We start from the raw sequence: 57,671 nt of genomic DNA, 5'->3' as shown, positions 1-57,671 counted from the left end.
CCGAGCAGGCGGATCACCGAACGGCAGGTTACCGATTTGCCCGAGCCCGACTCGCCGACGATGGCCAGGGTTTCCCCGCGCCGCAGATCGAACGAGACGCCCCGCACCGCCTGAACCTGGCCGTTGAAGGTGTCGAAAACCACGTGAAGATCGCTTATTGAAAGAATGGGGTCGGTGCTCATGCTTATTTTTCCCGCTATATTTTCATTTTCGGATCGAACGCGTCCCGCAGGCCGTCGGCAAGCAGATTAAAACTGATCATCAGCAGACAGATGACCAGCGCCGGATACCACATCAGGTGGGGATAGAACCGGAAGACCTTGTACCCTTCGTTGAGCAGCGTGCCGATCGAGGCGTTCGGCGCCCGCATGCCGATGCCGATAAAGCTGAGAAACGCCTCGAAAAAGATCGCCGTCGGAATGGTGAACATGGTCTGAATAATGATGATGCCGCTCAGGTTCGGCAGAATATGGCGCAGCATGATCTTCAGCGCCGACGTGCCGAGGGCGCGCGACGCCAGCACAAACTCCTGCTCCTTGATTTTCAGCGTCTGCGCGCGCACCACGCGCGCCATGCTTATCCAACTGGTCAAGGCGATGGCGACGATAATCGCCGGCGCGCCGGGCGGAAAAATCAGCAGGGCAAGGATCACCACCACCAGGGTGGGCACGCCGGAGACGATTTCCAGTATCCGCTGCATAGCGGTGTCCGTCGCGCCGCCTTTCCATCCGGATATCAGGCCGTAGGCCACGCCGACGGTCAGGTCGAGCAGCGCCGCCACGCAGGCGATCAGCACCGAGATGCGCGTGCCGAACAGAATGCGCGACAGCAGATCGCGCCCGAAGTTGTCGGTGCCGAGCAGATAGTAAACGCCGTCCGCCACCTGCGCCTCGGCGTAGCGGTCCACCCAGACCTCTCCTTCGCGGGCCAATCCGTTGAAGCCGTTGATTTCCACTCCCGGTATCTTGGGCGGCAGGAAGGCATGGGGGATGTTCTGCGCGTTCGGGTCATGGGGCGAGTACCAGATCGACGCCGCCGACGTCAGCATGATGAAAATAAGCACGAAAAGCGAAATGACCGCGCCTTTGTTGCGCGCAAAGCGTTGCCATTCGTCACGCGCCGGGGCGGCGGGGATGCCGGCATCCGCCGCGCCCTGTCCGGCGGCCGGCGCGTAGGGGCGGAAGTACTCCGCCGGGATATTGGCGCTGTCGATGGCCTGTTGCGGCGTGCGTTTCTCCGTCATGTCCGGCCGCCTCCGCTTACCCTGATGCGCGGGTCGATAAGGCTGTACAGAATATCCGTAACCAGAATGACCGCCACCAGCATCGTGGAGTAGAGGATCGTCAGCGCCATGATGGTGGCATAGTCGTTGGTCAGGATTGATTTGATAAACTGCTCGCCGATGCCCGGCACCGCGAAAATGTTTTCAATCACCAGCGAGCCGGTCATCAGGCCGACGACCATCGGGCCGAGTATGGCGATCAGCGGGATAAGCGCGTTGCGCAGCCCGTGGCGGGTGGCGATCCGCCATTCGCTCAGCCCTTTGGCGCGCGCCAGTTCGACGTAGTCGCTGTGCAGCGCGTCGATCATCTCGGTGCGCACGAAGCGCGCCGAATCGGCCATCGGGGCGATCGCCAGCGCCAGCGTCGGCAGAATGGTCGACAGAAAACCGTCGCGCCACAGCCCGATCGGCAGCCACTTGAGGTGGATGGCGAATATCAGCTGCAGCAGCACGGCGAAAATAAAGTTCGGCACCGAGCGGCCGACGATGGCCAGGGACGAGGCCAGGGTATCCAGCCAGCTGTTGTGGAACATGGCGGCGAGGGTGCCGAGCAGGATGCCGAGCGTCGAGCCGAGCAGCATCGCCTGTAGCCCCAACTGCACCGAGGGTCCGATGCGGTTGTGCAGCAGTTTGCTTACCGGCTGGTCGCCGAATTGCAGCGAGATGCCGAAATCGCCCTGCGCTACGCCGCCCATATAGATGACATAGCGCTGCGCCAGCGGCTTGTCCAGACCGTATTTCTCGTTCATCAGCACCCGCTGGCCGGCGGTGAGTTTTTCCTCGTTATTGTACGGGGAACCCGGCAGCAGGTTCATCAGCAGGAATGTCAGGGAAGAGATCATCAACAGCGTCACTACCATATAAATCAGCCGTCTGGCGAGGAAGCGGAAAATATTATTCATCAGGCGCTTTCCTTCAGGTGAGCGTCGAACCATGCGGTCAGCGCCCGCAGGCGCGCAATCCGATTAGCGGGCCGTCCGTTGCGCGACAGTTCGTGGCTCTCGTTGTGGAACAGGATGAATCGGGTTTCCTGTCCGCCGAGCTTCAGGGCGGTGAACAGCTGATAGGCCTGCTCGGGCGGACAGCGGTAGTCGTGCTCCGAGTGGAGAAAGAGCAGCGGCGTGCGAATGTTTCCGGCATACCTGAGCGGCGACTGCGCCCAGGCTTTCTCCACGTTGGGCAACAGCGGCTGCGCGCCCGTCTGGTCGGGAATAAAGTGGTAGCCGATATCCGAGGTGCCGGCCAGCGACACCCAGTTGGAGATGCCGTTTTGCGCGGCGGCGGCCCTGAAACGGTCGGTATGGCAGACGATCCAGTTGGTCATAAATCCGCCGTACGAGCTCCCCGTCACACCTATCCGCGCCGCGTCGATACCGGGATGGGCCTGCTGCGCCAGGTCGACGAAGCGCAGGATATCCCGATAGTCATCGCCGCCGAATCCGCCTCTGATATCGGCGAACGCGTCGTCTTTGCCGTCGGAACCGTGCGGATTGCAATAGAGAACGTAGTAGCCGTGGTGCGCCCAATACTGCATCTCATGGGAGAACACAGTACCGTAAACGGCGCGCGGGCCGCCGTGGATGGTCAGGATGGCCGGGTATTTTTTCCCCGACTCGCCGTTCGCGGGGGGCAACACCCAGCCGTCGACGGTTTGCCGCGCGCCGTCCGGCGAACCGCAGACGAAATTGAGATGCACGGGGACAACGGCCCGTACCCCGGCGCGGACGTCGCCGGCGTTGATATGGGTCAGGCGTACCGTCTGGGGAAGCGCATCTCCGCGGGCGATTTTTCCCGTCTCATTCGCCGGGGCGAGCCCGTCGAGCGCGTAGATTTCCTGCCGCCGCTGATCGCGCAGGCCGATGGCGATCCATCTGTCGTTGAGGCGGGCCAGCGCGTCGATGCTGCCGGCAAAGGTCAGGTGATCCGCCAGGCGACCGTCCGCGCCGAGGGAAAAAAGATGGGACTGATGGCCGCGCACGGCGGGAAAATAGATCCTGCCGTTATATTCCACTTCGCGCCCGACGCCCGACGTCAGGCGGCAGTCGGAGCTGACGGTGTTATGCGTCATAAAGCCGGGTTGCGCCAGCGGGCGCAGTTGCCCATCGCACAGGAGAAAGAAGTCGTCGGATTGGCCGTGGCCGTATGCCGCGCGATCCGTCGCGGCGACGATGGCTGCGTCTCCGAGAGGATAAATGCGGCGGATATCCAGGTCGCCGTGATAAAGCCGCTTCAGCGTGCCGTCCGTCAGATCGTAGCGCCACAGCGTATCGCTGATTTTTCTGACGCCGCTGTCCTGCTGCCCGCTGAAATAGACGACGCGCGCGGTGCTGTCCGGCGCATAGGCATCGACGATAAAATCCTGCGGGGAGATCGGCGTGGCCGTTCCCTGACGGCGGTTGAAAAGAAACAGCCGGCGCGTCCGGTTATGCAGAAACCCCCTGCCGTCGGCGTAGAACGGAATCCTCTCGAAACGCGCGTACCCGCTGGCGGACGGCTCGTCAGCGGCCGCGTTTTTTGGCGGCGAGCCGCCGAAGAGCAGATCGAGATCCGCTGGCGCGAGCAGGGCGGAACACAGCAGTTGCCCGTCCGCCAGTACCTCGAACTCTTCGAGCGGCACCGGGAGAGTAACGGCGAGCTCCCGGCCGCCGCCGGACAGATCCAGCCGGTAGAGTTCGGTGACGGCGCTTGCGCCGCCGCGCCGCGCCGGCGGCGCAAGATGCGCCAGCAGATGGGTATCGTCCTCCCAGGCGTAGAGCGGCGAAGCGAGACGGCTGAGCAGGCGCCGTTCGGCCGTTCCGTCGAAGATATGCAGGGCGCTGACGTATCCGTCGCGCCGCCGGTCGGGGCGGCGCACGACGAACGCGGCGGCGGTTCCCGACGCGTTGGCGGTCAGGTGGGACAGAAAGCGGTAGGAAAGGAGGGAATCGGGCGATATGGACGATGGCATCGTGGTCTTTCCTGTTGCGGCGCCTGGCGGTAAGGGCGCGGCCGTTTTTCCGGCCGCGCCTCGGGCGCTATTCACGCCAGGGCGGTTAATGTTCAAAATAGGCGTGGGTGATATCGATCGGCGTTCCCATGCTGCGGGTGATGACGCCTTTCAATTTCGGATTGATCAGATAGTTCTTCGACCCCTGATAGAGCGGGATGGTGAGCGCCCGGTCAAGCACAAACTTGTTGGCCTGCTGCAGGCTCGCCCAGCGCTGGCCGGGGTCGGTGGCGTCGGTGGTCTTGATTTTATCGATCAGCGCGTCGAAGGCGGCGTCTTTGAAGCGGCTGTGATTGTGCTCATAGGTGGAGTAGAAGAGGTTCAGGTAGGTTACCGGATCGAATTCACCGGTCCAGCCGCCGAGTGCCAGGTCGAATTTGTAGGACATCATCTTGTCGAAGCGAACCTTGGTGGGCACGCTGCTCAGCGCTATCGTCAGCCCGTCGAGCGTAGCGGACAGCTGGCTTTGCAGATACTCGCCGGTACGCTTGGCCTCGTCGAAGTCGCTGGTGATCAGTTCGAGCGTGACGGCGTTCCTGCCGAGCTCCTGTTTCGCCTTTTGCCACAGCGCCTTGGCCTGCGTCTTATCAGTCGGGGCGAGGTCGCCCGCCTCCTGGGCGAAATCGACGCCGCTGGCCGGATTGGCGGCGATACCCTGAGGAATGGTGCTCGTCAGCGGCAGGGAGCCGTCGGCGAGGATGCTGCCGGTCAGTTCCTTACGGTCGATGGCCAGGGAGAGCGCCTTGCGGACGTTCTCATTTTGCAGCACAGGGCTGGAGCTGATGCCGAGCTCCAGGTTGGAGGCGCGCAGCGTCGGCACCGAAAGGTAAGCGGGGTCGCGCCGGTAGTGGCGGATATAGTCGCCGTCGATTTTAGCCGCATCGACGGCGCCCGATTCATACAGATTGATGCCGGTGGAGGTTTCCTTCACCACCTGAACGGTGAGCTCGTCCAGTTTAATGGCCGCCTTGTCATGGTAGTTGTCGTTTTTCACATAGCGCCACGTCAGGCCGAGGCCGTCCCAGTCGGTCAGCACGAACGGCCCGTTGCTCAGCGTATTCTCGCTGCTGGTGCCGTAGGCGGCGCCCTTGGCGGTAACGAAGGCTTCGTTCTGCGGGAAAAGGTTGGCGGAAGAGGCCAGCGCGGCAAGGAAATAGGGGTTGGGATACTCAAGCGTTACTTGCAGCTCGGTGTCGGAAAGCGCCGCGACGCCCAGCGTGGCGGGATCGGCTTCGCCGTTGTTGATCGCCTTGGCGTTTTTGATGTTGTAGAAGGTGCTGGCGTTCTGGGCCGCGGTGGCCGGCGTGAGCAGCCGCCGCCAGGCAAAGACGAAATCCCCGGCGGTAAGCGGGTCGCCGTTGGACCACTTCAGGCCGTTTTTCAACCTGATGGTGTAGACGGTGCCGTCGTCGCTGATTTGCGGTTCTCCGGCGGCGAGCGCCGGGATAATGACGTTATCCTGGCCGAGTTTGTACAGTCCTTCGCCGAACAGCTCAATCTGCGAGACGCTCAGGGTGTCGTATGACCTGACGGAGTCGGCGGTCGGCAGTTCGGCCTCAATCACCCAGTTCAGCACCTGCCTGGCCGGGGCGGCTTGCGATCCCGCCGCCCAGAGCGCCGGCCCCAGCAGAAGCAGCAGATAAGTGAGAATGCGTTTGGGCGTAATCGTCATGTCGTCCTCCGACGGAGTTTATAATATTCGGTGTATGCCCCTGGTATGACATATATCATCCAGTCAGTTTTATTTCTTTGGCTATAAGTTGGTGATGGCGTTATTAATTAAATCGGCGTTGCCGGACAGGACGGCATTATACTTATCCGTAGTGATAAATCTGAGGGTGATTTATCTACAATGATCTGATTATAAAAGGTTTTTAATACCTTGTTATTATGACTGCATTGTCGCAGTCGGTAATAATGCAGTCAAATGTCATTATTGGCATAGTAAATGTGAAACATGGCAATTAAGGGAGCGAAATATTGTTGAATATGGTTTTCCGACCTTATCGATTATGGCAATAAATAAACATTCTTTGACGGCGATCTCAATATCAGCGCAGCAAACCCTGGGAGCGCGCCACCGCCACGGTTTGGGTGCGGCTGTGGGTTTCCAGCTTGGAATAGATATTGCGCAGGTGGGCGTTGACCGTGGTTCGCGCCACGAACAGCTTTTCGGCGATGGCGGCATTGGAAAAGCCGGACGACAGCAGTTCCAGCACTTCCACCTCTCTGGAAGTCAGCATCTCCGTGGGCCGGGATGCGCAGGTGATGGCGCGCCGCGCGTCTTGCGGTTGGCATGCGGCCAGCAGTCGATCCACAAAGCGGATAAGCTCGCTTTCATCATCCCGTATTTGCCGGCGCAGCGCACGCAGCAGCAGCGCCACGCCATCGCCCTCGTCGGCGAAGGTGCGGATAAATCCTTCCCGGGCGGCAAACGCCACCGCATGCCAAAGGGTGGTTAACCCCGCCTGAACGTCACCGTTACGGTGTAACGCCTCGGCCAGCAGGATCTTCAGCTTCAGCGCCCGGCGGTGGCGGTTAAGGCTTTCCGCCAGCGCAATCTGACGTCTTAGTTCCGCCGGCGCCGCCGCGCTTTTTCCCGAACGGATCAGCAGCCGCAGGTTGCCGATCGCCGGCATGTCGATATCGTTGCCGTGTCGTTCAAACGAACAAAAATATTTCCATGGCGCCTGCTGGTCGAAATAGGCCATAAAAGTTTCCGCCGCCGGGACGTCGCCCTCAAGCAAGGCGATGCGCGAGCGCTCCAGCCAATAGGTGGCCACCAGCCGCAGCAGCCCCTGGCGCTGGCCTATACGTTCGAGCCGCATGAGCATTTCAATGGCCTTTTCCCGGTCGCCCCGCGTCAGCGCGAGGCGCGACATGGTAATGTGGCTGATCACCATAATGTCCGGCAAAAAATTCTCGCCCGCGGATGAGAAGAATTTCGTCAGCAGTTCGTCGGCCTCGGACAGTTCATCCTTCTCATACAGCAGTTCGGCGCGCATAACCGCCATCGTGGCGAGCAGCGTCGGCTTTTCGCGGAAAAAGATTTTGCCGCAGGCGGCGAGATCGCCCTCGGCCAGGCGTAAGCGCCGGTATCCTTCCTGCAGGCGCCCCTGGGTAAACTCGCAGACGCCTTGTATATGTTCGGCAAAGGCGCTTCTCTCCGCATCTTGCGCCGCGGAGAAATGTTTTCTGGCCATATTGATGATGAGCATCGCTTCGCCAAAACGGTTTCTGCCGTTGAGGAGGTAAGCCTGGCAGAGGATCAGCAGCCACTGCGGCGTCGACCGGCGTTGCGGCTGCCGGCGCCAGATAGCCATATCCATCTTATCTTCGCAGGCGCATTCATCCTTTATCAGCAGGCAGAATGCGCGCACCGCCAGGCGTTCGACAGAAACGGCGCGCGGGTGCGGGGACGCGTCCAGCAGTTTTATTCCCTCCGCCGGACGTCCGCACCAGGCGAGGGAAAGCGCAAAAGGGGGGCTCAGGCGCGGGAAAGCATCGAATGTCGCCGCCGGCAACAGGTCGAACCAGCGGCAGAGGGTGCCGAAGTTTGCTTCCGTTGCGATCTTGTCCAGGTGTGGCGCCATCAGGGTTACCGCATATTGCGGATTGCCGCCTGCCAGCGCATGTTCAATCGCCGCGATGATATTTCCGCCGGCAAGGTGCCAGCGTGACGCCGCCAGATGCGCTTGCGCCGCCCATTCGGGATGGTGGCGCTCAAGCCGGGCGCGTAAGCATTCCGCGAACAGCCGGTGATAGCGGAACCAACAATGTTCCGCGTCCGCGGGAAACAGGAAGAGGTTCGCCCGGGCTATTTTTTGCAGTTGCGTTTCTCCGTACGGATGGCCGATAACCGCGTTGCATAGCGGCGCGCTCAGTTTTTCCAGTACGCAGGTACGCAGTAAAAAATGCTGCAACGCCTCCGGCAGCGGCGCCAGTACATTTTCCGCCAGGTAGTCCGCCACGGCGGCGTTGGGAAGCGGCAACGGGTCGAGGCTGTGCGTCTCCGCCTCCTCCGCGCACAGCAAGGCAAGATTAAGCGCCGCCGGCCAGCCTTCGGTACGATAATGAAGCCGCTCGATCTGCTGCGGCGTTACCCGCCGGCCGTATTTCGCCCGCACCAGCTCAACGGTTTCACCAAGCGAAAATTGCAGCTGCCGCGGACCGATGGCGATCAACTGATGGTTGGCGTTCAGGCGGCTGGCGCCAAAAGGCGGCGGCTCCCTTGAGCCGATAATCATCTGCGCATTGACGGGCAACTGATAAACCAGACTTTGCACCGCGGCAAGGACTGCGGGGTCGGCCAGGGCTGCAAAGTCGTCGAAGAACAGGGCCAGCGCGCCGGGGTGGCTTTCGATACGGCGGCAAATCTCCCTGACGGCGTCCTGCCTTGACCGGCCAGTGCCGGGCGCGCTCGGCGCCGGAATAGGCGTCAGGTCGAGCGCCGTATTCAGCAGGGATAAAAAGCGCTCGCCGTGATTATCGTGTGCATCGATATTAAGCCAGGCTATCGCCGTGCCCCGGCGTTGCAGGCGGGCATAATACTGCAGCATCGCATTTGTCTTGCCAAAGCCGCTGGGCGCCGACATCACGATCAATCTGGCCGTCGAACGGCGATCGATCCGCTCTTCAATCGCCATACGCTGAATTGACATCGCAGGCAACTCGGGGGGCGATAGTTTGGCTAAGGCAACATCCATTGTCGGCACTCTATTTATTTTGCAGCTTGCCGCAAGCGTCAGCGCGTACGGACGTGATCCGCACGGACGCAAAAAATTCTTATCGCGTCGCCGGACTGCTTGGCGCTGGCGGAAATTATCTCCAGATTAGCGCAGCGCTTCAGCGATATGGTCGGCGCTGCGTATCGCCAGCGCCACCATGGTCAGCGTCGGTTGTATCGACGTCGCGGTGACGAAGGTGCTGCCGCCGCACACGTACAGGCCTCGGGTGTCATGCACGGCGCCGAATGAGTCTACCACGCTGTCCCGCGCTGATTTCCCCATGCGGCAGGTTCCCAGGTGATGATGCGCCGACCAGAATTGTTTAACCGCGGCGATCTCCACGCTCCTGGCGTCCAACACGTCGGCGATTTGCTTGCTGATGGCCGTCGCTTTGGCATAGGTGGCGTAATCAAAGTCGGTCAGTTGATAGTTTACATGGGCGAAGGGATCGCCGAACCGGTCGACGGGGCCGGAAAGATCGAGATATTTCCTGTCGCTCGGCACGGTTTCGGCGTTAAACGTCAGGACGCGGCTGTTGAGCAGCGGCTGCATGGCGCGCACGATTTCCGCGCCGTTGCGCCATTTTTTCCGCGCCACGCCGTCGGTATAGCCGCGAAAATAATCGTCAAACAGCTCCACCGTCATGCCGCCGTAAGCGCGCACTCCGGGAGGGGCGATAAACTGATGGGATAGCAGCGTGGGCGGTCCGGCTCTGCCCGGCATCATTTTTTCCGCGAACGTCATATGGCCCCACCAGATATGGTGGAACATCAGATTCTTACCGACCAGTCCGGCGCTATTGCCGATGCCGTGCCGGTGGATGCCGCCGTTCTTCGACAACAACAGCAGCCGCGCCGACTCGATCCCCCCGGCGGCCACCACGATGACGTCCGCCGATTTTTCCCGTTGCTGTCCGCTGTTGCGGTCGTAGTAGACAATCGCCCGGGCGCGGTTGTTTTCCACCACCACGCGTCTGACCGTGGTCGCGGTATGCAGCGTCAGATTTCCCGACTCGATGGCGAGATTGAGGTGATGGTTCGGGCTATAGCGGGCGCCGCTGGGACAGACGGCGCAGAAGCCGAAATTTTCACACTGCGGACGTCCGTCGTATTTGTGGTGCGTGCGCGCCTGCGGGGTGGTGTGAAAAAACAGCCCGCCGGCGCGCAGTTTTTCCGCCAGCCGTCGATCGTAGTAGCCCAACTCAAAAGGCGGCAGGGGATATTCCCGCGAGCGGGGCGGCGCGAAAGGGTTATCCGTCGCGCTGCCGGACACCGCCATATACTCTTCGGCCCGGCAGTAATAACTTTCCAACTGCCGGTAGCTTAGCGGCCAATCGCTGCCGTAGCCGTGGTGGGTACGCGGCTGAAACATTACGGGCGTAAAGCGCGTCGCGATGCCGAACCAGCGCGTGGCCATACCGCCGACGCACATCAGCCGCTCCTGGTCGATCGACGCCGGATAGTCCCCCGACTGCGACAGGCCGCGGAACCCTTCCGGAAGCGGCGGCGGGATCCGCCCGGAGAAATCGGCGTAGCGATTTGAATACAGTACCTCAAGCTGATACTGCGGATGATGGGGGTAGGGGGTTGCGGGCCCGCTTTCGAAAACCTCGACGCGGTGGCCCGCTTTTGCCAGATGGTAGGCCAGGGTCGTTCCCACGATCCCCGACCCGACGATAATGATATTTTTCATGGAAAAACCACTCTGTGGGGGTTAATGCATTCCCCTGCCGGCCGGCGTTCCATCAGGCCGGCAGCGGGGTCCGATACTCATCCAGGCCGCGGGCGCTGCCGGGCCACGACCGGTAGCCAAGCTGGATCCACATATCCGTTTTCTGAAAGATCGCCAGGGTTTCCTGGCAAAACCGCTCCATAAATTCCCGCTCGTCCGCCGATGTCGGCGCCAGACGGCTGAGGATATCCGTGCGCGCAAGCGCATCGCAGGCGACGAATCCGTTGCCGGTTATGCGCCGGGCGGCGTTTTCCACGGCGCCGGCCAGTAGCCGGCAGGCGGCCGAATAGCCGGGCTGGTGACGGACCTGATGACGGTAATAGCGCGCGTAGTGTCCGCGCAGCGGCTGAACGCCGTTGATGGTTTCGGCCAGCGCCAGCAGGATTTGCATGGTGGCGCTATCCAGCGCGCGCGGTTTTTCCGGCGTTATCGTCTGCGCCCTTATCCGCGGCGGCGCGGCGGCGGTTATCAACAGCGCGGGCAGTACGCGCAGGATAAATTGACGGCGCGGCAGCGATATCGTTGCCCGTGAGGCGGCGTCAGGAAGACAGCCTGGCGCCAGGGCGCTGCGGCGATGTGCGGCATCACTGTTTTTCATGTTTTTCTCCCGGGGTGGAACTGAGACGGTAAGTCAGGGTCCGGCCGCTGCCGGCGGCTTCGAAAAGTTCGCTATAGCCGCCGTCGGCGCGGATAAAGCGCCCGCTGCCGGCGAGAGTCGTTTTTTCCGGCGCGATGATGGCGAATGTCTCCCGGCGATCGCCGATATGCGTAACCAGGGAGGCGCCGCGCGTGCGCCGCTGCGCCAGGTTTTTGCCGTCGGTGACGAAAGCCGGATAGCGTATTTTCCAGCTATCGATCGGACCGTTGATATTTATCGCCACCGACAGGGCGTCCTTGGTCAGCAGGTAGTTTTCGCTGACGCCGTCGACCGCGGCGCCTTTTAAACGGTAGGTAACGTTGAAACCGACCGCCGCCGGTTGCGCCGCCGTTACCGCGACCTGGGCGCCAACCCGATCGCCGGCGAACTGCGCCAGCGATTGCCAGCCTCCCGCGGACGGCCAGGCGACGCCTATAGCCAGGGGAAAATCGTTTGCCGGGGCATTGATCGCCGAACCAGGGGGATTTTTATCGTCCCTGCGGCTTAGCCGCAGGATGCCGGTGCTGTCGTAGCGGGCATCGGCGGCGGTGTCGATGGCGATATAGTTTCCCGCCGCGTTGGCGAACACCTTATGGAAGTCGGGCAGATGCAGCACGAAACCGCCGATATCGGCCGGGCTGACGCCCTCGGGGATACTTTCGTCGGCCAGCGACCAGGCGATGGACAGATAGGCGGCGGCCAGCAGGTTGTAGTGGGAGTCGGCGGAGTAATCCTCGTATCCGTGACGCAGGGCCGGATCGAAATAATTTTTTACCAGTTGGAATTCACCCGACGGCCGCACCCAGCGCGACGCCGCGCCGGCCGCGAGGCGGGCCGCGCGCTTAAACGCCCCGGCCGCCACTCCATCGCCGGCGGCCTTGCTGCGGTTGGCCCAGAACTCAAAGGAGGCGCAGTTTAGCGCGTCATTCCAGATGTGATCGGCGCTGCGTCCGCCGGCGGGGAAATCGCCCGTCGGCGCCTGCATCAGCAGGCTTGCCCAGGCGCCGCGCGCCAACAGAATATCAAGGGATTGACGCCACTCTCCCTGATAGCCGGCGGCGAGGAGCACGCTGAAGTTGAACCGCGCCTCGGCATCGTAAATCAACGGCAGATCCGGATCGCGATAGAGTCCCTGCGGGGTGAAGCGGGGCAGTTGCGCGCTGAGGTAGCGCGCCACGAAATCCTCTCCCGTAAAGCCCTCTTTATGGCGCAGATACTCGCCGGCAATCGCCGCGCTGTTCCAGTTCATAACGTCGTTCTGGCCTGCGCCGATAAGATCCGCATAGGCTATTTCGGGCTTGATCAGGCGCAGATAACGATCCCAGCGGTTTTTGGTCGCCGTATCGACGCGATCGCGCAGTTGGCGGTAGGCCAGCATCGTCGGCAGGATAAAAAAATCGCCGGTCCTTTGCGCCGTGGTGCCGGAAGCCAGCTGATAAAGCGAACTGGTCAGCGCGCGGGCGGCGCTGTCGAGCAGTTCGGGCCGTTTCCCGCTGCCGACCAGCGTAGCGGCCGCCAGGGCATAGGTCGGCGTGCTGTATTGCGATTCCCGGTGTAGATAGGGATCGATAATGCGGCCGCCGGCGGATTGGAAGTGGCGGAAGTGTTCCACCACGCCATCGACCAGGTCCAGATAGCTTTCTTTACCGATGCCGCTGGCGACGACGTCGTCAACGGGCGCCGTCCGCAGGGCCGCCTTGGCGCCGTCGATGACCGCCGCCAGGGGATTCGGTTGCCGCGCGGCGTCCGGCTGCGGGGTTACCGCATGATCCTGTCCCGCCATCATTAATGGCTGCGGACCGCGCTCCCTTAATCTTAGGGCGCTTTCCGGCGTTTCATCGACGGCGGCGGCGACATATCCGGCCAATACCAGCGCGACGCCGGCGCCGCAAGGCCGCAGCCAGGCGCGCAAAGAGAGTTTTTTCATTTAGCCTCCAATAGTTATCCCGGCTCCGCCGGCTATTCTGGTTAATCGCCGGCGTATGGCGGTTTTTCGGACTGCGCAAGTTCGGCTTCCATCAGCAGCGCGACGAGCAAGGTACAGAGAAAACCCGCGCCCTGCGCCGCGAATAACAGCGCCGTCAGCGCGACGTAGTCAAAACGCTGGAAAGGGGTAAAGCACAGCAGCCCGGCGGCGATGGCGAAATAGGCCAGCGCCCAGCAGGTTTCCGTTTTGGCCGAGGTAAAGGCGCGGATAAAATTTTGCGCTTTCGAGAACTTATCGGTGCGGTGCCAGGCCATTTCCCGGTTGAAGAACGGAGAAAAGAAGCCTTTGATATAGGTCCACTTCAGGGCTTCGCCGACCAGCAGGCCGTAGACGTAGTCGCGCCAGCCCGCGGCGCCCATCAGCTTCATTTGCATGCAGCGGTCTATACAGGCGGCGATAACGCCGGCCAGGATCAGGGCGATAAGACTGTGCGGCACCGCGGCGACGGATTGACGCCAGATGGATAGCCCGCAGAGAAACAGGCTGGGAAAGGCAATAAAAAACGACAGCGCGGTAGGGAGGCGATCGAAGCTATGGCGCAGCTCCAGCACCTTTTGCGGGAAACTCAGGCGGCCGTCTTCGCTCAGGCCCAGATAGAGGCGCCAGTGTTTTTTCAACTGCTGCACCGGTCCGGCGGTCCAGCGGAACTGCTGTTTTTTAATCCCCTCCAGGGTGCCGGGGATTAGCCCCTTGCCCCAGGTGTCGGCGAAAACGTGGCCGATATAGCCCTGGGCGTTAATTCTTACCGCCAGCTCGGAGTCTTCGGTCAGCGCCCACTCCGCCCAGCCCCCCGCCTTTTGCAGGGCGGCGCGTCTTATCAGGCACATGGTGCCCACCGTGTAGGCGGCATCGTATTCATTCAGCGCCGGCAGCATCAGTTTGTGCAGCGGCAGATATTCGTAGTAGGCGCCGGAAAGCACCCGGCTGGTTTCCCATTGGCGATAGTCGTGGCTGGTCTGCACGAACCCGGTTTCTGCGGCGGCGAACAGCGGCACCAACTGCTGCAGAAAGTCCGCTTTCGCCAGGTAGTCGGCGTCGATTACCGCGATGATTTCAGCGTCGTCGGCGGTTTGCGTCAGGGCGAAATTCAGCGCGCCGGCCTTGGCGCCGCTTAGCGGATCGACGTGGAAAAAGCGGAATCGCGGACCCAGCCGCGCGCAGTGCGCTTCAACCGGCCGCCACAGATCGGGATCTTTGGTGTTGTTATCAATCACCAGCACCTCGAAATGCTGATAATTGAAGTTGGCGATGGCGTTTAACGTCGCCATGACCAGGTGGGGCGGCTCGGCGTAGCAGGGGAGATGGACGGAGACCTTGGGGGTAAACTTTCCGCTCAGGGCGGCCATCTTTTCCCGCGCCCGATCCCGCTTGGGGTAGCGCAGACAAAACGGCGCCAGCGAGGACAGCGCGATAAACAAGGTGCCGATCACGGCGACGATCAGTAAAGCCGCCTGAATCAGGTAATAGCCGAAGCCCGGCGCGGCCGACCAGCTATTTCCCCTGGCGCCGGCATGCAGGAGAAGCATGCCGCACAGGGGAAGATAGAATCTGCCGGCCAGCAATCCGGCGCCGAAAACGGTTAATCGCGGCATGATCGCCGCGGCGAACAGCGCGAAGGCCGCCGCCGCGCCCGACAGCAGCAGCCATTCGGTCCAGGCGCCCGTTATCAGCCATGTCATGGCGCCCGCCGTCAGAAAGGCGGCAACCCAGGAGCCGTTGCAAAACGCCGTCGAGCGATTTTTTTTAACCATAAAACGCAGCAGCACTACCTCACCGATAAGGGTCAGGAATGCGCCTGAGTATAAAATTGCATCCGCGTCGATCGACCAGTCATCCATCCCGTTCACCGCCCTATCCTGGGTTATTTGCCGCTGTTTTCGGCGCCGTCGGCGCGCGATAAACCATTGCGTAAAGCAGCTTCAGGTTAAACGGGGGATTTTTTATGCACATCGTTAAAACTAACTATTTTGCCTATGGATAAGTATTGAAACAGACCTCTTTATTTGACAAACGGACAAAATTGTCCGTATAAGGTAGGCAGATATTCCGTTTATTTATGGAAAACTGATGATTCACATTAAAAAAAACCGCAGTGACGCCGTACGGCACCGGGCGATACTGCTGGACGCCGCGGCGCGCGTCTTCGCCAGGCAAGGCGCGCATGTGTCTCTGGATGCGGTGGTCGCGGCGGCGGGCATGGGGCGGGCCACGCTTTATCGGCATTTCCCCGATCGGACCGCGCTGCTGCTTGCCCTGTTCGATCGCGATATCGCCCCGGTGTTAAATGTCGGCAAGGGCATGCCGCCCGGCGAGGTATTGCTGGCCATGCTTACCGAAATAGGGCGGGTGACGCATCGGGAGCCGTCGCTCGAAGCGGCGTGGCGGGCGATAGAGCCCAGCCACCCCGGCATGCAGGAACGGCGGCGCGATTTGCTGGCGCGCTTTGAACAGCCCCTGGCGGACGCCATCGCGGCCGGCAAGGTGCGAGCCGACCTGACTCTAGACGATGTGGTCAGCGTCGGTCGTATGATCGCCTCCGCCACCCGCCTGGCGCCGGATGATGACGCTGCCGGCGCGCGCATCCTCGACCTGGCGCTCAACGGCGTGCGGAGTCGCGACTGATGGGACAGCGACGCCTGGGCGACGTCATCGGCGAGATCCCCGACTGGAAGCCGCATGAACGTCCTGCCATTCCCGGCACGCCGTCGACCCCCGACCTGCCGCCCCGCACCCGTTTCTACTACGGACTGGCCGCGCTGCTGCTGGGACTGACCGGCGGCTTCGGCACCGCGCTGGTGGGCGTCAACCTGAGCGCCATGCAGGGCGAACTGGGGCTCGAACCGGTGCAGGGCACCTGGCTGAGCTGCATCTACGTGATGTTCAACGTCTCGATGAACCTGCTGCTGATCAAGTATCGGCAGCAGTTCGGGCTGACCTCGTTCACCAAGGTATTTATGCTGATCTACGCGCTCGCCGCGGTGGGGCACCTGCTCAGCGACACCTACGCCGGCGCGCTGGCGATGCGCGCGGTCAGCGGCGTGGCCGGCGCCGCGCTCGGTGCGCTGGCGGTGATGTATATGGCGCAGGCGCTGCCGGCGCGGTTTCGCCTGCAGACCATTATCCTCGGCATCGGCGCCTCGCAGCTGGCGATGCCGCTGGCCTGGATCATCTCGCCCTCGCTGCTGGACTACGGCAGTTGGCAGAGCCTGTATGCGCTGGAGGCGGGGTTCGCGGTGGCCTCGCTGGCGGCGGTCTACGCCTTTCCGCTGCCGCCCGGCATCCGCGTACATGCGTTCGAGCGCAAGGACTTTATCAGCTTCGCGCTGCTGGCGCCTGGCTTCGCGCTGTTGGTGGCGGTAGTCGCGCAGGGCCGCAACCACTGGTGGTTCGACACCGCGTGGCTGGGGGGGGCGCTGGCCGCGGCGATCGCGCTGCTGGGCGCGGGGCTGGCCTTCGAGCATCGCCGCAGGAACCCGCTGCTCGACACCCACTGGCTGTTCAGCCTGGGCTTTATGAATTTCGCTTTCTCGATGCTGCTGGTGCGCATGCTGTTGAGCGAGCAGCCGTTTGGCTCCACCGGCCTGCTGATGACGCTGGGCTTCGGCGCCGAACAGATGCGCGAACTTTACGGTGTGGTATTGGTCGCCACCCTCGCCGGCGTGTTGGTCAGCGCGTTCAGCCTGCTGATCTCCACCAAGCTTATCATGGCCCAACTGCTGCTCTCGCTGGCGCTGATCGCGGTCGGTGCCTTTATGGACGCGCACGCCACCGCGGCGACCCACCCGATCAACCTCTACTTCAGCCAGGCTCTGCTGAGTTTCTCCGGCGCGATGTTTATGGGCGCGGCCGTGATCATCGGCATCGGACATTTGATGGCGCGCGGCCTGCAATCGGTCGTCACCTTCGCGGTGATGTTTGGCGTCACCCAGATCCTGGGCGGCCAGCTCGGCGCGGCGATCCTGTCGACGTTCCAGGCCGTACGCGTGCAGCATCACCTGTCCTACCTCTCCGAGGGCGTCGCGATCGCGGATGCGCAGTCCGCCGCGGCGGTGCAGGAGTATGGCGGCCTTGCCGGAGTGGCGCAGTTGGCCAACCAGCAGGCCGGCATTCTGGCGTTCAACGATGTGTTCCTGCTGATCGGCTCCTTTGCCGTGTTGCAACTGCTGATTAACGTCGCCGACATGATCTGGCAGGCCGTCAAGCGCAGGAACGCCCCACAACCCCAACCCGCCGGCGACAACGCCGCAGCGGCCGCCCCAATCTGACGGATGACCCTATGAGCGAAAACAGCAAGCCCCGCCAACCGACGACCGACGACGCGAATTCATCGCCAGTCCGGCAGCCAGAAGATAAGGGGCTGCCGGGGAGCGGGGAGCAGGACCCGAAGCCTTCGGAACAGCAATCCCCTCCCAGCCTGCGCCTGGCCGTCGCCATCGGCGTTCTGTCCGTTATCGCCGTGCTGCTGGTCCTGTTCGCCTGGCGGCTCCCGCCGTTCTCGTCGCCGTTTGAGCGCACCGAAAACGCCTATGTGCGCGGCCAGGTGACGACGATATCGCCGCAGGTCAACGGTTATGTGGCCGACGTGCTGGTCGGCGATTTTCAGAACGTCGATGCGGGCCAGGCGCTGTTTCGCATCGACGACCGCATCTACCGCCAGCGGCTGGAGCAGGCTCGCGCCGGCCTCGCGTCGAGCGAGGCCGATCTCGCCAACTCGACGCAGGCGCAGGCGTCCAGCCGCGCCACGGTTGGCTCGCGCGAGGCCGAGCTGGCCTCCGCCCGCGCCCAGCGGGTCCGCGCCGAGGCCGACATGGCGCGCGTGGCCGAACTGGCGGCCGATGGCTCCTTGTCCATCCGCGAACGCGACGAGGCCGAAGCCGCCCTGCGCGCGGCGCGGGCCACGGTCAAACAGTCCGAGGCGGCGCTTGAGGTGGCGCGTCAGGATGTGCGCTCCGTAGAGGTTTCGCGACTGGGGCTGGAGGCGGCGGTCGCGTCCGCCCGGGCAGCGGTCCGGCTGGCGGAGATCGACCTGGACAACACCGTTATCACCGCGCCTGAAGCCGGCCAACTGGGGCAGGTGGGTACGCGGCGCGGTCAGTATGTGAGCGCCGGAACCCAACTGGTATCGCTGGTGCCGCCGCGACTGTGGATCATCGCCAACTTCAAGGAGCGCCAGGCCGGCCTTATGCAGGAGGGGCAAAGCGCGATAGTGACCGTGGATGCGCTGGACGATCGCCGCTTTACCGGCCGCCTGCAGCACATCTCGCCCGCTACCGGTTCGGAGTTCGCGCTGCTGCCCGCCCAGAACGCCACCGGCAACTTTACCAAAGTGGCTCAGCGCCTTCCGGTGCGTATCGTGCTGGACGCCGATCAGGAGGGATTGCGGCAACTGCGTCCCGGCATGTCGGTGGTGGCGCGCGTAGATACCAGCAACAGCGGGCGGGAGAAACAATGATGCGTCGTCCGCTCTCCATCGGCGCGCTGGCGCTGCTTCTGTCCGCCTGCGCCACGTCGCCGTCGCCGCAGAAGGATGCTTTGTCCGCCGCGCCGGCGGCCTGGCGGGCGGACGCCCCGCCAGGAGATGTGGTGCAGGCCGGCTGGTGGCGCGCCTTCGGCGATCCGCGACTGACGGCGGCGGTCGAACGCGCCCTGGCCGGCAATACCGATCTTGCCGTCGCCGAGGCGCGCGTTCGCGAGGCGGAAGCGCTGGCCGCTCAGGCGCGCTCTGCGCTGTTGCCCTCCCTGAACGGTTCGTTCTCCGCGCAGGACGCCCGCAGTCTGAGTGCGGCGACCGGTCGCGCCTCCACAAGCACCACCGTCCAGCCCCAATTGCAGGCCGCCTATGAGGTCGATCTGTGGGGCCGCGTCCGTGCTTCCGACAACGCCGCGCGCGCCGCGCTGCAGGCCAGCCGTTACGCTCGGGATGCCGCCGCGCTGTCGGTCGCCGCCGCGACGGCGCGGGCCTATGTCCAGTTGGCGTCGCTCGACGCCCAGTCGGCGGTCGCCCGCGACACGCTGGCTTCGCGTAACGAATCCCTGCGCGTCGCAACGCAACGGGCGCAAGCCGGCTATACCTCAAGGCTGGAACTGGCCCAGGCCGAGGTCGAGCAGCGTGCCGCCGCCCGGCGCATCCCGGAGCTGGAGCTGGCCGTGCGGCAGCAGGAGAACGCGCTGCGGCTGTTGACCGGCGAAACGCCGGGGGCGGTCGAACGCAGCCGTTTCGATACGTTGGCGGTGCCCACGCCAGCGCCCGGCCTGCCATCCAGCCTGCTGGCGCGCCGTCCCGACATCGCCCAGAGCGAAGCGGAACTGCTGTCCGCCGATGCCACTTTCGCCTCCGAGCGCGCGGCCCTGCTGCCGCAGGTAAGCCTGACGGCGTCGATCGGCCGGTTATTCGTCGAGCATATCGATCCGGTTACGGTCTGGAATCTGGGCGGCAGCCTGCTGGCGCCGCTGTTTGACGGCGGTCGCCTGGCGGCCCAGGCCGATGCGGCGGAGGCCCGGCGCGACCAGGCCGCCTGGGCCTATCGCGCCGTAGTGCTGAACGCCTTTGCGGAGACGGAGAATGCGCTGGAAGGCGTCGTCCGCCTGCAGAGCCAGTCGACCGAGGCCGCCGCCCAGCGAGCCGCGGTCGCGGAGGCGCTCAAGCACGCCCGCAACCGCTATCGGGCAGGCTACGCCTCCTATCTCGAAGAGCTGGATGCCCAGCGCGGACTGTTCAACTCGGAGGTGGAGCTGATCCAACTGCGCCAAAGCCGCCTGCTCAACGCCGTCACGCTGTACCAGGCGCTTGGCGGCGGCTGGTCCGCGCCCGCCGGGTGACGGCCGGGAAGCGGACGGGCAGAACACCCGCCATAAAAAATATCGCCAAACCGGGGGGAGATGAAATATGCATCCCCCTAATTCCCGCCGCACCGAATCCGCCGCGGTTATCTGCGCGGTAAATACCCTGTTGCGCCGCGTGCGCTATGACGAGGTGGCTCCCGGCCATCTGGTGCTCAGCGCGTCTGCCGCGGCGACCCGGCGTGTGCGGGACGACTAGTCCGGCGTGTCGGGCGCTTCCTGCCGCTGGGATTTGAGTCGATTCCCCGTGGTGCGGATATGGTCTTCCATCAGGCTGCGCGCCAGCGCATCTTTGCGTTGCGCAATGGCGCGGGTGATCGCCAGGTGATCCTGCACGCTGTTTTCCAGCTCTTTGGGCGTGTAGTAGAAGAATGCGCCAATCACCCGCGGCACATCGATCAGGCCGGCGACGAAATGCGCCAGCCGCGGGGAGCTGGCCGCCTGCACCACCAACTGATGGAAGCGTCGATTGACCTCTTCCAGATCGGTGAGGAAATCATCGGGGCGATGACGCACCAAATCCGCCATGCGCTCATTGAGCTGGTCCAACTGCCGCAGGTGCTCTTCCTGACGGCGTTCCGCCGCCAGCGCCGCGGCGTGGGATTCCAGATGGGCGCGCAAATCGAAAATTTCGTCATTGTCGCGATCCGTCCAGGGCGCCACTACCACGCCGCAATTGGGCACCGCTTGAATCAGACCATCCTGCCGCAGGCGCTGAAACGCCGCCCGAATCGGGGTGCGGCTGATGCCCAGCTCTTCTGAAAGGGCCATTTCTTTCAGCCGCACCCCGGGCGCATATTCGCCGAGGGTGATTCGTTTGCGCAACAGCGCGTAGACATCTTCTTTGGAACCGCGCGCATTGCTGGAAGTTGATGAGGGCATCAGGAGGCATCTTTCGCTGTAGTTGGAGAGTCAGGCATAGCGTCTCATTAGTTAAGGAAAGGTAATACTCAGATTATTGTTTCATTTTTGTTCTTTTGTAAGCAAAGGTCAAGTCGTTAATCATACCGGTACGTAAGCAAAATTATCGCTAAACAAACCACAAAAAAACCGTTCTAAAAAAACAATAAAAAAACAATACTTCTCACTCCGGCGATATTTTAGACAAAAGGATCCCGACGCCATGAGTACAGAACCAGTAGGACTTCGTATCAATACCGATTTTGAGCGCGTGCCCGCCGCGCTGGCCGTCGCGGCGCGCGATATCCCCGTGGCGGTGATCGGCGATGTATCGCAGCGGCTTTTCAGTTTTCCCGGCGGCTTCCACAACTATTCGCGCCAGGCGCTGAAATTTGCCGGCCCGGCCTTTACGGTCAAGGTGCGCCCCGGCGACAACCTGTTTCTGCACAAGGCGCTGGACGTCGCCCGGCCCGGCGACATTGTGATTTGCGACGCCGGCGGCGCGCTGCAGAATGCCATCCTCGGCGAGATGATGGGGCGCTATGCGGCCTCGCGCGGCATTGCGGGCATTATCATCGACGGCGCGATCCGCGATCGGGCGGGCCTGGCCAAGCTGCCCATCCCGGTCTACGCCCGCGGCGTAACGCCTAACGGCCCCTGGAAATCCGGCCCCGGCGAAATCGGCCATCCCATTGCGGCAGGGGGCGTCTCGGTGGCGCCGGGCGACCTGATCGTCGGCGATGAGGACGGCGTGATCGTGCTGCCGCGCGTCGCCGCGCCGGACATTATCGCCAGGGCGCAGGCGCATGCCGCCGTGGAAGCGCAATGGGCGCGCCAGATCGGCGAAAAAAACTGGCCGCGCGGCTGGGTGGACGATGCCATCGCCCAGGCGGGGTGATGGTTGCGGCATACGTCACGGCGAGGCGGTTTGTCCGGCGATTTTCCATGCGGGCAACGGCTTCATTCCTTTCCTCTTACTTGACTCACACATCCTATGAAAACATTTCTTTATGCCGCCAAACACGCCGCCGTTGCGGCGTTCAGATCATTGAGCAAGCTCGTTATTAGGGAGAGCGTGGCGAGGGGCCGTAGCGGCGTAAGCCCGCTGACAAATTTGCCGGGAGCAAATTTGAACAGCATTTATGCTGGCCCGCTAGGGTGGGACACAAGGATGTGTCCCATAAGCGCCCCTCGGTACGGTAGGCCCGGGTATCTCAGGCTTACAGGCGACTATGTCAGCAACCTCCGTGTTGCCGTGGCGGCGTTGCTCCTGGGTACATCCGCCGTCGCCATGGCTGCGGCCGGCAGCTATCCGGACAAACCCATTACGCTTATCGTGCCGCAGTCTCCCGGCTCGGTCGCGGATATTATGGCGCGCGTGCTGAGCAAGCCGCTGGGCGATCTGCTGCAGCAAACCATCGTGGTGGAAAACCGTGCCGGCGCCAGCGGCGCCATCGGCGCGCAGGCCGTCGCCCGCGCCGCGCCGGATGGCTATACCATTCTGGTAGGGTCCATCAGCACCAATGGCGGCTTGCTGTCCGCCATTGACAAATCGCTGCCGTACCACCCGATTAACGACTTTGAACCCATCACCCAGATCAACGATGCGCCGCTGGTGCTGATCGCCAGCCCGCAAACCGGGCTGAAATCGCTGGCCGATCTGGCGCAGCGGGCGAAGCGGCAGCCCGGCGCGCTAACCTACGCCTCGGCGGGCAACTCCAGCGGTTCGCGTTTCGTGGTCGAACTGCTGCGCCTGGAGGGCAAACTCGATCTGCGCCATATCCCTTACCGCGCCCCCGCCGAGGCGGTGCGCGCGGTGGTGGCGGGGGAGGCCACCATCGGCGCGCCGTCCCTGCCAAGCGCCCAGTCGCTGGTGGCGGCCGGCAGGTTGAACGCCCTGGCGGTAACCAGCAATGAACGTTCGCCGCTGTTCCCCGACGTGCCCACCACCGCGGAGCAGGGCTTCCCCTCGGCGGTGCTGTACAACTGGACGGGACTCTTCGCGCCGGCGGGCACGCCCCGGGCCATTATCGATAAGTTCGGCGCCGCGGCGCGCCAGGCGCTGACCGATGCGGAAGTGGTGAAAGTCATCAGGGAGTCGGGCGCCAACGCCATCGGTCAAAGTCCGGAAGCGTTCCGGGTTTTCGTGGAGTCCGAAGTGCGTAAATGGCATCAGGCGGTGGAAGATTCGGGCATTTAAGTTCCGCTCCGGAGAGGCGCCTGGCGTTAGCGGCGCAAGCCTTGCCGGGCGGCGTCGGGGCGTAAACGGCATCGCGACGGGATGCCCAAAGAGGATGGATCGGCATGGATATCAACCGGCAGAATTTCTACTCGGGGCTGCTCTTTATCGCCATTGGCCTGATATTTGGCGTCGGCGCGCTGCGCTCCCTATCTTTTGGCATGGCCGCCAGCATGGGGCCGGGATGTTTCCCGCTGCTGCTGAGCGCTCTGCTGCTATTGCTGGGGGGATGGATTGTGCTGGGCGCAATCAAAAAGGCGCGCAGCAGGCCGGCACCCGCGGCGAGCGCAGGCGAAAGCGGCATTCTGCGCTCGTGGCGGCCGCTGGTATGCGTACTCGCCGCCAATTGTGTCTTCGGTATCCTGCTTAAAGGCATTCCCGCCTGGGGTATTCCGGCGCAGGGGCTGATCGTCAGCATCTACGCATTGACCTTTATCGCCAGCCTGGCCAGCAAACAGCATCGCGCGGGTCAGGCGCTGGCGCTGGGATCGATTCTGGCGGCGGGCTGCTATGTGGTTTTCATCCGCTTAATGGGGCTGCCGGTTGCCCCCTGGCCGGACTATTTGTGATTCGGGTAGAGAACGGTTATGGACTTCCTCGATAATATCGCCCTGGGATTCAGCGTGGCGCTGACCTGGCAGAATCTTCTCTACGCCTTCGCCGGCTGCCTGCTGGGTACGCTGGTCGGCGTGCTGCCCGGCGTGGGGCCGGTGGCCACCATCGCCATGCTGCTGCCGGTGACCTACGGGCTTGAGCCGGTATCCGCGCTTATTATGCTGGCCGGCATTTTTTACGGCGCGCAGTACGGCGGATCCACCACCGCCATCCTCGTCAACCTGCCGGGGGAATCCAATTCGGTGGTGACGATGCTGGACGGTCACCAGATGGCCCGCCAGGGACGCGCCGGCGCGGCGTTGGCCGCCGCGGCCATCGGCTCCTTTATCGCCGGCTGTTTCGGAACGCTGGTGCTGGCCGTCTTTGCGCAGCCGCTCACCGAGCTGGCCTTTCTGTTCGGCACGGCCGAGTATTTTTCACTGATGGTGCTCGGCCTGGCGGGCGCCGTGGTGCTGGCCTCGGGTTCGGTGGTGCGGGCCATTGCCATGATTATCGTCGGCATGCTGCTGGGCTGCGTGGGAATGGACGTCACCTCCGGCAATGCGCGTTTCTCGCTGGGCATTGCCGAACTGACCGACGGGATCGACTTTGTCGTCGTCGCCATGGGGGTATTTGGTTTTGGCGAGATCATCGCCAATTTGACCAGCGCGGCGACGACGCAGGGGAGTAACCGGCCCAGCGCCAGAATACGCGGCCTGATGCCCACCCGGCAGGACGTGCGGATGATGACGCCGGCCATTTTGCGCGGGACGCTGCTGGGCGCCATTCTCGGCGTGCTGCCCGGCGGTGGCGCGCTGCTTGCCGCCTTTGCCGCCTATACGCTGGAGAAAAAGGTTGGCACGCGCCCCGGCGAAACGCCGTTCGGCGCGGGCAATATCCGCGGCGTCGCGGCGCCGGAGTCGGCCAACAACGCCGGCGCGCAAACCTCGTTTATTCCCTTGCTGACGCTGGGCATACCCTCCAATGCCGTAATGGCGCTGATGGTGGGCGCCATGGCCATTCACAGCATTCGCCCCGGACCGGAAGTGATGAAAACCAACCCGGAGCTGTTCTGGGGGCTGGTCGCCTCGATGTGGATCGGCAACGCCGTGCTGGTTATCCTCAATCTGCCCCTGGTGGGCATCTGGGCCAAACTGATCGCCGTGCCGTACCGCTGGCTGTTTCCTGCCATCGTGCTGTTCTGCTCGTTCGGGGTTTACACCACCAATAACAGCGTGTTCGACGTGTGGCTGCTCGGTGTATTCGGCGTGTTCGGCTTTATTATGCACCGCCTGGCGCTGGAGCCGACGCCGCTGCTGCTGGGCCTGATCCTCGGGCCATTGATGGAAGAATATATGCTGCGGGCGCTGACGCTCTCCAACGGTCAATGGAGCGTGTTTGTCACCCGGCCGGTCTCCGCCGGCCTGCTGCTCGCGGCCCTGTTGCTGGTCGTGGTCACCGTGATTCCCCATATCCGTAAAAAACGCCGCGCGGTGTTTGTTGATTAAGGCGCTGATTTTCCAGTGGGGCGAAAGGCAAGCGCGATGATCTTCCCATCAAACCTGATTCATGCCCATCGATACATCATTCGGCACCGGCGACATGGAGGCAGCATCGAACAGGATTTGATCCGCTTTATAAAAACAGGCCGGCGACGTCCTCCCAGCTATCCACGCGTCGATATCCGGTAAGGTGAATATTGTGCGGTGCGGAGAATAAAATACCTTCCCCGGTAAAATTCATAAAATGGCGGGCATTGTCATCGATCAGATAATCCGCCTGCAAAATTCCTTTATAACCACAGAAAACAATGTGCAAAGGATCAACAAAAGGAAAGTGTTCTCTGAGCCAGCAAAATTTGGCATTGAACGACAAAGGGAACTCCATGGCCGCCGTGGTGATAAAAACATCATGCTTCACAACCAGTTGCCTAAGAATTTCCTGACTACCCCGTATCACCGGCAGATCGCTGAAGAACTCGGGTTCGCCGATCATCCGGTCGATCTCTTCGCGCAGGTCCGGTCGCAGTTGCTGAATGGTATGGCCGCTCAGCTGTTCCAGAGTTAACGTTTCCGCGAAACGGCGGTTAAAAGCCGCCACCATCTTCACATTGAAGTCCGCGATGACTTCATCCATATCGACTGCGATGCGCGCCATTTTTCCCCCTTGGTAAAGGTCGTCGGCGGTGACTCGTTAGTTCGGCGTAGCTGTGCGCAATCAGTTCCAGAGGAAGAGGTATGCGAGCGGGCCGGCTGCGGTTTTATTTTTGAATCTAATGTTGCGATATTTTGATTTATACCATGTAATATATTGCGATAATGTATTTAATCGCAAATTCTAAAATGTCGTCAGGGTCACAGATCTGGAAAAGACGCAGTCTGGGGGCGGATATCGTCCGGTGTTTACAGAGAACGGAAATAAAGGATGTCGGTATGTCGTTAAGCTCTGCCCAGGAAAGACGCAATCATCTGGCCGAAGTGCTGGTTACGGAGGGGGCCGTTCGCGTCGGCGTTCTGGCCGAACGCTTTGGCGTGTCGACGGAAACCATTCGCAAGGATCTGATCGAACTGGAGAAACAGGGGATCGTCAAAAAAAATCATGGGCGCGCGGTTCCTGCCAGCAACTATCTTGAAATAGAACGGCCGTTTGATAAAAAAAGCACTGAAAATACGGAGACAAAGAATAAATTGGCTCAGGCGGCGCTGGAACTGATCCCCGAGGGAGGCGTGGTGCTGCTGGATACCGGCTGCACCGTATACAGCCTTGCCAGATTGCTGGTGCTGAAGAAAAATCTGACCATTTTCACCAATTCGATCGGCTGCGCCCAGGTTCTGGCCGCCAGCGATAACGATGTCTATCTGCTTGGCGGCAAGCTGAGAAGCACCAGCTTGGGGGCGGTGGGTGCCTGGGGCGTCAGCGCCCTCAACGGCATACGGGCGGATATTGCTTTTCTAGGGACGGACGGCTTTTGCGGGACAACGGGCCCTTGTACCCTATCCTACGAGGAGGCCCAACTGAAAAAGGCGATGGTTGACTGCGCCAAGGTCAGGGTGGTTGTCAGCGATAGCACCAAGTTTGCCATTGCCGGCCTGTTTAAATTCAGCGAATGGGGAGCGCTGGATTATCTGGTGACTGATACCAGAGCCCCCACTGCGGCGGTAAGACGGCTTGAGGAGTTTCTAAATATTATTGCGGTAGCCGTCTAGCCCCGACATAGTCATGGCGTTATACGAAAAACATCACTCAATATTGTTCTCCATAAAGGCCAATCAGCCGGCGTACCACGCCGTTGGTCCAGCCAAAACCATCCTGAAGCGGGTATTCGCCTCCGCCGCCTTCGCGCGGGGTGCCGCCGGCGATATGGTATTTTTCAATCAGCTTATGGTTCTGGCGGTAAAAAAGGTTCACCGTTTTTAGCCAGTTGCGGGCGATTTCATCGCCAAGCGCGTCGTTGCCGTACAGTTTAAAGCCCTGAATGGCCATCCATTGCAGCGGCGCCCAGCCGTTGGGGTTATCCCATTGTTCACCGGTTTCATACTCGGTGGCCATGATCCCTCCGGGCGTGAGCAGGCGCGCGCGTACCGCTTCCGCCAGCCGGTCGGCCTGTTCGTGGGTGGCGAGTCCCACATAGAGCGGTACGATGCTGGCGGCGGAGAAGAGCGCCATCTGCTGGCGGTGCCAGTCATAGTCGCGAAAACATCCTTGCTCCTCATCCCACAGATAGCGGTTAACGGCCGTGCGGCGCGCTTCCGCCTTGTGGCGAAATAGCGTCTCCGTTTCTCTGTCCCCTTTCAAACCGGAGATATTGGCGATGGCGCTCTCCAGCTTGTAAAGAAACGCGTTGAGATCCACCGGGATAAACTGCGTGGTGCGAATACTGGCGAGACGATGCGCGTCGCGCAGCCAGCGCGACGAGTAGTCCCAGCCCGAAGCGGCCCCCGCCCGTAGATCCCGGTAAACTTCATTCGCCGGACGGGTGGAGTGTCGCGCGGTTTCCACATCCTCGCGCCAGGATTCGTCGCGCGGGGTGTCTCTGTCGTCCCAGTAGCGGTTAAGCAGCGCGCCGTCCGGCATCCGCACTACGTGGCGATAGGCCTGATTCAGCGCCAGCGATTCGGCGCCGTCCATCCAGAAAGCATACTCCAGCAGCAGATGCTCCAGATAACGGCGGGCGCCGCGCACGCCGTCTTCCTCAAACAGCTCCACCATCAGCGCGAACACCGGCGGCTGCGAGCGGCTGAGGTAATAGGTGCGATTGCCGTTGGGAATATGCCCGTAGGTTTCAATCATCCAGGCGAAATTATCCGCCATACAGCGCAGCAGGTCGTTGCGCCCGCTTTCCGCCAACCCCAGCATGGTAAAGTAGGAGTCCCAGTAGTAGGTTTCGCTGAAGCGGCCGCCCGGCACAATATAGGCCTGCGGCAGCGCCAGCAGCGACGACCACGGAATATGGTCCTGAGGCTCGCGCGTCAGCACGATCCACAGATTATCGATATGCTCTTTAAGGGAGTGCTGCGGATTGGAGATATACTCGCTGTCATGGCTTTCCGGTTGCCAGAAATGCGCTTCGACAAACTGTCTCAGGTCAAAATCGGGTTTGTTTTTCACCCGGCGATAGCGAATAAGAATATCCAGCGGATCCATTTTGGGCGCGCAGTCGGGGAACGTCTTGCTGTCGTCGAAAATACGCGAGGACTGTACGCGCTCGAATAACTCCAGATAGCGATCGGCGGGCGTTAGCGCATCGGACGGCGGCAGCCCTTCGATCATTTCCGGTTCCGGCTCCGCTTCGAGCATGTTATCCAGCATTAACTCGACGGGTTCAAGCTCATATTGGCGATTTTTGTCGATGTCGAACTCCACTGATTCAGCAACCGGTAATTTCGTGTTGAACATGGGCTACAAACCTCCGCGTGGCGTGGTAAAAATACGGTATGTTGTCCAAGGTCTCGTTATTAAGTATAGACATCTGTTTCATCACCTACAGCAAAAAGTGTGCTATCTATCACGTTTTTCTATGGCCGCCAAAGGCGAAAAAAAATATAAATCGTTATTTATAAACATAAAAAAAACGACGCATCAACGCGCCACGCCGCAATCCGGCGTGTCTTGTTTGCAATGATTATGTACGGCCCCGGTCAACGGGGCGGGACAGGGAAGGGATGAGGCTCGCCGCCGCCTGAAGCCGGGGTGGCGTTTATAAGGTTGGCGCTTGGGCGGCAGCGCCATACGCGGCGCTGCGCGGCTGGATGGCCCGCAGGTCTTGCAAATAACTATCACGCCAGTGCGCGATATCATTTTTGTGCAGCACCGCCATCATGTCGTTGTAGCGGGAGATACGCTCGGCCAGCGGCATGGTCAGCGCTTTATCCAGCGCCGCCGCCACTTCGTCCCGATCGTAAGGGTTGACGATTAGCGCGGCGGTCAGTTCATTGGCGGCGCCGGCGAATCGCGACAGCACCAGAACCCCCGGATCGTCAGGATCCTGCGCCGCCACATACTCTTTCGCTACCAGGTTCATGCCGTCGCGCAGCGGGGTGACCAGCCCGACATCCGTCAGACGAAATATTTTCATCAGCAGCCGGCGGTCGAAATGCTGGTTGAGATAGTAGAGCGGCGTGCTGTTCAAGGTGCCGTATTTGCCGTTAATCCGTCCGACTTCCATCTCCAGTTGATGGCGAATATCCTGATAAGCCTGCACATCGCCGCGCGAGGTCGGGGCGATTTGCGAATAGCGTACCTTGCCGCGATGCTGCGGGTAGTGCTCCAGCAAGGCCTCATAGGCAAGGAAACGTTCCGGCAGCCCTTTGGAATAATCCAGCCGTTCGCAGGAGATAATATTCTGCGCATCGCCCAGTTCGCGTTTCATCGCGGCCATTTTGGGCGGCAGCTGGCCTTGCGCCATCTCCTTGATGCTGTCCGGCGCTATGCCTATCGGATAAACCTCCGTCATAAACGTATTGCCGAAAGCGCGATGGGTTTTCGCCCCAATCGGCTGCAGCGCGGTCAGTTGCCCCAGGTTGTCAAGAAACGCCATGCGGTCGTTTTCCGTCTGAAAGCCGAGCAGATCATATTCGCACAGCATTTTCAGCAGTTCTTGATGAGTGGGCAGCGCATTGAAAATTTCCGGCGTCGGGAAGGGGATATGCAGGAAGAAACCGATACGGTTATTCACCCCTATTTTGCGCAACGCTGCGGCAAACGGCAGCAAATGATAGTCATGGATCCACAGGATATCGTCCGGCTTGATCAACGGCTGTAACCGTTTGGCCAGCAGTTCGTTAACCCGGCGGTAGCCTTCCCAGGCTTCGCGCTGAAACTGCACCAGATCGATACGATAATGAAATGCCGGCCAGATAACGGTATTGGAAAACTGACAGTAATAGAGATCGTAATCGTTTTGATTGAGCGGAAGCGCGGCGTAAGTGATGCCGTCCACTTCCTGCAGGTTCAGTTCGTCCTCGTCTTCACCGGATATTTCGCTTATTTCTCCGTTCCAGCCAAACCACAATCCTCCGGTGGCTTTCAATGCATCCAGAATACCTACGGCCAGTCCGCCGGCGCTGGACTTGGAATTATCGGGAATAGCGATACGATTAGATACGACAACCAGGCGACTCATAGCTTTAACTCCTTAGCGACGTGATCTTGCTTTAGTTGTAATAGTAATTGTTCAAGCCAGCGGTAAACGTCCGCTACCTGTCCGAGGCGGTAGCGGGCATGGCCTGAACCGTCTCCGACCTTAACGGAAATGCCCTGCATGGCATTCACCGCCAGAAATCCTTTCTCATCCGTCAGGTCGTCGCCAACAAAAACCGGAATGCGTCCGGTGAAAGGGGGTTCCTGCATAAAGGCGTTAATCGCCGCGCCCTTATCGATTCCTCGCGGCTTTATCTCCACCACGCATTTGCCGGGCTGGAGCGACAGTTGAGGAAAGCGCGCCACGGCGGACTCCGCCAGTGCTTCTACCTGCCGCTGATACGGCATCGCCTGGCGATAGTGCAGCGCGAAAGCCATGCCTTTGGTCTCCAGCAAGGTGCCCGGCATGGCGGCCATAGCGGACTCCAGCATCCGCCGCAGGGGTTCCGACACTTCCGTCGGCAGCCTAATACGATGCAGGTTACCCGCGCCGTCGCGCCGTTCGGCGCCGTGTACCCCGGCCAACGGCAGCCTGAGCGGGGCGATCAGCTTATCCAACTGTTCGATGGGGCGGCCCGATATCAGCGCCAGCGCGCCGTGGCACGCCGTCGACAGCGCCTGCAGATTGGCGCGCACATCAGAAGGAATGGCGACGGCGTCCGGCTGCGGCCGAATCTCCGCCAGCGTGCCGTCCACGTCGAAAAAGAAGGCGTATCGCCCGCCGTTCAGTACCGGTAGGGGCGGGGTGTCGGTGGTATTTTCCGTTGCAATGGTGGTCAAACCGATCCTCCTGTCCGCATGGTGTGGGTAGCGCACTCGGTTACGCTGTAACCTATTGCGCGGCCTGTCGTCATAATACCATCGCCCGCGCCAGGTGAGATCCCCGCATCGCGGTCGCGCGAGGCGTGTGTGATGTCACGGTGGAAGAAGGAAAACGCCGCAACAGGAACAACATAAACGCGCAGCGAACGGGCGGGATAAAACAGCTTATTTTGGATAAATCTGTTGATGGAACGCTCTGTATTTGAATAAAAATAACCCAATAATCACCACCGGATTTTGAACATCGTTGACATTGAGTGTAGCCGCTGGCGGATATTTTTCCAGACCGGGGGCCGGAGCCAGCGCGGCGGGTAAGGGGTGGAACAGCGGTGATTCGATCGCGGTGTTTACTCTGCTTACGTTCTCCGCCCCTCAATGACCATTTAGGAAATAATGCGGGTATTCCATAACGTCGTTGACAGATCACTGTCTAGACAGTAATTATGAGGGCAATGGAAATCTAAGCATTGAAAGAAAAATAAACTATCAAAATCAATATAATAGAAAAAGGTTGCGGCATGGGGCATAAGAAGGATAAAGAGGATTTACATCTCACCTTGGTGCATTTGCTCCATGTGGCGAGCCTCTATAAAGACAAGGTGCTGAATGAACAGGGCAAAGATTTTAATGTAACGGCCTCTCAGCTTAAGGTCCTGGCATCCATTTACAAAGGCGTGTGTGATACCCCGGTAAGGCTGGCGGAAACGCTTGATATGGATACGGGCGGGGTGGCCAGAATGCTCGCGAGGTTGGTCGCCAAGGGATTGGTTGCGCGCAAGGTGGATTCCAGCGATCGGCGCAGGGCTAAATTATGGTTGACCCCTGAAGGAATAACGGTTTGTCAGCAAATAATCGATAATAAACAAACTCCAGGGATTAATGAGCAGCTAACGCAACAACTGACGTCGGAAGAGGTCAGCCAGCTAAAGTTGTTGCTTACCAAGTTGCTCCCTGCCGACTATCTGGCTTCACGAATGAAAAGTCGCCAGGAGAATAATTAGCATGAAGACAGAAGACGTTAAAGACAATCAAGAGAGTGATATCGACAAAAATATCACTCAGAAAAAGAAAAGGAAAAAAGGCTTATTGCTGCTGGTTATCCTCATTATTCTTTGTGGTATAGCCTATTATTTTTATTATCAGTTTTATGCTAAATATTACGAAACGACGGATAATGCCTATGTTAATGGCAATCTTGTTATTTTATCGCCGCAAGTCGCGGGTACCGTCTCTGAAATTTATGCTGATGACGGTGATTTCGTCAGAAAAGGAGAGGCTATTGTCAGGCTCGATGGCAGTGAAACCCTTATTCAGCGTGAAAGCGCCGAAGCGAGCCTCGCCAGTGTTGTCCGGCAGGTAAGGGGATTATACAGCACCAGCGATAATTACAAGGCTCAGGCCGAGGCTAAGGAAGTCGCCTATAGACAAGCGCTGAATGATTATAACCGGCGCAAAAACCTGCTGGGCTCCGGCGCCATATCGAGAGAGGATCTTACCCACTATCAGGAAACGCTGGAAACCCGCCGCAAAGAATTAGACTCTGCTCGCGAAGCGCTTAAAACGAATCTTGCGATGACGGATGGCACCATCATGGCGCAACATCCGGAGATAAAGAGCGCCATCGCCAATTTCAAACAGAAGTATCTGGATCATGCCCGCGCGGTCCTTATCGCGCCGGTCAGTGGTTATGTCGCAAAACGAGGGGTGCAACTGGGCAGCCGGGTCGATGCCGGCAGCAATCTTCTTTCCATTGTTCCGTTAAATGCCGTCTGGGTTGACGCCAACTTCAAGGAAAACCAGATGTCGCATATGAAAATCGGACAGAAAGTAGTACTGACATCAGACCTGTATGGCGATGATGTAAAATATAGCGGAACGATTGAGAGTCTTGGCATTGGCACTGGGTCCGCTTTCGCTCTATTACCGGCGCAAAACGCCAGCGGAAACTGGATTAAAATAGTGCAGCGGCTGCCGGTTAAAATAAAGCTCGAACCGCAACATCTGGATGCCCACCCTTTAAGAGTGGGCTTGTCCATGGAGGCAAGGGTTGATTTGCATGAGGCAAGCGGGCCTTTATTAGCGACAGCCGTCAATGAAACGCCTCGTTACACTACCGATGTTTATGATAACGCGCTTAAAGAAGCGGATAAAATTGTGGATGAAATCTTACATTCCAACGGGATTTCCCGCCCGAATATTCAACAGTGATCAAGTCCGGCATAAGGGTACTAATAAAGCGTCTTTCGATTAAAAACGCCTGTTCCACTGCAAGAAATAAAATCGGAAAAAATCTTTATGAGTTCGTACCCTGAGTGCGATTCACGAGCGGGTTCATGGTTCATTATTGGACAGATAAGAGAGAAGGTTTGATATGGCCGATTCGACTTATACGCCCCCCAGTCTTTTTCTTGCAACCCTGGCCTTATCGCTGGCGACATTTATGCAGGTGCTTGATTCCACTATTGCGAATGTTGCCTTGCCGACCATCGCCGGGAATCTGGGCGTAAGTTCTGAACAGGGAACCTGGGTCATCACCTCCTTTGCTGTATGTAATGCTATCGCGCTTCCCATAACAGGCTGGCTTACCAGAATATTTGGCCAGCTCCGACTCTTTATTATATCCGTGGCCTTGTTTACCTTAACGTCTTTTCTTTGCGGCTTTGCGCATTCCATGACGGAATTAGTTATTTTCCGTGCGTTGCAGGGATTCTTTGCCGGGCCTTTATTTCCAATGTGTCAGACATTGCTGCTGGTTATTTTTCCGCAGGCCAAGCGCAGTATGGCATTATCCATCCTCGCCATGGTGACGGTTGTTGCGCCAATAGTCGGCCCCATTACCGGGGGATGGTTAACCGACAGTTATTCATGGCCGTGGATATTCTACATTAATGTGCCTATCGGTATATTCGCCACCATTGTTGTCTGGCATCAGCTAAAAGGGCGGGTTGAAAAAACGAGTAAGGTGCCCGTTGATTATATCGGCATCGCGTTCCTGGTTATTGGCGTTGGCTGTTTGCAAATCGTTCTTGATAAGGGCAACGATGCGGACTGGTTCCAGTCACAATTTATTGTGATTTTTTCAATTATTTCCGCCATTGCCATCGTTGCCTTTTTAATATGGGAGTGGACGGACAGTAATCCGATCGTTAATTTAAGACTATTTTGCGACCGTAATTTTACCTTTGGAACCGTCTCTCTGGTGCTGAGTTTTTCAGGGTTCTTCGCGATAAATTTACTTTTACCGCAATGGCTTCAAACCCAGATGGGCTATACCGCCATCTGGGCCGGTCTCGCTGCCGCGCCGATGGGATTACTCCCCCTTATTCTTTCTCCGATTATTGGGAAATATGCCAACAAAGTCGATCTGCGTTGGCTGTCTACGGTCTCATTTGTAGTGATTGGCGCATCATGTTTTATGCGCGCAGGGTTCAACACCGAGGTGGACTTTATGCATATTGCCCAGGTGCAACTCTTTATGGGAATAGGCGTCGCGTTTCTGTTTATGCCGCTTACCACTATTTTACTGTCGAATTTAAAAGGAGCGGATATCGCCGAAGGTTCCGGTCTGGCGACATTTCTCCGGGTACTGGGAGGCAGTTTTGCCTCATCGCTAACGACGTGGATCTGGAAACGTAATGAATCATTACATCATGCCAATTTGTCGGAACATATAACTGACTATTCACCAAACACAATCGATTATTTTAATAAATTAGGTGGAGCGAGCCAGGGAAATCTGGCCAGAATTGATTCCATCGTTGAAAAACAGGCCTATATGTTGTCCACCATCGACTATTTTACCTTTATGGGCGCGGCCTTTTTTCTGTTGGTCATCATTATCTGGCTGGCAAAGCCGCCGTTTATGTCTGAAGATAAGGCTGCGATCCCCGGCGGGCATTGAATGACTTTCACCTGGAGTCGTGATTAAGTATATAGCGACTGTAGCTATGTTTCGCTTCCCCGGACTGAAGCTGGGAGCGATGCAGCGTCTCTACAAAAACGCCGTTATACATTACCGTAACCTGCTCGCATAATTGCGCCACAACAGCGATGTCATGGCTGACAACCAGGTAGCTTAGCCCCATTTCTTTTCGCATATCAGCCAGTAGATTCAATACTTCCGCCTGTACAGAGACGTCCAACGCGGACGTCGGCTCGTCAAGCAGCAGAATTTTCGGTTTTATCTGCAGAGCGCGGGCTATGCCTACGCGCTGTCTTTGCCCCCCGGACAACTGGCCCGGAAAACGGTAGCGGATTGAGCGCGGCAAAGCGACGCTGTCCAGTGCGTCGATAACGCGTTTATTCTGATCCCCTAACTTATGAATCACCAGCGGCTCTCTCAGAATATCATCCACGGTGTGGCAGGGATTAAGCGAGGCCAACGGATCCTGAAAAATCATCTGAATGGTGCGGGCGTCAGCAAGATTACGGCGTCTTTTTATTGGCTTGCCGAAAGCCAGCATCGTTCCCGTCCAGTTATTTTCGATGCCGGCAATAGCCTTCAGCAGGCTGCTTTTGCCACAGCCGGACTCTCCGACGATTCCCAGGCTGCCGCCGGCCTCAAGTTCAAGATAGGCGTCGCATACCGGTTTAACCGTACCGTAATCAATTGATATTTGATTAAGCGATAACGCGCTGTGGGGGATTAATCCAGCCATGACGCGTCCCTGTTAAGCGTCGGCAGGCGACCTCCCGCATTATGTAAACGCGGGCGACTGGCCAGCAATCCCCTGGTATAAGGGTGGCTGGCGTTCGACACTTCACTGCCCGGCGTTTCTTCAACTATTTTGCCGGAATACATCACCAACACCCTATCGGCGTAGCGGGACACCAGATCGAGGTCGTGGCTTATCAACACCAGCCCCATCCCTCTTTTTCTTATCTGATGATCCAGTAATTCAAGAATGCTCTCCCTTACCGGGCGATCGAGCGCAGAGGTCGCTTCATCGGCTATCAGCACTTTCGGTTCGGCGGCAAGGATCATCGCTATCATTACCCGCTGTCCCATACCGCCGGATATCTGGTGGGGGTACTGTTTTGCTACTCTGTCCGGCTCTTTGATACCGACATTTTCCAGCAGACTTATCGCATACTCATCGGCATGGCGGCGGTCTGTCACTTGATGCAAACGCAGCATTTCCTTGATCTGAGAGCCTATTTTTCTGGTGGGTTCAAGCCCGTGGCGGGGGGCCTGAACAATCATGCCTATCTGGCTGCCGCGTAATTTCGTATATTCTTTTTCAGTCAGACCGAGGAGGGGGGTTCCCATATAGTCGGCGCGGCCCCGCACCCGTGCATTTTCGGGTAACAGTCCGAGCAACGTATTGAATATCGTCGATTTCCCCGATCCCGACTCGCCTACTACCGCCACTCTTTCCTGACCGGAAAGGGAAAAGCTCACTCCCCTGATCGCTTCCAATGGCCCGGACGGCGTCTGGAACGTAACGTGCATATTTTCAACATCAAGCAGCGGCGGCATTGCCATTATTCATCTCCCGGAGCTAACAGATCGCGCAAGGCGTCACCTAAGATATTGAAAGCCAATCCGGCCGTAAGTATTGCCAAGCCGGGAAAGGTGGAAACCCAAAAAGCTTCAAATATTACCGAACGTCCGTCCGCCACTATCGCCCCCCATTCCGGCGCGGGAGGCCGTATTCCCGCGCCCAGAAATCCCAGACCGGAAATAACCAGAATAATGCCGGGAACGTCAAGCGCCATGCGAACTATCATGGATGGAACGCACAACGGCATAATATGGCGCCACAAAAGCTGAAAAGACGAAGCGCCAAGCATCCTTGCGGCCTGGATAAACTCGCTTTGCCGGAATGTGACGGTCTCCGCCCGGGCGACTCTGGCATAGGGCGTCCACGCGGTTAATGATACCGCGAGAATAACGGTCCCTATTCCGGCGCCCAGCGCCGCCGCAATCGCCAGCGACAGAATAAGCCGGGGAAACGCCATGAAAATATCGCAGATCCTCATCAGCAGACGATCCAGGAAGCCGCCGAACAGGCCTGCGGCGGCGCCGATAACAATCCCTAACGGACCGGTGACCGCCAAAACGGTAAATACGATAAAAAAGGTTGGGCGCGTTCCCCATAACGTTCTGGAAAAAATATCGCGTCCCATGGTGTCTGTTCCGAACAGGTGCCTGGCGGAAGGAGGAAGAAGGCGCTCCTGAAGAGACTGGTGCAAAGGATCCGCCAGCGGGAGAATGGGCGCAATAATAGCGACTAACATCATAAACAGGATGATAGTTAAAGAGATAACGGCAACAGGTCTTGTGCTAAAACGTTGCCATAAGCGGTATATTCCCCCTATGCGGGCCTGAAGTCTGTTTTGCGGCTCGGCGATGTTTATCCATTGTGATAGCGGCTTGGTCATATTTTTCTGCTCCTGGTGCGCGGATCAATGGACGTTTGCAGCCATTCGACAAAAAGATTTAATGCGAGATAAATAATTCCCACTAATAGCGTGGCGGTGAGAACGGCATTAATATCCGCCGCAAAAAGAGAGTTTGTTATATATGTGCCTATTCCCGGCCATGCAAATACCGTCTCGGTAAGCACCGCGCCCTCCAAAAGGTACGCATAGGTCATCGCAATGACGGAAAGAATCGCCCCTGCGCTGTTAGGCAGCGCATGGAGAATTATAATTCTGCCAAGACTTAATCCTTTTAAACGCAATACCTTTACATAGTGTTCGCGCATCTGGTGCAACAGAAAACCTCGGGTCATTCGGGCGATATAGCTGGTTGCAACAATTCCTAATAGAGAGGCGGGCAGGATGCAGTGGGAAACGGCGTTGAAAAAGGCTGCATACTCGCCGGTTATAATCGCGTCCACCAGCACCATGCCGGTAATATCTTCTACTGAATATTCATATGCGATGTCGATGCGCCCCGGACCGCTAACCCAGCCCAATTTTGCATAAAAAACCAGCAGCCCGATAAGCCCCAACCAGAAAACAGGAACAGAGTGTCCGAAAATTGCGATAAAACGTCCAACATGATCCTGCCATCTGCCGGGATATCTGACGCATATAACACCGAGAAAAATTCCTGAAATAATTCCTATAACGATAGCCAGGGTTGCCAGTTCAAATGTGGCGGGGAAAAAACGTTTCATATCATCGATAATAGCGTTGCCCGTTACTAAAGAATTGCCGAAATCTCCTGCCAACATTTTTTCGCAAAACAGGAAAAATTGCTCATATAGCGGACGGTCAAGATTCATTTCATGATAGACGCGCTGGTAAAGCGCTTCCGGGGCTCTGTCTCCGATAACCGATATAACAGGATCGCCGGGAAGCAGTCGGCCTATAATAAATGTGACGGTAAGCAATCCCATAAGGGTGAGCGCTATGGTAGAAACAAAGCCGCCAAGTCGCTTTACCGAGGTAAAAAACCATCCGTAGCCTGATTTATCAGCAAAAGAGAACATTAATCTGTTTCTCCGTTGCCATAATTATCAGCGCCAGCGCCACTTTTGAATTTTTTATAAGCAGCGTCAAGAGACCGTCTGAGTATATCAAACAGTTCATCGATCTGTTCTCGGGTGATAATAAGCGGAGGGCATATGGCGATGGCCTGGCCTGACGCACGAATAATAAGCCCGCGCTTGGTTGCATCTTCCTGCACCCATGCGGGAACAGAAAGAGCGCCGTCAAAGGATGCTCTTTTTTCTCTATCCGCCGCCAGTTCCACGCCCCCCAGCAGCCCCACGCTGCGCGTTTCCCCGACAATAGGATGACTTTCCAGCGCCTTTAACCGTTGGCCGAAATAAGGCGCCAGGGCTTTCACGTTGGCGAGAATATTCTCTTCCTGATATATGTTTATTACTTCTAAAGCCACAGCTGCGGCAACGGGATGAGCGGAATAGGTTGTTCCGTGGAAGAAACCGCCGAGCTTACTGCTTTGCTGCGACAGCACGTCGTATAACGAGCCGTTTATCAACAGGGCTGAAATCGGCTGGTAGCCTGAGGAAAGCCCTTTGGCTACGCTTATCATGTCAGGCGCGAGATGATAGGTTTCGCTGCCGAACATATTTCCCGTGCGCCCAAAACCGCAGACAACCTCGTCCACGATAAACAGAATGTCATATTTCTTTAATAGCGCCTGAATATTTTCAAAATAGCCGCGCGGCGGAAGAATAACGCCTCTTCCGGTCATAACGGGTTCGGCAATAAATGCAGCTATGGTTTCGGGACCCTCTTTCAGGATCATGTTTTCAAGACGGGAAACTATCCGCGCGCTGAACTCTTCTTCCGTTTCGCCATTTATGCGCTCATGGTAATAGCTGGGAAAATCGGTGTGCAGTATATTTGCTATCGGAAGATCAAAACTCTGATGGACTCTTTCCTGTCCCGTGAGGCTGCCGCTTGCAACCGTAACGCCGTGATAGCTTTGTTTACGGGCGATAATTTTCTTTTTTTCCGGACGACCCAGCGCATTGTTATAATACCACGCCAGTTTAACCGCCGCGTCATTGGCTTCCGAACCTGAGTTGGCAAAGAGAACATGCTGTAAACCGGTTGGTGCGATGGAGGCGAGTTTGTCCGCAAGATCGGCGCCAGGCTGATGGGAGTGTTTTCCGAAACACTGGTAGAAGGGCAGGCGCTCTAACTGCTCGGCGGCGGCCCGGACAAGGCGCGGTTGCGAAAATCCCAAAGATACGCACCAGAGACCGGATAAACCTTCAAGATAACGCTTGCCCGTATTATCAAATACGTAGCAGCCTTCTCCGCGCTCGATTATCAGGGAATGTTCTTTTTCAAGCGTTTTTATTTTACTGAAAGGGTGGATGAAATTACTCTTGCCCGGTTGTTTTTCACCTTTTATCTGTTGTTTTGACATTGCCGTTCCGCCGTAAACCTTACTTTTGTATTTCGCTATTAAAATGCCCGATCGCGCACCATTGCCGGACGCCGTCTGGTTATCAAGTCCGAGCTATAAACTTTGTTCTGAGATAACCATCAAAGGTTTCTTTTCCACCTTCGCTCCCGATTCCGCTGTCATTGACTCCCCCGAAAGGCGTTTCCGCCTGTGAAACAGAAAACTGATTAATGCCTACAAGCCCGGAGTCCAGCCCCCGGGAAACAAGATCCGCCGTTTTCAGCGATTCGGTAAATACGTATGCGGCAAGGCCGTAAGGCAAACTGTTCGCCTCGGTCAACGCATCTTCTGCCTTGCGGAATCTGATGACGGGAGCGACGGGGCAGAAGGGTTCTTCCCGCAGAATGCGCGCTGCAGATGGGAGGTCCGCCAGTACGGTCGGTGGAAAAAAGAATCCTTTATCGAAATCGCCGCCGGTCAAACGTTTTCCACCGGTAAGCACTTTCCCTCCCAGGGATATGGCGTTACCGACGAACCCCAGTGCCGCTTCGAGCCGTTTCTGATTAAACAGCGGCCCCATTACGGTATCCGGATCCAAACCATTGCCGACGGTTATGCTTTCAGCGGTTGCCGTAAAAACGTCGACAAAATGCTCATAGACTTGTTCCTGAACGTAAAACCGGCATGGTGAAACACAAACCTGTCCCGCATTGCGCATTTTCGCCTTAGCCAGGCCAGCGGCCGCTCTGGCGACATCGGCATCGTTGAACACCAGTACCGGCGCATGACCGCCAAGTTCCAGCGTCACTCTTTTGAGATATTTGCCGGCCCGTTCCGCCAGCAAACGTCCCACGGGAACCGAACCGGTGAAGGAAATTTTTTTCACAACGGGCGATTTTATAAGATGTTCGGATACCTCAGCCGGATTACCCCACACAATGTTCAGCACGCCCGCCGGTAATCCCGCCTCATGGAAAATTCCCGCAAGGGCCGATATTGCGCTGGGCGCCTCCTCCGGGCCTTTAAGTATCAGCGTGCAGCCGGAACCAAGAGCGGCGGCTATTTTTTTCACCGCCTGCGAAAACGGGAAATTCCACGGCGTAAAGGCGGCGCAGACCCCTACCGGCTCACGGAGAACCTCAAAAGTACTGCCATTCGAGCGGGCAGGGATGATGCGCCCGTAAATCCGCCTTGCTTCTTCCGCGTGCCACTCGAAATGTTCCGCCCCGTTTAGCACCTCGGCGCGTGCTTCTGCCAGCGGCTTACCCTGATCCAGAGTTATGCCGGCGGCGATGGCCCCCACGTTATCACGCACCAGGGCGGCCGCCCGCCTTAAAATATCGCTGCGCTCGACGGCGGGCGTATGGCGCCATTTTCCCCAGGCGCTTGCCGCCGCCTGCAACGATCTGTCAAGATCGGCGGCTGCGGCAAGCGGCAGTTTTCCCAGTTCCTCACCCGTTGCCGGATTTGTTACGGAGTATGAATCACGGGTTTCATAAATGATTTCACCGTCGATATACAGGCTCAATTCCGGATATATAGCTGGTGTCGTGATGGTCCGTATCCTATATTTTGTGAAAATACGTCGTCATATTTCACGCTGTATCTGCCGGGTTATTGTTTCTGTACGTAAAAATAAATCTGCGTATCAAATGCCGGGCCGGAGATAAAGCCGGTGACATTTTTACCAATAGCCAGTTGTTCATTCTGCTGGACGATAAAAATTTGCGGCGAATCTTTTAGAAACTCGCGCTGAAGTTCGATATAGCCGGCGACGCGTTTGGCCTCATCACGTTCATAAGCAAGCTCCACGAGCTTTTCATTTCTGCCGGGTTCCCAGTAGGCGCGCCAGGCGCTTCCTTTACTGACCGAATTATCGCCGTTGTCGGGGTTGTAAAGAATAAAGTCGGTGGTGGAGTGCGGATCGTTATAGTCATGCGACCAGTGATGAAGCGTTATTTCAAACTGGCGGCCGCGGAAACGGGACCGCATCTGCACCGGATCTACCACTTCAAGAGTCAGACGCACGCCGCCCTGGGCAAAACTTGCCTGCAAGGCCTGAGCGACATCCAAATACGGATAGGTGTTGGCGACGTTAAGTTTAACCTCGAAACCGTTGGGATAACCGGCTTCGTTCAGAAGCGCCTTGGCCTTTTTTACATCCAGCCTGAAAGGCTGTTCGTCGAGCGCGCCGAGAACGCCATTGGGAATAAATGTCTGCCAGGGAATATAGGTATCTCCGAGAAGATCATGGCTGATTCCCTGGTAGTCAATAAGCAGGCGCAGTGCTTCACGTACTTTCGGGTTGGTAAGCGGTGTGCTTTTCTGGCTGAGCGTAAGGTAAAGCTGCGTTACTTTCGGCTGTTGCTGCAAAACTATTTGCGGATTTTTTGCCAGCTGGCGCACATGTTCCGGCAGCAGATCGCGGGCTATATCCGCATCGCCTTTTTCCAGCAGCAGGCGCTGCCCTGCGGCTTCCGGCACATGGCGGATAACAACCCCTTTCACACCGGGCGCTCCCTTGTAGTAAGCGGGATTGGCCGTAAGCGTCACGTTTTCACCCGCGTTCCACTTTCTGAGTATAAACGCGCCGGAACCGGCGGAACGCGTCTTCAGCCACTGGTGGCCCAAATCTCCGTTTATCTCATGCTTAAGCACTTCTTTTTCGTCCACAACGGAAGAGATACCTGCCGTAAGCGTATTTAATACCAGACTCGGCGCCCACGCTTTATCAAGGTGAAGAACAAGTTTGCCATTTTCAACGGTGACTTTTTCGTCAACGTTTTCAGGCGTCCATCCATATTGGGCAAGAATAAAGGCGGGAGTAAGGCCGAGCTTTATTACCCTGCGTAGAGAAAAAGCCGCGTCTTCCGCTCGCACGGGATTACCTGAGTGAAATTTCAGGTCAGGACGGATGGTAAAATAGATCGTTTTCCCGTCTTCAGAAAAGGTCCAGTCCTGAACAACTTCGCCGCGTAGTTTGCTGAAAGTTTCAGGGTTGTAGGAAATCAGCCGCGAATAGACATTATTTATCACTTCCCCGCCGGAAGGCTCAAATACCTGAGCAGGATCGAGAGAAACGATATCCGTAATACTTTTCGCCACGACCAGCGTATCTTGCGGTGTTTTGGCATCGGCGGATGCTGTCGATAACGACAGCATAAGGACCAACGACAGGCCGATAAACCTTATAAGGTTATTCATTATGTTCCCCAGTATCACTGCTTGTGAATATTTTTCAAAGCCAACGCGACCGCCGTGCTTATATTCTCTTCCGTTATAAATCTCGCCTTGGCATAGTGCCGGCCGCCATTATCTGATTTATCTATTTGCTAATTCTATAAACAAATATACGAAGTCAATTTTTAGAGTGTTGCTGATAGGCAAGCAGAACTATAAAATTACATGATATAAATAACCGCTATTATGCAAACTATAAATATTATTTTTTGCTGATAAAAGTTGATTCATCGCTAAAGCGATAGCGCATTAATCGATCAACTAATGAAAAATGGTGTAGAAATAGAGGACGGACTCAGCGGATGAGGAAAAACTTTCGAAATTAAATTGGCGAATGGTTGACCTGCCACAAAAATAGCATTTGTTTATCTAATTTTCGAATTTCTCTTTGAATACCCAGATTGGCATATTTCCGCTATGACAAGATGCCTTCCCTGATAATGCGGGAAGGATTTTTAAAATAAAAAACATGCGGAGGTTCGTTTGAACCGGAATTTGGCATCATATTTGAAAATACTTTCAACAGGGATATTCTTTGCGCTTTCTGCTTCTCAACTACACATAGGAACCGTCGCAGCGGCGGAGAAAACGCTGATCGTCGGGCGATACGCTCCGGTGGAGTCCCTGGATATCGCCAGCGTTTTTGACGTCAGCGTCTATACCGCGGACCAGATTTTCGAGCCTCTCTATATCGTGGGAGAGGACGGTCAGCCCAAGCCCTGGCTGGCGTCGTCCTCCGCGGACAGTGACGGCGGACTGACGTGGACGTTCAAGCTACGGCCTGGCGTCAAGTTCTCCGACGGCAAACCGCTGAATGCGGAGGACGTGGTGTTTTCTCTGCAGCGCCACGTCGCCAATGGCAGCGGTATTCCTCTGCTGGCGCCAATCGCGTCGATAACCGCACCCGACGCGGGTACGGTGGTCATCAGACTTAAAGAACCTTATCCGGCGCTGCTGGCGGACATTAGCGCCGTATCCAACGGCATCCTTCCCGCCAACTTCGGCGGCGCCGGGGAGGAGGCGTTTTTCAAACATCCAGTCGGCACCGGTCCGTTCGCCTTCAAATCCTGGGAGCCGGGCGGCACGGTGACGCTGAAGAAGAACGCGAACTACTGGAATCCAGGCAAGCCGTTCTTCGACGAGATCGCCTTTACCGTGGTCCCGGATGAGAATCAGCGCGTACAGCAACTGCTGGCCGGCCAGATCGATGTCATTGATAACCTGCCGCCGGTGCGCTACGCCGAATTGACGAAAAACGCCGATGTGACCGTTTCCCGAGGGGAAAGCTGGGTCATCCAGATACTGCAGTTCAATACCAAAGACCCGCATTTCTCCGACGTGCACGTGCGCCGCGCGGTGGATCTGGCGATCGATAGGGCTGCACTGGCGAAGGCGACGAGCTACGGTACTTCGGTACCCGGCGCCTCTCTGTTGCCGCCGACTTCGGCTTTCTTCGATCCCGATACGCCGCTGCCCGGCTACAGCCTTGAAAAAGCCAAAGCCGAACTGGGCCGTAGCGCCCACCCCGACGGTTTCTCGACGACCATTTTCACGCCCAGCGGGGATCAGCTTCGCGCTCAGCAGGCCCAAATCATCCAGAACCAGTTGGCGAAGATCGGTATTACGGTGAAAATCGAGTCGCTCGATCCGGCGGTCATCCGGGAGAGAACGCACGCCGGCGATTATGCATTCCGCCTGCAGGAGTCGATCAGCGATGTCAGCGACCCCAATATTTTCCTCTCCTACCATCTGATTCCGGCGGACGGCGGTTCCGACAGCTACTGGACCTTCTACGACAACCCGCGGCTCACCGATATTCTGCGCCGCGCGCGCGTCGAGCAGAATGAGGCGCGGCGCGGCGAACTGTACCGGGAGGCGCAGGCAATAATCGCCGCGGACGCGCCGATTATCCCGCTCGTTTATCAAAGCCGTCTCATCGCCGTTCGCAGTAATGTCGAAGGCGTCGTCGCTATTCCCAACGGGGCGACCCGGTTTGATTCCGCCAGGTTCAAATAAATGTCCGTGTGGAACAGTAATGTCGCCCGGCAACTGCGGGAGCCGTTATTGCGCGCCGCCTTTACCACCGCCGGCGTGGTCGTGGCGACGTTCCTTATCCTGCACATTATTCCGGGCGACCCGGCGCAGATGATTCTGGGAGATCGCGCGAACAACGAGGCAGTGCAGGGGCTACGCGATTCTCTCGGACTTAACCGCCCGCTGCTTGAGCAGTTCCGGGCGTTCGTCCTGGGGATAGCGACGCGCGGCAGCGTGGGCGACTCTTTGGTATACCGGGTTCCGGCAAGCCAGCTGGTCCTGGGGCGGCTTCCCGTCACGCTCTCTCTGGTGGCGCTGTCGACGTTCTTCACCATCGTGCTGGTTGGCGCGCTGTCGATTTTTTCCGCGCTCAACGAAGGCCGGGCGGCCGATCATCTAATCCGTTCGCTGTCGACGCTGGGTGCGGCCATGCCGGTGTTCTGGGTGGCAATCATCCTGATTCTGCTGTTCTCGGTCCATTTGCGCTGGTTTCCCGTTGGCGGGATAGGGCGACAGGGGTTTTTCAACAGTCTGGTCCTGCCGAGTTTCACCGCGGCGGTTACGACGGCGCCGATACTGGTGCGCAGCCTGCGGACCCAACTGCTTGAGGTCATTAACGCAGATTTTGTCACTATGCTTCGGGTGAGCGGCGTCTCCCAGGCGCGGATCCTATTCCGCCACGTCCTGCCCAACTCGGCCGTACCCGCCCTGATTCTGCTGGGTATCAACATCGGCGGCATGCTGGGCGGCTCCATCATTCTGGAACGGGTTTTCGCGCTGCCGGGCGTCGGTTCCCTGCTGTTCGACGCGATAGCGAAGCGGGATTTTCCGCTGATACAGACGATTGCGCTCTTCTCGGCGTTCGGCGTGGTGGCGGTGAGCCTGCTGACCGACGTCTGCGTCCGTTTTCTCGATCCGCGTGCGAGGCCGGTGGAATGACGGAACATATAGAACAACGCGAGCAGAGCGCCATCGGCCATGAAATGGGCACAGACGTCGGCGCGCAGCACTACGGTAAACGGCGGCGCATCTCCTCGACCCTGATCGCCGGACTGACGATCGTGGTGCTGATGGTTGCCGTCGCACTGCTGGCGCCTTTCCTCGCCACCCACGATCCCATCGCCCAGGACCTGGAGAACCAACTGGCGGCGCCGTCGCTGGCGCACTTTCTCGGTACGGACCATCTTGGCCGGGACGTCTGGTCGCGGCTGGTATACGGCGCGCGCACCGATCTGCGCATCGGTTTTTTTGCCGCGCTGGCGCCGGCGCTGGCCGGCACCGTAATCGGCGCCGTGGTCGGCTTCAGCGGCGGGCGGCTGGAATGGCTTACGATGCGTATCGCGGATTGCCTGATCGCCTTTCCTTTTTACCTGGTCGTCCTTATCGTGGTATTCGCCTTCGGCTCGGGAGAGGCGGGCATCTACATCGCCTTCGCTCTGGTCGGCTGGGTACCCTATGCCCGGGTGCTGAGTGCCGGCACCGCCGACTGCCGCCGCAGAGAGTGGGCGGTGGCGGCCCATGCCGCGGGGCTCGGGCGCGCGAGGATCATCGCCGTCCATATTTTGCCCAACGTTATCGCTCAGCCGCTGGTGATATTCGTCTCCGATATGGTGTATGTCATCGTGGCCATCATCACCCTTGGCTATCTGGGACTGGGAATTCAACCGCCGACCCCGGACTGGGGATCGATGATCGCCGACGGTCAGTCATTCGTCACTACGCTCTGGTGGGTTCCGGTTATTCCGGGGCTCGCCGTCGTCTTTACCGGCATCGGCCTGTCCCTGCTCGCGGACGGCATCGCCGAATTATTAAGGTTGGAGTGATGACGCAACATCTTCTCGACATCCGCCGTCTGAGTTTGCACGACCAGAAGGCGGGAGGCGCTCTGTTGGTGAATGAGGTCTCGTTCGCCATTGAGGCGGGGGCGAGTCTGGGCATCGTCGGCGAGTCCGGCTCCGGCAAAAGCCTCACGCTGCGAGCGCTGATCGGCTGCCTGCCTCGCGGTATAGCCCTGGCCGGCGGCGACGTCTGGGTGGACGGCGTCCAGGTGGTGCAGGCGGGGCGCGAGGTGATAAAGGGGAGGGGAACGCCTTTCGGTCTGGTGTTCCAGAATCCCGCCGGCGCGCTGGATCCTCTGATGCGGATAGGAAAGCAGATCGCGGAAATACACCGTGCGACCACGGGAGACGGCCGGGCGCAGTCAATGGCGGCGGCCATCGAGCTGATCCGTCAGGTCGGTATCGATGAACCCGAACGGCGCGCGCGGGCCTACCCGCACCAACTATCCGGCGGACAGCGCCAGCGCATTATTCTGGCTATCGCGCTGGCGAAGAAACCGCAGATCCTGCTGTGCGACGAGCCGACGACGGCGCTCGACACGGCGACGCAGGCGCAAATCCTCGAACTAATCAACACCATCAGACGGCAGCAGAACATCGCGATTATTTTCGTCAGTCACGATCTCTCCGTCGTTAGCCGGCTCTGCGAGCATATCTGCGTGATGCGCTACGGCGAGATTGTCGAGTCAGGCCGCACCGAGGCCGTCATCAATCACCCGGTCCATCCCTACTCGAAGATGCTGATAGGCTCGCAGCTGCTACTGCAAGGGGGTTGGGCATGACGTCACCGTTGCTGAGACTCGAAGCGATATCCGCGCAGTACCGGCAGACGGAAGCGCTGAGAGCGATCGACCTCGACCTGCCGCCGGCCACCATTACCGGGATCGTCGGCCGCTCCGGTTCGGGGAAAACGACGCTGGCGCGGGTGATAACCGGCGAGGTGCCGCCGCTAAAAGGCAGGATTCTCTGGCAGGGCATCGAACTGGGCGCATGCCGCTCGCGCGAGCAGCTGCGGCGTATTCAGACCGTTTATCAGGATCCGTACGCCTCCCTCAATCCGCGGCTGAGCGTCGGCGGAACGCTGACCGAACTGCTGACCGTTATCCGCGGGTTCGATAAAAAGTCCGCCCGCGGGGAGGTGGAAAAATTACTGGAGCAGGTGCATCTTCCGGCTTACGTGGCCGCCGCTTTTCCGGCGCACCTGTCGGGTGGACAACGGCAACGCGTCGCGATAGCCCGGGCCCTGGCGGTCGGCCCGCAGCTGCTTATCGCCGACGAGCCGACCTCAAGTCTGGATGTTACGGTACGCACCGCGATACTGGACCTCTTCAAAGAACTGCGCGACCGGTTGGGGCTGACCATCCTGTTGATTTCACACGATCTGCTGGCTATTCGTTATGCGTGTAACGGCATCGCGGTGATGCATGAGGGCCGCATCGTCGAGCGCAGTAGCGCCGAACGGATATTCAGCTTTCAGGCGACGGAGGAGGGGGCGCGGCTGGTCAGGGCCATCCCGCGGCTGCGCCGTCAGGCATAGCTATCCTGGAAGAAAGAAAATCCGCAGCCCGACGGGGAGGCCGGTCGGGCGGGCGCTCGGGTGGTGATATATCCACCGGATGCAACCGGTTTGCCGCGCTTTAGCGTCTGTGGAAACCATCTAGGCCCGGTAGGGCGATGCCATAAACGGAGTAACGATGACGGAAAATGTAAATTGGCTGGCGCGGGATCGCAATGCGGTGCAACACCCTAGCGAATACGCCGAGGGAGAGAAAGTATTGCTGGTGCGCGGGGACGGCGCTCGCCTGTGGGACGTGGACGGCCGCGAGTATATCGATGTCCACGCGGGAGCCTGGCTGACTCAGATCGGCCACGGCAGGAAAGAACTGGCCGCGGTGGCCGCTGAACAGATGACCCGGCTGGCGCATTTCACCATCGCCTGGGATTTCGCCAACCTTCCGACCATCGGGCTGGCCGAACGGCTGATCGCCCGGGCGCCTGCGAACATCGGCAAGGCAAGGTTTATGAGCTCCGGCTCGGAAGCCGACGATGAGGCGCTGCAAATCGTTCGGCTCTATCACTACCGCCAGGGCAACCCGCAGCGGCGCAAGGTTCTTGTTCACCGCGGCGCGTTCCACGGCCGCACCTATGCCGGGGCGGAGCTCGCGGGCGGACGCCCCGGGATCGGCGGGGCGACGCCCGATATCATCCAGCTTACGCCTGCGCGGCCCTACCACCGGGAACTCTACGGCGACGAGGATCTGACCGATTTTTGCCTGCGAGAGCTGGAGCAGGCCATCGCCGAACACGGCGCGGAGAATATCGCCGCCATGTTCGGCGAGCTGATCGTCGGTCCGGGGGGCGTTATCTCGCCGCCCGACGACTACTGGCCGCGTATCACGGCGGTGCTGAAGCAGCACGGCATCCTGTTCGTCGCCGACGAGGTGGTGACGGCCTTCGGGCGTGCCGGCGCCTGGTTCACCAGCAACGAATTCGGCATAGAACCGGATATCATCGTGCTCGGTAAGGGCATCGCCAGCGGCTATATGCCGATAGCGGCTCTGCTGCTCGACGGGAAGGTCGCCGAAGTGGTGGCCGGCACGGATAGCGGCGGCTCGTTTGCCGGCCATCTCGCGGCGGCGGCCGTGGCCTCCGCCAGCATCGACATCATTGAGCGCGAGAATCTGATCGAGAACGGACGCGCCCGCGGACGGCAGTTCCTTGAGGAGCTTGCTTCCCTGGCATCCTCGCCGCTGGTAGGGGAAATCCGCGGCCGCGGAGCGCTGGTCGCCCTGGAGCTGGTTACCGACAAGACGACCCGGCAATCTCTTATCGATCGGGATCCTGCCCTGAAAGCCGAGATTCGGCGCTATGCGCGGCAGCGGCACGGAATCATTCTCGGCGTGCACGGCGGGGCGATCACCTTGGCGCCGCCGCTGGTCATCACCACCGAGCAGGTGAGCAAAGTAAGCCGTGCCGTCTATGACATAGTGGCGCACGTCGAGAATGTGACGAGTGGGCGCCGATAAGACATATATTCAAAATGAATATATAAAAATATCATTATTACGATATTGACCACTGGGTATACTCCAATTATGTCTGCGATAACGCAGGCATCTCACTCCTTTTGGGGAATATCGTATGCGCTACCTGATTAATAAAATTTATCAAAAAACATCTCGCGCTCTGTTACTGGCCGCTACGGCTGCAGTGGCGATCGGCGGCGCGGCGGCACCGCTGAATGCCGCATGGGCGGCAGATAAAACCACCGTTAAAGTCGGCATTATCAGCGGCGAAGATGAGGACGTATGGCGCGAAGTGGTAAAGCAGGCGGCGGCAAAAGGGCTGACGGTAATCCCAGTGGTATTCAATGACTATAATCAGCCCAATGAAGCGCTGCAGAATGGCGAAGTGGATGCCAATGCCTTCCAGCATCAACCCTTTCTCGACAACCAAATCAAAGTGAACCACTACGATATCGTGCGCGTCGGCGACACCGCGGTCTGGCCGATTGGCCTCTATTCGAAAAAAGTGAAATCCGCCGCCGAACTCAAGGAAGGGGCGGTAGTCGGCGTGCCCAACGATCCGGCTAACGAAGCGCGCGGCCTGCTCCTGCTGCAGCAGGAAGGCGTTATCAAACTGAAACCGGGCGCCGGAATTTTCGCCACCATCGCGGACGTGACCGAGAACCCGCGTAAGCTGAAAATTAAAGAGCTGGATTCCGGGATTATCGGCCGCTCGGTTCCCGACCTTGATGCCGCCATCGTCAATACCGACTGGGCGCTGAAAAGCGGCCTGACCGCCGAAGATCGCATCGCGCAGGAGCCGGTGAAAGACAATCCGTATAACAATTTTATCGCGGTGAAAACAGAGAACGCCGATGCGCCATGGGTGAAAACGCTGGTCGGTTCTTACCAGAACGACGCGGTGAAAAAAGTATTTGATCAGGTTTATAAAGGCACCGGCATATCAGCCTGGTAAGGATAGCCGGGCATGAGCGCAATTTTTGAATCCACGGCGCCTTTCAGCGTTGGCGCCGACCAGTCCGCCGGCGGAAACCCGGCGCCGGAAGGCGTCTTTTCCGACGGGGGCGGCGGGCCGGAACCCTTGCAGGACGTGGTGCGCCTGCATCAGGTCAGTCGTCGCTTCGGTAATACCCTGGCGCTGAAATCCGTCTCGCTGACGGTAAAAAAAGGCGAGATACTGGGCATTATCGGCCGCAGCGGGGCGGGGAAATCCACCCTGATCCGCTGTCTCAACGGACTGGAAAAGCCGGATGAGGGGATTATCGAAATCGAGGGGCGGGCGATTACCGCGCTGAGCGAGAAAGCGTTGCAGTCGGTGCGCAGCCGCGTCGGCATGGTGTTTCAGCACTTTAACCTGCTGTCGGCGAAGACGGTTGAGCAGAATATCGCGCTGCCGCTGAAAATCGCCGGTTACGACAAAGCCCGGCGCCGGAAAAGGGTGGCGGAACTGCTGGCGCTGGTCGACCTTGAAGATAAAGCCGGGGCTTATCCCGCCGAGCTGTCCGGCGGACAAAAACAGCGCGTCGGTATTGCCCGGGCGCTGGCCGCCAGTCCGGCGCTGTTGCTGTGCGATGAGGCCACCTCGGCGCTGGATCCGGAGACCACGCGCGCCATTCTGGCGCTGCTGAAATCCCTCAATCAAAAGCTGGGCATCACCATCTTATTAATCACCCATGAAATGGAAGTGATCAAAACCGTTGCTCACCGGGTGGCGGTGATTGACGGCGGTGAAATCGTCGAGCAGGGACCGGTGTGGCAGGTGTTTGCCCATCCGCAGTCGGCGCTGACGCGCATCCTGCTGCGCGGATTGTTGCCGCAGCTGCCGGATAGTTTGGCTGCCCGCCTGTCGCCGCAGCCTCAGGGGGAGGCCATCTACAGCGTACAGTACGCCGGCCAGGAGCGGCAGGGTGATATCCTGACGCGTATGGCGCAGGCGCTGCCCGGCAAGTTTCGCCTGATCCAGGGCGGCATCGACCATATTCAGCATTATGCCGTGGTGCGTTTTTTCTTTTCGCTGCCGGTCGATGACCCGGCGTCTCAACGGCAGGTTCTCGCCTGGTTGCAGCGGCAGCAGGCTCAGGTGGAGTTAAGCGGCTATGTCTCCGGTAATGATTGATCTCTTGTTTAATGCAATTCAGGAAACGCTGATTATGACCTCGGTGTCCGGGCTTATTTCACTGATAGCAGGGCTGCCGTTAGGGCTGATTTTGGTGATGACCAGCGCCGGGGGCGTGGCGGAAAACCGCTGGATTAACCGTTCGCTGGGAATGGTAATTAACGGCTTTCGTTCGCTGCCGTTTATTATTCTGCTGGTGGCGCTGATCCCGCTGACGCGTTTTCTGGTGGGCACCTCGCTGGGGACCTGGGCGGCGATTGTGCCGCTTTCCATCACCGCCACGCCCTATTTCGCCCGGGTCGCCGAAGTGTCGCTGCGCGACGTCGATCGCGGATTGATTGATGCGGTGCGGGCCATGGGCGCCGGCAAACTGCGCATTGTCTGGGATGTGCTGATCCCGGAGGCGCTGCCGGGGATCCTGTCCGGGTTTGTGGTGACGCTGGTGGCGTTGATCGGCGCTTCGGCGATGGCGGGCGCCATCGGCGCGGGCGGCCTGGGAGATCTGGCTATTCGCTACGGCTATCAGCGCTTTGAAACCACGGTGATGGCGGCGGTGATTGCCGTACTTATCGTGCTGGTAAGCGGCATTCAATGGCTGGGCGACCGGCTGGTCGCCCGGGTGGATAAACGCCATTAATACGCCGGTCGCGCCTAAATCATCCATCAGCGTCCGTCGCCGAAGCCTGAGTTTAATCTGGCGATGGTGGACACCCTATTGGTGCAAAGGTCTCACCAGTAAGGTGCAAAAGGACCGCGACCGTAAAGCGAATACATTGCTTTATTGTTCAGTAAGTTAACCTTGTGCCCCGCCAATAAATCTTCTTTGCGTATCGATGGCACTAATCTTGCTAACTATCCTCCTCAGTGTCGTTCGACGGGCAAGCGGGAGCAGGGTGATGAAAAGTATCGATTTGAACGGTGAATCAGGGGGGAGCGGCGGCGCCTGGCGCCGCTGGACGCGTTGCCGCCGCCGGCCGGCGTTGAGGAAATGATGAAGACGGCGGATGAAAACAAAAATGGCAAACCGCTTCTATCGGTCCAGGGGTTGAGCGTCGAGTTCGGCGCCAGCCGCGTTGTGGACGACCTCTCTTTCAGCGTCGCGCCGGGTAAAACCGTTGCGGTGGTTGGCGAGTCCGGCTCCGGCAAGTCGGTCACCTCGCTGTCGGCCATGCGCCTTGCCGATATGATGGGGGCGAAGTTTGCCAGCGGTCGCATTCTGTTTGGTGAAAAAGATCTTCTGAAGGTTTCGCAGAAGGAGATGAGGTCAATCCGCGGCAAGGAGATCGCGATGATCTTCCAGGAACCAATGACCTCGCTGAATCCGGTTTTTACGATAGGCGACCAGATTTGCGAAGTGCTGAGGCTTCATGAGCATATGGACAAAACAGGCGCCGCGGCCGAGGCCAGACGGCTGCTTGATATGGTGCGCCTGCCGGACTCCGCAGCACTGTTGAAGCGTTATCCGCACCAGCTCTCCGGGGGGATGCGCCAGCGCGTGATGATCGCCATGGCGCTCGCCTGCCGGCCAAAGCTCCTGATCGCCGACGAACCCACGACGGCGCTTGATGTGACGATTCAGGCGCAGATCCTCAATATTATGCGCGAGTTACAGAAGAATCTCGGTATGGGGATGATCTTCATCACTCACGATATGGGGGTTGTGGCGGAAATGGCCGACGACGTCGTCGTTATGTGGCAAGGCAGGAAAGTTGAGGAAGGTCCGGTCAGGGAGATCTTCGCCAGTCCGCAGCATCCCTATACCCGCACGCTTCTCTCCGCCGTTCCGCGCCTCGGCAGCATGACCGGTGAAGAATTCCCGAAGCGCATGCCGCTAACAGTAATACAAAACGGCTGGCCGACCGTGATTGGCGAAGAGCGTGTGCAAAACACGGCAAAGTATGACAAACCGTTGCTTTCGGTTAAGGACCTATTCGTCCACTTTAACATCCGCAAGAATCTGCTCGGCAGGGCGACGCATCGCTGCAGCGCCGTCAAGAAGGTAAGTTTTGACATTTATCCCGGCGAAACGCTGGCGCTGGTCGGTGAATCCGGTTCCGGGAAATCGACCATCGGTCGCACAATCCAGCAATTGCAGCCGGCCATCTCCGGTGAGATTGCCTTCAACGGCAAGCGCTATTCTTCGATGACGGCTACAGAGCGCTTCCGTATGCGCCAGGAAGTGCAATACATCTTTCAGGATCCCTTCGCTTCACTTGACCCTCGGAAGAGCGTCGGTTTTTCAATTGCCGAGCCGATCAACACGCACGGTTTGATAGCGGACCAGAAGGCGGTGCGCCGCCGCGTTGACGAACTGCTTGAACGCGTCGGTTTGAGCTCCGGCGTCGCCGGGCGTTATCCGCATGAATTCTCCGGAGGCCAGCGTCAAAGAGTGTGTATTGCCCGCGCGCTCGCCTGCGAGCCGAAATTGATCATCGCCGACGAAGCGCTGTCAGCGCTTGATGTTTCCATCCAGGCGCAAATCGTCAACCTGTTTATGGATCTGCAAGCGGAGCGGGGCCTTGCCTATCTCTTTATCAGCCATGATATGGCCGTGGTGGAGAAGATAAGTCATCGCGTCGCGGTGCTCTATCTCGGCCAGATCATGGAGCTAGGCTCGCGCCGCCAGGTTTTCGAAACGCCGATGCATGACTATACGCGCCGCCTGCTATCCGCCGTGCCGGTCGCGGATCCTACGGTTAAACGCCATACCGCGCTGATTGAAGGAGAAATTCCTAATCCGGTTCACCGCGTCGGCGACGAACCCGCAATCCTTGTCCATGAGGAAATCGGTCTAGGCCACTTTGTCGCTAAAAGCGCCTGAAACATCTGAAGAGGAACAGATAATGACAACGTTTAAAAGGGGACTGACAGCGGCCTTCACGGCGTTTGCTCTGTCGGCCACGGCTTTCGCCACTGTTCCCGCTTTCGCTGCGGGCAAGATGACCATTTCGACGCCGCAGGATCCGGGCAGTTGGGATCCGATAGATACTTTCCTCGTGCAGTGGGCAAGCGTGGCTACTAATATCTTCGACGGTTTAACGTATCGAGGTCCGGATCTCAACGTTGTGCCTGGACTGGCTGAAAGCTGGGAAGAGCTGGATGACGGCAGGCGGATACGCTTCAAGCTGCGCCACAACGTCAAATTTCACAATGGCGAGCCTTTCAACGCCTCAGCGGTAAAATTCACCTTTGAGCGACTGCTCGGCGAACAGGGAGCCAAAGGTCCGCAGCGGTCTAACTACACCTCGATCGATAGTGTCGACGTCATTGACGACTACACCGTCGATATGAAGTTAAAAGCTCCCGATCCGGTGCTATTAACCAAGCTCGCCGGCTATGGCGCCATGATCGTTCCGCCGAAATATATCCAGGAAAAGGGTGAGGACAACTTTAACGTCAACCCGATCGGCACCGGCGCGTTCAAGTTCGTCTCCTACCAGCCGAAGGTCAACGTCAAGCTCGCAGCCAATCCGGATTATTGGGATGGCGCGCCGAAGCTTGCGGAGCTCGAATATCGCTTTATCACCGAGCCGTCGACCGCAGTTGCCGAGCTTCAGGCTGGTCGAGTCGATCTGGTGATCCCTCCGACCATTCCGATCGGTATGATTCCCGTCGTCAAGGGTGATCCCAAGCTGGAGATTGTCAGTGTTCCAAGCCCGAGCGTCGACGCGCTACGCTTCAATACGCGTGATGGCGTTACCGCCGACCTGCGCGTTCGCAAAGCCATCATCATGGCGGTGGACCGCGCCACGATTGTCAAATCGATCCTTGCCGGTCAGGCTTCCGAGATCGCCAGCTTCCAGAGCGCGCTCTCCTTCGGCTACGACCCGAACCTCAAGCCGCTGCCTTTCGATCCGGCAGGCGCAAAGGCGCTTTTGGCTGAGGCCGGGGTAAAACCGGGCGCCACGCTACAAATCGACATTCGCGGTAACGACGCAACCATGAATGAAGTCGCGCAGGTTATCTCCAGCTATCTGTCGATGGTCGGCCTTGCCGCTACCATCAAGCCCTATGAGACCAACGTCATCACCAACGACATCATACCGCAGGGCAAGACCGGAGCCATGTTCCAACAGAAGTGGGGAGGCTGGACTTTCGATTTCGACAACACGGCTTACGCGATGTATCACTCGGGTGAAAAGTGGAACCCGTACGATAAGGACGAGAAGATGGACAAGCTGCTAGAGTCGCAGCGCCCGCTGACCGATCGTGCCGAGCGCGAAAAGATCCTCAAGGAGATCGGCGCCTATGCCGCCGAACGAGCCCTCGAACTGCCGCTTTATAATTCCAACGCCATTTTTGGTATCAATAAGCGCGTTAAGGGATTCGTGGCGCCGCCGGACAACCGTTTGAAACTTAACGAAGTCAGCGTCGACTGATCGGCATTTCATCTGACAAAACGGCCTTGCCCGCGGCGGATAGGGCGAGGTTCACATTTCTCTTCAAGGAAAACAACGTGGTCGGCTTCCTGATTAAACGATTGCTACAGGCTATCTTTGTCGTCATCGCCATTACTCTCGTCGTTTCTTTCGCCATTCGCCTGACTGGCGATCCGGCATTGATGATGTTTCAGGGGGGCGGCAGCATGACGGAGGACGATCTGGCGCGTATTCGTGCGTCGCTTGGAACCGACCGGCCCTTTATCGTCCAATATTGGAACTTTCTCACCGGCCTGATCACACTCGACCTTGGCCGCAGCTTTTCCGGCGGCACCTCTGTTTCGCGGCTGATCGGCGACGCCGTGCCGGCAACCCTGCTGCTGGCCTTTATATCGATGGCGGTTTCGATCGCATTGTCGATCCCTCTTGGAATCAAGGCGGCGACGACGCGCGGCAAACTCGTCGACCAGGCGATCCGTATCCTATCGCTGGTCGGCCTGTCGTTCCCGAATTTCTGGCTTGCCACGATGCTGGTCTTACTGTTTGCCATCACGCTCGGCTGGCTTCCGCCAAGCGGGATGTCGGGCGCCGCTAGTTATGTAATGCCCGCGGTTACCATGGGCGTCATCCTGACCGCAACCAATGTACGCCTCGTGCGAACGGCAATGCTGGAAACTCTGCAGTCGCAATATATCCCCCTCTGGCAGGATAGTTGACACCCCATACTGAAAATCTCAATGGGGGCAACGGAGCCTGATATGAAACGTTATTCACCGGAACGTAAAGCCGCTGTGTTGGCCAAATTACTTCCGCCTTACAAC

General features: G+C 58.6%; 47 protein-coding genes and 1 pseudogene (1 of these 48 running past the window's edge). 25 read left to right on the top strand and 23 right to left on the bottom strand.

The genetic code is table 11. The features are described from left to right. From MFP24_RS14040 to MFP24_RS13995, 10 genes are all read right to left on the bottom strand, one after another. Positions 1-182: the 5' portion of an ABC transporter ATP-binding protein gene (locus MFP24_RS14040; protein ID WP_249231104.1), read on the bottom strand. It extends 889 nt beyond the left edge of the window; the window shows 182 of its 1,071 coding nt (coding positions 1-182); its start codon is at positions 180-182; its stop codon lies beyond the left edge, outside the window. A 14-nt stretch (positions 183-196) separates the two neighbouring features. Continuing rightward, positions 197-1,243 carry an ABC transporter permease gene (locus MFP24_RS14035; RefSeq protein ID WP_249231105.1) on the bottom strand — a complete coding sequence of 349 codons (1,047 nt, stop codon included), beginning with the start codon at positions 1,241-1,243 and terminating at the stop codon, positions 197-199. After that, the gene (locus MFP24_RS14030) at positions 1,240-2,184 is read right to left on the bottom strand and encodes an ABC transporter permease (protein WP_249231106.1); all 945 of its coding nucleotides are present in this window, start codon (positions 2,182-2,184) and stop codon (positions 1,240-1,242) included. The genes MFP24_RS14035 and MFP24_RS14030 overlap by 4 nt, the downstream gene beginning before the upstream one ends. Then, a complete protein-coding gene (locus MFP24_RS14025; RefSeq protein ID WP_249231107.1) occupies positions 2,184-4,229 on the bottom strand; it encodes an alpha/beta hydrolase family protein in 2,046 nt (681 codons plus the stop codon). Before MFP24_RS14025 ends, MFP24_RS14030 begins: the two co-directional genes overlap by 1 nt. Positions 4,230-4,314: 85 nt before the next feature. After that, complete coding sequence (locus tag MFP24_RS14020; RefSeq protein WP_249231108.1) at positions 4,315-5,940, bottom strand: peptide ABC transporter substrate-binding protein; 1,626 nt, start codon at positions 5,938-5,940, stop codon at positions 4,315-4,317. A gap of 379 nt (positions 5,941-6,319) precedes the next feature. Further along, positions 6,320-8,929 (bottom strand): winged helix-turn-helix domain-containing protein, encoded by a 2,610-nt coding sequence (locus MFP24_RS14015; protein ID WP_249231109.1) that lies wholly within the window; start codon positions 8,927-8,929, stop codon positions 6,320-6,322. 171 nt (positions 8,930-9,100) lie between these two features. Next, positions 9,101-10,687 carry a GMC family oxidoreductase gene (locus MFP24_RS14010; RefSeq protein ID WP_249231110.1) on the bottom strand — a complete coding sequence of 529 codons (1,587 nt, stop codon included), beginning with the start codon at positions 10,685-10,687 and terminating at the stop codon, positions 9,101-9,103. Between the two features lie 52 nt (positions 10,688-10,739). Then, positions 10,740-11,324, bottom strand: coding sequence for a hypothetical protein (locus MFP24_RS14005; RefSeq protein WP_249231111.1), 585 nt, complete (start codon positions 11,322-11,324; stop codon positions 10,740-10,742). Then, the gene (locus MFP24_RS14000; protein ID WP_249231112.1) at positions 11,311-13,290 is read right to left on the bottom strand and encodes a hypothetical protein; all 1,980 of its coding nucleotides are present in this window, start codon (positions 13,288-13,290) and stop codon (positions 11,311-11,313) included. The genes MFP24_RS14005 and MFP24_RS14000 overlap by 14 nt, the downstream gene beginning before the upstream one ends. Positions 13,291-13,331: 41 nt before the next feature. Next, a complete protein-coding gene (locus tag MFP24_RS13995; RefSeq protein ID WP_249231161.1) occupies positions 13,332-15,188 on the bottom strand; it encodes a glycosyltransferase in 1,857 nt (618 codons plus the stop codon). A 229-nt stretch (positions 15,189-15,417) separates the two neighbouring features. Between MFP24_RS13995 and MFP24_RS13990 the strand changes: the two genes are divergently transcribed. The 5 genes from MFP24_RS13990 (at position 15,418) to MFP24_RS13970 (ending at position 20,389) form a co-directional block, all read left to right on the top strand. Next, positions 15,418-15,972 (top strand): TetR/AcrR family transcriptional regulator, encoded by a 555-nt coding sequence (locus MFP24_RS13990; RefSeq protein ID WP_249231113.1) that lies wholly within the window; start codon positions 15,418-15,420, stop codon positions 15,970-15,972. Next, the gene (locus tag MFP24_RS13985; RefSeq protein ID WP_249231114.1) at positions 15,972-17,615 is read left to right on the top strand and encodes an MFS transporter; all 1,644 of its coding nucleotides are present in this window, start codon (positions 15,972-15,974) and stop codon (positions 17,613-17,615) included. The genes MFP24_RS13990 and MFP24_RS13985 overlap by 1 nt, the downstream gene beginning before the upstream one ends. Before the next feature lie 11 nt (positions 17,616-17,626). Next, positions 17,627-18,802 (top strand): HlyD family secretion protein, encoded by a 1,176-nt coding sequence (locus tag MFP24_RS13980; RefSeq protein WP_249231115.1) that lies wholly within the window; start codon positions 17,627-17,629, stop codon positions 18,800-18,802. After that, positions 18,799-20,169, top strand: coding sequence for an efflux transporter outer membrane subunit (locus tag MFP24_RS13975; protein ID WP_249231116.1), 1,371 nt, complete (start codon positions 18,799-18,801; stop codon positions 20,167-20,169). The genes MFP24_RS13980 and MFP24_RS13975 overlap by 4 nt, the downstream gene beginning before the upstream one ends. Before the next feature lie 67 nt (positions 20,170-20,236). After that, positions 20,237-20,389: a hypothetical protein gene (locus MFP24_RS13970; protein WP_249231117.1), complete on the top strand. Its 153-nt coding sequence runs from the start codon at positions 20,237-20,239 to the stop codon at positions 20,387-20,389. On the opposite strand, the gene MFP24_RS13965 is transcribed toward MFP24_RS13970, so the two are convergent. Beyond that, positions 20,386-21,072 (bottom strand): GntR family transcriptional regulator, encoded by a 687-nt coding sequence (locus MFP24_RS13965; protein ID WP_249231118.1) that lies wholly within the window; start codon positions 21,070-21,072, stop codon positions 20,386-20,388. The genes MFP24_RS13970 and MFP24_RS13965 overlap by 4 nt on opposite strands. A gap of 241 nt (positions 21,073-21,313) precedes the next feature. Here MFP24_RS13965 and MFP24_RS13960 point away from each other — a divergent pair, with 241 nt between their 5' ends. From MFP24_RS13960 to MFP24_RS13945, 4 genes are all read left to right on the top strand, one after another. After that, entirely contained in the window at positions 21,314-21,988 is a 675-nt protein-coding gene (locus MFP24_RS13960) for an RraA family protein (protein WP_249231119.1), read from the top strand. A 357-nt stretch (positions 21,989-22,345) separates the two neighbouring features. After that, positions 22,346-23,290, top strand: coding sequence for a Bug family tripartite tricarboxylate transporter substrate binding protein (locus MFP24_RS13955; RefSeq protein WP_249231120.1), 945 nt, complete (start codon positions 22,346-22,348; stop codon positions 23,288-23,290). A gap of 104 nt (positions 23,291-23,394) precedes the next feature. Next, complete coding sequence (locus MFP24_RS13950; protein ID WP_249231121.1) at positions 23,395-23,898, top strand: tripartite tricarboxylate transporter TctB family protein; 504 nt, start codon at positions 23,395-23,397, stop codon at positions 23,896-23,898. A gap of 18 nt (positions 23,899-23,916) precedes the next feature. After that, a complete protein-coding gene (locus MFP24_RS13945; protein WP_249231122.1) occupies positions 23,917-25,431 on the top strand; it encodes a tripartite tricarboxylate transporter permease in 1,515 nt (504 codons plus the stop codon). Positions 25,432-25,558: 127 nt separating this feature from the next. Here the strand turns inward: MFP24_RS13945 and MFP24_RS13940 are convergent, their stop codons facing one another. Next, positions 25,559-26,080, bottom strand: a complete 522-nt coding sequence (locus MFP24_RS13940; protein ID WP_249231123.1) for a 5' nucleotidase, NT5C type — start codon at positions 26,078-26,080, stop codon at positions 25,559-25,561. Positions 26,081-26,355: 275 nt separating this feature from the next. Between MFP24_RS13940 and MFP24_RS13935 the strand changes: the two genes are divergently transcribed. Next, a complete protein-coding gene (locus MFP24_RS13935; protein ID WP_249231124.1) occupies positions 26,356-27,129 on the top strand; it encodes a DeoR/GlpR family DNA-binding transcription regulator in 774 nt (257 codons plus the stop codon). A gap of 37 nt (positions 27,130-27,166) precedes the next feature. On the opposite strand, the gene MFP24_RS13930 is transcribed toward MFP24_RS13935, so the two are convergent. The 3 genes from MFP24_RS13930 to otsB form a co-directional block, all read right to left on the bottom strand. After that, entirely contained in the window at positions 27,167-28,819 is a 1,653-nt protein-coding gene (locus MFP24_RS13930) for an alpha,alpha-trehalase (RefSeq protein ID WP_249231125.1), read from the bottom strand. 301 nt (positions 28,820-29,120) lie between these two features. Continuing rightward, positions 29,121-30,545, bottom strand: a complete 1,425-nt coding sequence (otsA, locus tag MFP24_RS13925) for an alpha,alpha-trehalose-phosphate synthase (protein WP_249231126.1) — start codon at positions 30,543-30,545, stop codon at positions 29,121-29,123. Next, a complete protein-coding gene (gene otsB / locus MFP24_RS13920; protein ID WP_249231127.1) occupies positions 30,542-31,342 on the bottom strand; it encodes a trehalose-phosphatase in 801 nt (266 codons plus the stop codon). Before otsB ends, otsA begins: the two co-directional genes overlap by 4 nt. Positions 31,343-31,902: 560 nt before the next feature. Here otsB and MFP24_RS13915 point away from each other — a divergent pair. The 3 genes from MFP24_RS13915 to MFP24_RS13905 all read left to right on the top strand — a co-directional run bounded on the left by MFP24_RS13915 (position 31,903) and on the right by MFP24_RS13905 (position 35,285). Then, positions 31,903-32,385 carry a MarR family transcriptional regulator gene (locus tag MFP24_RS13915; RefSeq protein ID WP_249231128.1) on the top strand — a complete coding sequence of 161 codons (483 nt, stop codon included), beginning with the start codon at positions 31,903-31,905 and terminating at the stop codon, positions 32,383-32,385. 1 nt (position 32,386) lies between these two features. Next, a complete protein-coding gene (locus MFP24_RS13910; RefSeq protein WP_249231129.1) occupies positions 32,387-33,592 on the top strand; it encodes an HlyD family secretion protein in 1,206 nt (401 codons plus the stop codon). Positions 33,593-33,755: 163 nt separating this feature from the next. Next, on the top strand, positions 33,756-35,285 hold the full coding sequence (locus tag MFP24_RS13905; protein ID WP_249231130.1) for a DHA2 family efflux MFS transporter permease subunit: 1,530 nt from the start codon (positions 33,756-33,758) through the stop codon (positions 35,283-35,285). A gap of 7 nt (positions 35,286-35,292) precedes the next feature. On the opposite strand, the gene MFP24_RS13900 is transcribed toward MFP24_RS13905, so the two are convergent. The 8 genes and pseudogenes from MFP24_RS13900 to MFP24_RS13865 form a co-directional block, all read right to left on the bottom strand. Further along, positions 35,293-36,042, bottom strand: a complete 750-nt coding sequence (locus MFP24_RS13900; RefSeq protein ID WP_249231131.1) for an ABC transporter ATP-binding protein — start codon at positions 36,040-36,042, stop codon at positions 35,293-35,295. Further along, a complete protein-coding gene (locus tag MFP24_RS13895) occupies positions 36,030-36,869 on the bottom strand; it encodes an ABC transporter ATP-binding protein (protein WP_249231132.1) in 840 nt (279 codons plus the stop codon). The genes MFP24_RS13900 and MFP24_RS13895 overlap by 13 nt, the downstream gene beginning before the upstream one ends. Beyond that, positions 36,869-37,513, bottom strand: a complete 645-nt coding sequence (locus tag MFP24_RS13890; RefSeq protein ID WP_249231162.1) for an ABC transporter permease — start codon at positions 37,511-37,513, stop codon at positions 36,869-36,871. Before MFP24_RS13890 ends, MFP24_RS13895 begins: the two co-directional genes overlap by 1 nt. 42 nt (positions 37,514-37,555) lie before the next feature. Next, a pseudogene (locus MFP24_RS24015) lies at positions 37,556-37,768 on the bottom strand (hypothetical protein); the annotation flags it as partial. Next, on the bottom strand, positions 37,765-38,826 hold the full coding sequence (locus MFP24_RS13880; RefSeq protein ID WP_249231133.1) for an ABC transporter permease: 1,062 nt from the start codon (positions 38,824-38,826) through the stop codon (positions 37,765-37,767). The gene MFP24_RS13880 and the pseudogene MFP24_RS24015, both read right to left, overlap by 4 nt. Continuing rightward, on the bottom strand, positions 38,826-40,238 hold the full coding sequence (locus MFP24_RS13875; protein WP_249231134.1) for an aminotransferase: 1,413 nt from the start codon (positions 40,236-40,238) through the stop codon (positions 38,826-38,828). The genes MFP24_RS13880 and MFP24_RS13875 overlap by 1 nt, the downstream gene beginning before the upstream one ends. Positions 40,239-40,320: 82 nt before the next feature. Next, positions 40,321-41,745, bottom strand: a complete 1,425-nt coding sequence (locus MFP24_RS13870) for an NAD-dependent succinate-semialdehyde dehydrogenase (protein ID WP_249231135.1) — start codon at positions 41,743-41,745, stop codon at positions 40,321-40,323. Between the two features lie 86 nt (positions 41,746-41,831). Continuing rightward, positions 41,832-43,379 carry an ABC transporter substrate-binding protein gene (locus MFP24_RS13865; RefSeq protein ID WP_249231136.1) on the bottom strand — a complete coding sequence of 516 codons (1,548 nt, stop codon included), beginning with the start codon at positions 43,377-43,379 and terminating at the stop codon, positions 41,832-41,834. Between the two features lie 585 nt (positions 43,380-43,964). Between MFP24_RS13865 and MFP24_RS13860 the strand changes: the two genes are divergently transcribed. The 12 genes from MFP24_RS13860 (at position 43,965) to MFP24_RS13805 (ending at position 57,566) form a co-directional block, all read left to right on the top strand. Beyond that, a complete protein-coding gene (locus tag MFP24_RS13860) occupies positions 43,965-45,473 on the top strand; it encodes an ABC transporter substrate-binding protein (RefSeq protein WP_249231137.1) in 1,509 nt (502 codons plus the stop codon). Further along, the gene (locus tag MFP24_RS13855) at positions 45,474-46,430 is read left to right on the top strand and encodes an ABC transporter permease (protein WP_249231138.1); all 957 of its coding nucleotides are present in this window, start codon (positions 45,474-45,476) and stop codon (positions 46,428-46,430) included. It begins immediately after the preceding gene. Beyond that, positions 46,427-47,314, top strand: coding sequence for an ABC transporter permease (locus tag MFP24_RS13850; RefSeq protein ID WP_249231139.1), 888 nt, complete (start codon positions 46,427-46,429; stop codon positions 47,312-47,314). The genes MFP24_RS13855 and MFP24_RS13850 overlap by 4 nt, the downstream gene beginning before the upstream one ends. Continuing rightward, on the top strand, positions 47,314-48,111 hold the full coding sequence (locus MFP24_RS13845) for an ABC transporter ATP-binding protein (RefSeq protein ID WP_249231140.1): 798 nt from the start codon (positions 47,314-47,316) through the stop codon (positions 48,109-48,111). Before MFP24_RS13850 ends, MFP24_RS13845 begins: the two co-directional genes overlap by 1 nt. After that, positions 48,108-48,866, top strand: a complete 759-nt coding sequence (locus MFP24_RS13840; RefSeq protein WP_249231141.1) for an ABC transporter ATP-binding protein — start codon at positions 48,108-48,110, stop codon at positions 48,864-48,866. Before MFP24_RS13845 ends, MFP24_RS13840 begins: the two co-directional genes overlap by 4 nt. Before the next feature lie 157 nt (positions 48,867-49,023). Continuing rightward, complete coding sequence (locus MFP24_RS13835; protein ID WP_249231142.1) at positions 49,024-50,355, top strand: aminotransferase family protein; 1,332 nt, start codon at positions 49,024-49,026, stop codon at positions 50,353-50,355. Positions 50,356-50,470: 115 nt separating this feature from the next. Then, on the top strand, positions 50,471-51,310 hold the full coding sequence (locus MFP24_RS13830; protein ID WP_249231143.1) for a MetQ/NlpA family ABC transporter substrate-binding protein: 840 nt from the start codon (positions 50,471-50,473) through the stop codon (positions 51,308-51,310). A 12-nt stretch (positions 51,311-51,322) separates the two neighbouring features. After that, the gene (locus tag MFP24_RS13825; protein WP_249231144.1) at positions 51,323-52,471 is read left to right on the top strand and encodes a methionine ABC transporter ATP-binding protein; all 1,149 of its coding nucleotides are present in this window, start codon (positions 51,323-51,325) and stop codon (positions 52,469-52,471) included. Next, on the top strand, positions 52,452-53,108 hold the full coding sequence (locus tag MFP24_RS13820) for a methionine ABC transporter permease (RefSeq protein ID WP_249231145.1): 657 nt from the start codon (positions 52,452-52,454) through the stop codon (positions 53,106-53,108). Before MFP24_RS13825 ends, MFP24_RS13820 begins: the two co-directional genes overlap by 20 nt. Positions 53,109-53,459: 351 nt before the next feature. Beyond that, on the top strand, positions 53,460-55,292 hold the full coding sequence (locus tag MFP24_RS13815; protein ID WP_249231146.1) for an ABC transporter ATP-binding protein: 1,833 nt from the start codon (positions 53,460-53,462) through the stop codon (positions 55,290-55,292). Between the two features lie 22 nt (positions 55,293-55,314). Continuing rightward, entirely contained in the window at positions 55,315-56,850 is a 1,536-nt protein-coding gene (locus MFP24_RS13810; RefSeq protein WP_249231147.1) for an ABC transporter substrate-binding protein, read from the top strand. A 77-nt stretch (positions 56,851-56,927) separates the two neighbouring features. Continuing rightward, positions 56,928-57,566 carry an ABC transporter permease gene (locus MFP24_RS13805; protein WP_249231148.1) on the top strand — a complete coding sequence of 213 codons (639 nt, stop codon included), beginning with the start codon at positions 56,928-56,930 and terminating at the stop codon, positions 57,564-57,566. Positions 57,567-57,671: the final 105 nt, after the last annotated feature.

Origin of the sequence: Brenneria tiliae (assembly GCF_023347575.1) — a bacterium.
GTDB classification, from domain to species: domain Bacteria; phylum Pseudomonadota; class Gammaproteobacteria; order Enterobacterales; family Enterobacteriaceae; genus Brenneria; species Brenneria corticis.
Note: the sequence above shows the minus strand (reverse complement) of the source record. Positions and strands in the feature narration are given on the sequence as shown.

Coding starts and splice junctions, on each gene's coding strand:
- MFP24_RS14035 (WP_249231105.1), bottom strand. CDS start 1,243: ATGACGGAGAAACGCACGCCGCAACAGGCCATCGACAGCGCCAATATC.
- MFP24_RS14030 (WP_249231106.1), bottom strand. CDS start 2,184: ATGAATAATATTTTCCGCTTCCTCGCCAGACGGCTGATTTATATGGTA.
- MFP24_RS14025 (WP_249231107.1), bottom strand. CDS start 4,229: ATGCCATCGTCCATATCGCCCGATTCCCTCCTTTCCTACCGCTTTCTG.
- MFP24_RS14020 (WP_249231108.1), bottom strand. CDS start 5,940: ATGACGATTACGCCCAAACGCATTCTCACTTATCTGCTGCTTCTGCTG.
- MFP24_RS14015 (WP_249231109.1), bottom strand. CDS start 8,929: ATGTCAATTCAGCGTATGGCGATTGAAGAGCGGATCGATCGCCGTTCG.
- MFP24_RS14010 (WP_249231110.1), bottom strand. CDS start 10,687: ATGAAAAATATCATTATCGTCGGGTCGGGGATCGTGGGAACGACCCTG.
- MFP24_RS14005 (WP_249231111.1), bottom strand. CDS start 11,324: ATGAAAAACAGTGATGCCGCACATCGCCGCAGCGCCCTGGCGCCAGGC.
- MFP24_RS14000 (WP_249231112.1), bottom strand. CDS start 13,290: ATGAAAAAACTCTCTTTGCGCGCCTGGCTGCGGCCTTGCGGCGCCGGC.
- MFP24_RS13995 (WP_249231161.1), bottom strand. CDS start 15,188: ATGGATGACTGGTCGATCGACGCGGATGCAATTTTATACTCAGGCGCA.
- MFP24_RS13990 (WP_249231113.1), top strand. CDS start 15,418: ATGATTCACATTAAAAAAAACCGCAGTGACGCCGTACGGCACCGGGCG.
- MFP24_RS13985 (WP_249231114.1), top strand. CDS start 15,972: ATGGGACAGCGACGCCTGGGCGACGTCATCGGCGAGATCCCCGACTGG.
- MFP24_RS13980 (WP_249231115.1), top strand. CDS start 17,627: ATGAGCGAAAACAGCAAGCCCCGCCAACCGACGACCGACGACGCGAAT.
- MFP24_RS13975 (WP_249231116.1), top strand. CDS start 18,799: ATGATGCGTCGTCCGCTCTCCATCGGCGCGCTGGCGCTGCTTCTGTCC.
- MFP24_RS13970 (WP_249231117.1), top strand. CDS start 20,237: ATGCATCCCCCTAATTCCCGCCGCACCGAATCCGCCGCGGTTATCTGC.
- MFP24_RS13965 (WP_249231118.1), bottom strand. CDS start 21,072: ATGCCCTCATCAACTTCCAGCAATGCGCGCGGTTCCAAAGAAGATGTC.
- MFP24_RS13960 (WP_249231119.1), top strand. CDS start 21,314: ATGAGTACAGAACCAGTAGGACTTCGTATCAATACCGATTTTGAGCGC.
- MFP24_RS13950 (WP_249231121.1), top strand. CDS start 23,395: ATGGATATCAACCGGCAGAATTTCTACTCGGGGCTGCTCTTTATCGCC.
- MFP24_RS13945 (WP_249231122.1), top strand. CDS start 23,917: ATGGACTTCCTCGATAATATCGCCCTGGGATTCAGCGTGGCGCTGACC.
- MFP24_RS13940 (WP_249231123.1), bottom strand. CDS start 26,080: ATGGCGCGCATCGCAGTCGATATGGATGAAGTCATCGCGGACTTCAAT.
- MFP24_RS13935 (WP_249231124.1), top strand. CDS start 26,356: ATGTCGTTAAGCTCTGCCCAGGAAAGACGCAATCATCTGGCCGAAGTG.
- MFP24_RS13930 (WP_249231125.1), bottom strand. CDS start 28,819: ATGTTCAACACGAAATTACCGGTTGCTGAATCAGTGGAGTTCGACATC.
- otsA (WP_249231126.1), bottom strand. CDS start 30,545: ATGAGTCGCCTGGTTGTCGTATCTAATCGTATCGCTATTCCCGATAAT.
- MFP24_RS13915 (WP_249231128.1), top strand. CDS start 31,903: ATGGGGCATAAGAAGGATAAAGAGGATTTACATCTCACCTTGGTGCAT.
- MFP24_RS13910 (WP_249231129.1), top strand. CDS start 32,387: ATGAAGACAGAAGACGTTAAAGACAATCAAGAGAGTGATATCGACAAA.
- MFP24_RS13905 (WP_249231130.1), top strand. CDS start 33,756: ATGGCCGATTCGACTTATACGCCCCCCAGTCTTTTTCTTGCAACCCTG.
- MFP24_RS13900 (WP_249231131.1), bottom strand. CDS start 36,042: ATGGCTGGATTAATCCCCCACAGCGCGTTATCGCTTAATCAAATATCA.
- MFP24_RS13895 (WP_249231132.1), bottom strand. CDS start 36,869: ATGGCAATGCCGCCGCTGCTTGATGTTGAAAATATGCACGTTACGTTC.
- MFP24_RS13890 (WP_249231162.1), bottom strand. CDS start 37,513: ATGGGACGCGATATTTTTTCCAGAACGTTATGGGGAACGCGCCCAACC.
- MFP24_RS13880 (WP_249231133.1), bottom strand. CDS start 38,826: ATGTTCTCTTTTGCTGATAAATCAGGCTACGGATGGTTTTTTACCTCG.
- MFP24_RS13875 (WP_249231134.1), bottom strand. CDS start 40,238: ATGTCAAAACAACAGATAAAAGGTGAAAAACAACCGGGCAAGAGTAAT.
- MFP24_RS13865 (WP_249231136.1), bottom strand. CDS start 43,379: ATGCTGTCGTTATCGACAGCATCCGCCGATGCCAAAACACCGCAAGAT.
- MFP24_RS13855 (WP_249231138.1), top strand. CDS start 45,474: ATGTCCGTGTGGAACAGTAATGTCGCCCGGCAACTGCGGGAGCCGTTA.
- MFP24_RS13850 (WP_249231139.1), top strand. CDS start 46,427: ATGACGGAACATATAGAACAACGCGAGCAGAGCGCCATCGGCCATGAA.
- MFP24_RS13845 (WP_249231140.1), top strand. CDS start 47,314: ATGACGCAACATCTTCTCGACATCCGCCGTCTGAGTTTGCACGACCAG.
- MFP24_RS13840 (WP_249231141.1), top strand. CDS start 48,108: ATGACGTCACCGTTGCTGAGACTCGAAGCGATATCCGCGCAGTACCGG.
- MFP24_RS13835 (WP_249231142.1), top strand. CDS start 49,024: ATGACGGAAAATGTAAATTGGCTGGCGCGGGATCGCAATGCGGTGCAA.
- MFP24_RS13830 (WP_249231143.1), top strand. CDS start 50,471: ATGCGCTACCTGATTAATAAAATTTATCAAAAAACATCTCGCGCTCTG.
- MFP24_RS13825 (WP_249231144.1), top strand. CDS start 51,323: ATGAGCGCAATTTTTGAATCCACGGCGCCTTTCAGCGTTGGCGCCGAC.
- MFP24_RS13820 (WP_249231145.1), top strand. CDS start 52,452: ATGTCTCCGGTAATGATTGATCTCTTGTTTAATGCAATTCAGGAAACG.
- MFP24_RS13815 (WP_249231146.1), top strand. CDS start 53,460: ATGATGAAGACGGCGGATGAAAACAAAAATGGCAAACCGCTTCTATCG.
- MFP24_RS13810 (WP_249231147.1), top strand. CDS start 55,315: ATGACAACGTTTAAAAGGGGACTGACAGCGGCCTTCACGGCGTTTGCT.